Annotated in this window: 48 protein-coding genes and 3 pseudogenes; 36 read left to right on the top strand and 15 right to left on the bottom strand. The window is 69.9% G+C overall.

The window, feature by feature from the left end:
* From BR31_RS32510 to glgX, 6 genes and pseudogenes are all read right to left on the bottom strand, one after another.
* Positions 1-900: pseudogene (locus tag BR31_RS32510) on the bottom strand (HNH endonuclease); the annotation flags it as partial.
* 88 nt (positions 901-988) lie between these two features.
* Positions 989-1,600: pseudogene (locus tag BR31_RS32505) on the bottom strand (DUF222 domain-containing protein); the annotation flags it as partial.
* Positions 1,601-1,647: 47 nt separating this feature from the next.
* Positions 1,648-2,232 carry a DinB family protein gene (locus BR31_RS0123220; RefSeq protein WP_027503079.1) on the bottom strand — a complete coding sequence of 195 codons (585 nt, stop codon included), beginning with the start codon at positions 2,230-2,232 and terminating at the stop codon, positions 1,648-1,650.
* Positions 2,233-2,313: 81 nt separating this feature from the next.
* Positions 2,314-3,123, bottom strand: coding sequence for a mycofactocin-coupled SDR family oxidoreductase (locus BR31_RS0123215; RefSeq protein WP_027503078.1), 810 nt, complete (start codon positions 3,121-3,123; stop codon positions 2,314-2,316).
* 103 nt (positions 3,124-3,226) lie between these two features.
* Entirely contained in the window at positions 3,227-5,542 is a 2,316-nt protein-coding gene (treY, locus tag BR31_RS0123210; protein ID WP_027503077.1) for a malto-oligosyltrehalose synthase, read from the bottom strand.
* Positions 5,539-7,644, bottom strand: coding sequence for a glycogen debranching protein GlgX (glgX, locus tag BR31_RS0123205; protein WP_027503076.1), 2,106 nt, complete (start codon positions 7,642-7,644; stop codon positions 5,539-5,541). Before glgX ends, treY begins: the two co-directional genes overlap by 4 nt.
* A 168-nt stretch (positions 7,645-7,812) precedes the next feature.
* Between glgX and BR31_RS0123200 the strand changes: the two genes are divergently transcribed.
* The 5 genes from BR31_RS0123200 to bioD all read left to right on the top strand — a co-directional run bounded on the left by BR31_RS0123200 (position 7,813) and on the right by bioD (position 13,658).
* The gene (locus tag BR31_RS0123200) at positions 7,813-9,051 is read left to right on the top strand and encodes a PucR family transcriptional regulator (protein ID WP_051637680.1); all 1,239 of its coding nucleotides are present in this window, start codon (positions 7,813-7,815) and stop codon (positions 9,049-9,051) included.
* A 123-nt stretch (positions 9,052-9,174) separates the two neighbouring features.
* Positions 9,175-10,425, top strand: coding sequence for a cytochrome P450 (locus BR31_RS0123195; RefSeq protein ID WP_037177953.1), 1,251 nt, complete (start codon positions 9,175-9,177; stop codon positions 10,423-10,425).
* A 27-nt stretch (positions 10,426-10,452) separates the two neighbouring features.
* A complete protein-coding gene (locus BR31_RS0123190; RefSeq protein ID WP_027503073.1) occupies positions 10,453-11,760 on the top strand; it encodes an adenosylmethionine--8-amino-7-oxononanoate transaminase in 1,308 nt (435 codons plus the stop codon).
* Positions 11,761-11,781: 21 nt separating this feature from the next.
* Positions 11,782-12,960, top strand: a complete 1,179-nt coding sequence (locus BR31_RS0123185) for an 8-amino-7-oxononanoate synthase (RefSeq protein ID WP_037177951.1) — start codon at positions 11,782-11,784, stop codon at positions 12,958-12,960.
* The gene (gene bioD, locus BR31_RS0123180; RefSeq protein WP_027503071.1) at positions 12,957-13,658 is read left to right on the top strand and encodes a dethiobiotin synthase; all 702 of its coding nucleotides are present in this window, start codon (positions 12,957-12,959) and stop codon (positions 13,656-13,658) included. The genes BR31_RS0123185 and bioD overlap by 4 nt, the downstream gene beginning before the upstream one ends.
* Here bioD and BR31_RS0123175 read toward each other — a convergent pair.
* Positions 13,628-14,917: a cytochrome P450 gene (locus BR31_RS0123175; RefSeq protein ID WP_051637679.1), complete on the bottom strand. Its 1,290-nt coding sequence runs from the start codon at positions 14,915-14,917 to the stop codon at positions 13,628-13,630. The genes bioD and BR31_RS0123175 overlap by 31 nt on opposite strands.
* 139 nt (positions 14,918-15,056) lie before the next feature.
* Here BR31_RS0123175 and BR31_RS0123170 point away from each other — a divergent pair, with 139 nt between their 5' ends.
* From BR31_RS0123170 to BR31_RS0123150, 5 genes are read left to right on the top strand one after another with little or no spacing between them, the layout of a single operon-like run.
* Positions 15,057-15,341, top strand: coding sequence for a hypothetical protein (locus tag BR31_RS0123170; RefSeq protein ID WP_027503069.1), 285 nt, complete (start codon positions 15,057-15,059; stop codon positions 15,339-15,341).
* Positions 15,338-16,156 (top strand): hypothetical protein, encoded by an 819-nt coding sequence (locus BR31_RS0123165; protein WP_027503068.1) that lies wholly within the window; start codon positions 15,338-15,340, stop codon positions 16,154-16,156. The genes BR31_RS0123170 and BR31_RS0123165 overlap by 4 nt, the downstream gene beginning before the upstream one ends.
* Positions 16,157-16,208: 52 nt before the next feature.
* Complete coding sequence (locus BR31_RS0123160) at positions 16,209-18,137, top strand: fumarate reductase/succinate dehydrogenase flavoprotein subunit (protein ID WP_027503067.1); 1,929 nt, start codon at positions 16,209-16,211, stop codon at positions 18,135-18,137.
* Positions 18,138-18,158: 21 nt separating this feature from the next.
* Positions 18,159-18,914, top strand: coding sequence for a succinate dehydrogenase/fumarate reductase iron-sulfur subunit (locus BR31_RS0123155; RefSeq protein WP_027503066.1), 756 nt, complete (start codon positions 18,159-18,161; stop codon positions 18,912-18,914).
* A 44-nt stretch (positions 18,915-18,958) separates the two neighbouring features.
* Positions 18,959-19,915: an alpha/beta hydrolase gene (locus tag BR31_RS0123150; protein ID WP_027503065.1), complete on the top strand. Its 957-nt coding sequence runs from the start codon at positions 18,959-18,961 to the stop codon at positions 19,913-19,915.
* Positions 19,916-19,934: 19 nt separating this feature from the next.
* Here the strand turns inward: BR31_RS0123150 and BR31_RS0123145 are convergent, their stop codons facing one another.
* Positions 19,935-21,068 (bottom strand): lipase family protein, encoded by a 1,134-nt coding sequence (locus BR31_RS0123145; protein WP_027503064.1) that lies wholly within the window; start codon positions 21,066-21,068, stop codon positions 19,935-19,937.
* 193 nt (positions 21,069-21,261) lie between these two features.
* Between BR31_RS0123145 and BR31_RS0123140 the strand changes: the two genes are divergently transcribed.
* On the top strand, positions 21,262-22,833 hold the full coding sequence (locus BR31_RS0123140; protein ID WP_027503063.1) for a class I adenylate-forming enzyme family protein: 1,572 nt from the start codon (positions 21,262-21,264) through the stop codon (positions 22,831-22,833).
* Positions 22,834-22,842: 9 nt separating this feature from the next.
* Here BR31_RS0123140 and BR31_RS0123135 read toward each other — a convergent pair whose 3' ends face one another.
* Positions 22,843-23,430 carry a TetR/AcrR family transcriptional regulator C-terminal domain-containing protein gene (locus BR31_RS0123135; RefSeq protein ID WP_027503062.1) on the bottom strand — a complete coding sequence of 196 codons (588 nt, stop codon included), beginning with the start codon at positions 23,428-23,430 and terminating at the stop codon, positions 22,843-22,845.
* 174 nt (positions 23,431-23,604) lie between these two features.
* On the opposite strand from BR31_RS0123135, the gene bioB reads away from it, so the two are divergent.
* The 3 genes from bioB to BR31_RS29820 are packed head-to-tail and all read left to right on the top strand — an operon-like array spanning position 23,605 to position 25,463.
* The gene (bioB, locus tag BR31_RS0123125; protein ID WP_027503061.1) at positions 23,605-24,618 is read left to right on the top strand and encodes a biotin synthase BioB; all 1,014 of its coding nucleotides are present in this window, start codon (positions 23,605-23,607) and stop codon (positions 24,616-24,618) included.
* 9 nt (positions 24,619-24,627) lie between these two features.
* The gene (gene bsaP, locus BR31_RS0123120) at positions 24,628-24,882 is read left to right on the top strand and encodes a biotin synthase auxiliary protein BsaP (RefSeq protein ID WP_051637678.1); all 255 of its coding nucleotides are present in this window, start codon (positions 24,628-24,630) and stop codon (positions 24,880-24,882) included.
* Positions 24,883-24,884: 2 nt separating this feature from the next.
* Positions 24,885-25,463 (top strand): DUF2567 domain-containing protein, encoded by a 579-nt coding sequence (locus BR31_RS29820; RefSeq protein ID WP_081830646.1) that lies wholly within the window; start codon positions 24,885-24,887, stop codon positions 25,461-25,463.
* On the opposite strand, the gene BR31_RS0123110 is transcribed toward BR31_RS29820, so the two are convergent.
* Positions 25,460-26,149, bottom strand: coding sequence for an NUDIX hydrolase (locus tag BR31_RS0123110; RefSeq protein WP_027503059.1), 690 nt, complete (start codon positions 26,147-26,149; stop codon positions 25,460-25,462). The two genes, BR31_RS29820 and BR31_RS0123110, sit on opposite strands and share 4 nt — an antisense overlap.
* A gap of 108 nt (positions 26,150-26,257) precedes the next feature.
* Here BR31_RS0123110 and nadA point away from each other — a divergent pair, with 108 nt between their 5' ends.
* From nadA to BR31_RS0123090, 4 genes are all read left to right on the top strand, one after another.
* Positions 26,258-27,289, top strand: a complete 1,032-nt coding sequence (nadA, locus tag BR31_RS0123105) for a quinolinate synthase NadA (RefSeq protein ID WP_027503058.1) — start codon at positions 26,258-26,260, stop codon at positions 27,287-27,289.
* Positions 27,289-28,854 (top strand): L-aspartate oxidase, encoded by a 1,566-nt coding sequence (locus BR31_RS0123100; RefSeq protein WP_027503057.1) that lies wholly within the window; start codon positions 27,289-27,291, stop codon positions 28,852-28,854. Before nadA ends, BR31_RS0123100 begins: the two co-directional genes overlap by 1 nt.
* A gap of 37 nt (positions 28,855-28,891) precedes the next feature.
* A complete protein-coding gene (gene nadC, locus BR31_RS0123095; RefSeq protein WP_027503056.1) occupies positions 28,892-29,755 on the top strand; it encodes a carboxylating nicotinate-nucleotide diphosphorylase in 864 nt (287 codons plus the stop codon).
* Between the two features lie 68 nt (positions 29,756-29,823).
* Positions 29,824-30,237, top strand: a complete 414-nt coding sequence (locus BR31_RS0123090) for a VOC family protein (RefSeq protein WP_027503055.1) — start codon at positions 29,824-29,826, stop codon at positions 30,235-30,237.
* Between the two features lie 16 nt (positions 30,238-30,253).
* Here BR31_RS0123090 and rhtB read toward each other — a convergent pair whose 3' ends face one another.
* On the bottom strand, positions 30,254-30,886 hold the full coding sequence (gene rhtB, locus BR31_RS0123085) for a homoserine/homoserine lactone efflux protein (RefSeq protein ID WP_027503054.1): 633 nt from the start codon (positions 30,884-30,886) through the stop codon (positions 30,254-30,256).
* Between the two features lie 97 nt (positions 30,887-30,983).
* Between rhtB and BR31_RS0123080 the strand changes: the two genes are divergently transcribed.
* Complete coding sequence (locus BR31_RS0123080; protein ID WP_027503053.1) at positions 30,984-31,469, top strand: SRPBCC family protein; 486 nt, start codon at positions 30,984-30,986, stop codon at positions 31,467-31,469.
* 10 nt (positions 31,470-31,479) lie between these two features.
* On the opposite strand, the gene BR31_RS29815 is transcribed toward BR31_RS0123080, so the two are convergent.
* Positions 31,480-32,757: a glycoside hydrolase family 1 protein gene (locus BR31_RS29815; protein ID WP_051637682.1), complete on the bottom strand. Its 1,278-nt coding sequence runs from the start codon at positions 32,755-32,757 to the stop codon at positions 31,480-31,482.
* Between the two features lie 197 nt (positions 32,758-32,954).
* On the opposite strand from BR31_RS29815, the gene BR31_RS0123070 reads away from it, so the two are divergent.
* Positions 32,955-33,791, top strand: coding sequence for a thioesterase family protein (locus BR31_RS0123070; protein ID WP_027503052.1), 837 nt, complete (start codon positions 32,955-32,957; stop codon positions 33,789-33,791).
* On the opposite strand, the gene BR31_RS0123065 is transcribed toward BR31_RS0123070, so the two are convergent.
* On the bottom strand, positions 33,788-34,543 hold the full coding sequence (locus BR31_RS0123065; RefSeq protein WP_442970239.1) for a slipin family protein: 756 nt from the start codon (positions 34,541-34,543) through the stop codon (positions 33,788-33,790). The genes BR31_RS0123070 and BR31_RS0123065 overlap by 4 nt on opposite strands.
* A 2-nt stretch (positions 34,544-34,545) precedes the next feature.
* The gene (locus BR31_RS0123060; RefSeq protein WP_027503050.1) at positions 34,546-35,019 is read right to left on the bottom strand and encodes an NfeD family protein; all 474 of its coding nucleotides are present in this window, start codon (positions 35,017-35,019) and stop codon (positions 34,546-34,548) included.
* Positions 35,020-35,277: 258 nt separating this feature from the next.
* On the opposite strand from BR31_RS0123060, the gene BR31_RS0123055 reads away from it, so the two are divergent.
* Together BR31_RS0123055 and lnt are read left to right on the top strand one after the other, a co-directional pair.
* Positions 35,278-36,312 (top strand): alpha/beta hydrolase, encoded by a 1,035-nt coding sequence (locus BR31_RS0123055; RefSeq protein WP_081830645.1) that lies wholly within the window; start codon positions 35,278-35,280, stop codon positions 36,310-36,312.
* A gap of 3 nt (positions 36,313-36,315) precedes the next feature.
* Entirely contained in the window at positions 36,316-37,803 is a 1,488-nt protein-coding gene (gene lnt / locus BR31_RS29810) for an apolipoprotein N-acyltransferase (protein ID WP_051637677.1), read from the top strand.
* Here the strand turns inward: lnt and BR31_RS0123045 are convergent.
* Entirely contained in the window at positions 37,800-38,483 is a 684-nt protein-coding gene (locus BR31_RS0123045; RefSeq protein WP_037177948.1) for a hypothetical protein, read from the bottom strand. The two genes, lnt and BR31_RS0123045, sit on opposite strands and share 4 nt — an antisense overlap.
* 158 nt (positions 38,484-38,641) lie before the next feature.
* Here BR31_RS0123045 and hisD point away from each other — a divergent pair, with 158 nt between their 5' ends.
* The 14 genes and pseudogenes from hisD to BR31_RS29800 form a co-directional block, all read left to right on the top strand.
* The gene (gene hisD, locus BR31_RS0123040; protein WP_027503047.1) at positions 38,642-39,979 is read left to right on the top strand and encodes a histidinol dehydrogenase; all 1,338 of its coding nucleotides are present in this window, start codon (positions 38,642-38,644) and stop codon (positions 39,977-39,979) included.
* Positions 39,976-41,127 carry a histidinol-phosphate transaminase gene (locus BR31_RS0123035; protein ID WP_027503046.1) on the top strand — a complete coding sequence of 384 codons (1,152 nt, stop codon included), beginning with the start codon at positions 39,976-39,978 and terminating at the stop codon, positions 41,125-41,127. Before hisD ends, BR31_RS0123035 begins: the two co-directional genes overlap by 4 nt.
* Positions 41,124-41,738, top strand: a complete 615-nt coding sequence (hisB, locus tag BR31_RS0123030; RefSeq protein WP_027503045.1) for an imidazoleglycerol-phosphate dehydratase HisB — start codon at positions 41,124-41,126, stop codon at positions 41,736-41,738. The genes BR31_RS0123035 and hisB overlap by 4 nt, the downstream gene beginning before the upstream one ends.
* A gap of 3 nt (positions 41,739-41,741) precedes the next feature.
* On the top strand, positions 41,742-41,894 hold the full coding sequence (locus BR31_RS31985) for a hypothetical protein (RefSeq protein ID WP_027503044.1): 153 nt from the start codon (positions 41,742-41,744) through the stop codon (positions 41,892-41,894).
* Positions 41,894-43,066 carry an MFS transporter gene (locus tag BR31_RS0123020; RefSeq protein WP_051637676.1) on the top strand — a complete coding sequence of 391 codons (1,173 nt, stop codon included), beginning with the start codon at positions 41,894-41,896 and terminating at the stop codon, positions 43,064-43,066. The genes BR31_RS31985 and BR31_RS0123020 overlap by 1 nt, the downstream gene beginning before the upstream one ends.
* Complete coding sequence (gene hisH / locus BR31_RS0123015) at positions 43,063-43,692, top strand: imidazole glycerol phosphate synthase subunit HisH (protein WP_027503042.1); 630 nt, start codon at positions 43,063-43,065, stop codon at positions 43,690-43,692. The genes BR31_RS0123020 and hisH overlap by 4 nt, the downstream gene beginning before the upstream one ends.
* Positions 43,689-43,955 (top strand): hypothetical protein, encoded by a 267-nt coding sequence (locus BR31_RS0123010; RefSeq protein ID WP_027503041.1) that lies wholly within the window; start codon positions 43,689-43,691, stop codon positions 43,953-43,955. The genes hisH and BR31_RS0123010 overlap by 4 nt, the downstream gene beginning before the upstream one ends.
* A 19-nt stretch (positions 43,956-43,974) precedes the next feature.
* Positions 43,975-44,709, top strand: coding sequence for a bifunctional 1-(5-phosphoribosyl)-5-((5-phosphoribosylamino)methylideneamino)imidazole-4-carboxamide isomerase/phosphoribosylanthranilate isomerase PriA (gene priA / locus BR31_RS0123005; RefSeq protein ID WP_027503040.1), 735 nt, complete (start codon positions 43,975-43,977; stop codon positions 44,707-44,709).
* A gap of 8 nt (positions 44,710-44,717) precedes the next feature.
* Positions 44,718-45,572, top strand: coding sequence for an inositol monophosphatase family protein (locus tag BR31_RS29805; protein WP_051637675.1), 855 nt, complete (start codon positions 44,718-44,720; stop codon positions 45,570-45,572).
* Positions 45,569-46,342 (top strand): imidazole glycerol phosphate synthase subunit HisF, encoded by a 774-nt coding sequence (hisF, locus tag BR31_RS0122995; protein WP_027503039.1) that lies wholly within the window; start codon positions 45,569-45,571, stop codon positions 46,340-46,342. Before BR31_RS29805 ends, hisF begins: the two co-directional genes overlap by 4 nt.
* Entirely contained in the window at positions 46,339-46,683 is a 345-nt protein-coding gene (gene hisI / locus BR31_RS0122990; RefSeq protein ID WP_027503038.1) for a phosphoribosyl-AMP cyclohydrolase, read from the top strand. Before hisF ends, hisI begins: the two co-directional genes overlap by 4 nt.
* A 195-nt stretch (positions 46,684-46,878) precedes the next feature.
* The gene (locus BR31_RS0122985) at positions 46,879-49,782 is read left to right on the top strand and encodes a UPF0182 family protein (RefSeq protein ID WP_027503037.1); all 2,904 of its coding nucleotides are present in this window, start codon (positions 46,879-46,881) and stop codon (positions 49,780-49,782) included.
* A 64-nt stretch (positions 49,783-49,846) separates the two neighbouring features.
* Entirely contained in the window at positions 49,847-50,374 is a 528-nt protein-coding gene (locus BR31_RS0122980; RefSeq protein WP_231496678.1) for a hypothetical protein, read from the top strand.
* Between the two features lie 249 nt (positions 50,375-50,623).
* A pseudogene (locus tag BR31_RS29800) lies at positions 50,624-50,832 on the top strand (MspA family porin); the annotation flags it as partial.

Genomic DNA, 50,832 nt, shown 5'->3' with positions numbered 1-50,832 from the left:
CCAGAGGCCGAGGGTTTTGAGTTGATGGTGGTACCGGCAGAGGCATTGCAGATTGCCGGGGATGGTCCAGCCACCGGCGATGGGGTCGTGGGCGCGGTATTCGATGATGTGGTCGAGTTGGCATCCGGCGGCGGGTCGGGTGCAGCCGGGGAATCGGCAGTGCCCGTCGCGGGCGTGGACGAGCGCGGTGGTCGTGGCGTCGGGGCGGTAGGTGAGGGCGCCGCCCGGTGGGGTGGTGTGGCCGCCGTGTCCGTCGGGGTGTTCGGGTCTGGCCAGGGTCGGGTGGCTGGGGGCACCCCCTGCACGAAGTGCTTGGGGGACGATGGCGGCGAGGATCGCGTCGGTGATGGTGCCGATGCTGGTCGGGGGCGGTGGTGGCGACGTGCGTGGTCGCGGTGGAGCCGGCGTCGCGTATTCGGGGACGTACCCGGCTTTTCGGCGGCTGCCACGGGCGAGGAACGAGCGCAGGCAGAACCGCGGTGGTAGCGGTGGCGATGGGGGTGGTGTCTCGGGGTTGGCAGTGTTGTCGGTATCTGATTTCGACTCAACGTCATCGGGTGGGCCGGTGGCCGTGCAGGACTCGGCTGCGCCGGGGTTGGCGTCCTCGCCGTGAGTGACCAGCCCGAGTTCCTCGGCCAGGTTCAGTGCCTCGGTGAGCAGGGCCTGCCACGTCCCGTCCGCGGCCAGTGTGCGTGCCAGCTCGGGGTCGATCAGTCCGTGGCCGTGCAGGTACGCGGGCTCCGACAACAGTCCGAGCAGCGTCGCGACATCAATGGTGACCTGCGTCAGCGGCGCCCGCCTGCCGGGCAACGTGGTCCGTCCGGCCTGGGCGCAGTCCTCGCGCCCGCAGCTGCACTGCAGGTGGGGCTCGCCGTGCATGATCGCCAGCACCGCATCCACAAGCCGACACTGCCTGCCACGCTTGTCGAACGGACACACAGTGGCCGCGAACTCGGCGACCAGCTGCGGCGACCAGCTGCATCACCTGCTCGGCCTCCTCCGGGGACACGGTGACCTCGATGGTGGAGGTGTTCCCGCGTGAGCGTTTGACGATCCGGCGCCCCAACTCCTGCGCGGTGTTTCGTTGCGCGGCCGCCTCCTCCGTCGAGAACTCCGAGACCAGCCGACCGATTTCCCCGGCCAACGGTCCCGGTGTCAGCTGTCGTGCGGCCGCCACGATCCCGGGCTCCAACGCGGCCACGGTCTCCGGCTTCAGGCCCGTCGTCTCGCGGGCGATGGCCCGCACCCGGGGCAGGTCCAGCTCACCCGATTCGAAAGCGGCGCGGGCAAGTGGCAGGCGCAGCCGCAGGTCCATGCCCAACGAGGCGTACGACTCGGCGACGGTCTTCGAGCAGCCCATCCGCACCGACAGCTCCGCGATCGCATTGTTGCCGCAGTCGACGATGTCGCCCGACCCCAACCGCACATCGCGTTCGATCCACGACTCCCAGAACCGGCCCGCCGCCAACACCTTCCGCGCCGCGAACCGATTCTCCGCCCGACAGGACACAGTCACCTCGTCGAGAGCGGCGAAATCGGCCAGCAGCGAGGCGACCTCCACCTCGGCACCCGATCTCACCCCGCCGCCACTCTCGAACATACATTCGATTCTACGTCGAGGGTCCGACACAGAGGCTGGACTTCGGTTCAGCGGAAGGTGGCGGCGGCGGCCTGGACCCGCTCGAAGTGGGCGCGACGACGTTCGTCGGTTGTGTAGGGCAGGTTGTCGTTGCCCTTGGTCATGCCTGCGGCGCCGTCGATCATCTCCCGGACGATGTCAGCATGACCGGCGTGTCTGGCCGTTTCGATGTTCATGTGCACCAGGATCTGGTGCAAGGTGACATGCGGCTCGGGCCATCCGGGGGCGAAGCCTGGTGCGTCGAGGTCGAGCGCTTCGAATGTCTGTCCGGCGTGCTCCCACGATCGTCTGTAGAGACCGTTTGTGATGAGGTCCGTCGATTCATCGGGCGCAGCCCACATGTCAGCATTCACCGACGTGCCCGGCAGGGCCCACGGCAGCTCGATTGGGGCAGGGCGGCCGAAGGCATATCCGAAGTAGCCGAATTCGCACGCCGCCAGGTGTTTGACGAGTCCGAGAAGGTTCGTGCCGGTCGGTGTCAGGGGACGTCGAATGTCGTACTCAGTGAGGCCATCCAATTTCCACAGGACAGAGTCGCGCAGCACCTGAAGTCGATTGATCAGGTCGGACTTATATGCCTCTTGCGGGGTCACGACGGCAGCCTATCGCCGGACTCGGTTGCCGAAAGCAAACCGCCGGCCGAGTGATCTCGGCCGGCGGTTGCGTGGAGAGGGTCAGCGCGCGGCGTTGCCCAGGTCGATCGGCATGTTGATGCCGGTGATGTGATGCGCCTCGTCGGAGGACAGGAACGCCACAACGTTGGCCACGTCCTCGGCCGTGCTGAACCCGTCCGGGATCGAGGCCATGAAGGCGGGCGCGAGGGTGTCGGCGAAGCGCTCCATCAGCGGCAAGACATCGCTCATCACCATGCCGGTTGCGACGCCGTACGGGTGCACGCTGTTGACCCGGATCCGGTGCATGCCCAGCTCGTTGGCCATGGTCCGGGTCAGCCCCGCCATGCCGGCCTTGCTGGCGACATAGTGGCCGAAGAACGGTGCGCCCTTGAGGCTCGACACCGAGCTGGTGAGGACGATGGAGCCGCCCTCGCCCTGCTCGATCAGCTTCGGGATCGCGGCCTTACACGTGTAGAACGCGCCGGTGAGGTTGACGTCGATGGTCTCCTGCCACTGCTCGGGGGTGATCTCCCAGGACAAGGCCGCCGAACAGATGCCGGCGTTCGCGACCACGGCGTCGAGTCGGCCGAACGCCTCGATGCCCGCATCGAGCGCCGCGGTGACCGCGGCGAAGTCGCGCACGTCTGCCTTGGTGGCGACGATCTTGCGGCCCTGTTCTTCGACGAGACGGACGGTCTCCGCCAGGTCCTCCTCGGTGGCGCCCTCGTACGGGGTGGAGTCGAACTTCTTGCACGCATCGAGGGCGATGATGTCTGCACCCTCCGAGGCGAACTTCACAGCCTCCGCCCGGCCCTGCCCGCGCGCCGCGCCGGTGATGAATGCGACCTTGCCCTCGAACCGATTCCCCATTGCTTGTTAGCCTCCCGCTGCGGTGTGAACGTGTTACAGATCACGGTAGGCGAAATTCCGTCATCGTGTGTCGGATCGTCTCGGTCAGTGGACGGAGAGCTGGTCAGGCGCGGGCGAGCAGTGCGACCGGTAGTCGGCCGAACAGTTCCTCGGCCGCAATCCTGCCGGTGAACACGTGACCGTTCAGTCGGTCGGTCCAGGTGCCGGGAGGCAGCGCAACCGATGTTCCGCGCCACCCGTGCTCGGACAGCGTGAAGCTGTGCCGGGTGGCCACCGCGATCACGTCCTCGCCGCGCAGGAACCCGACCAGATGGGAGGCGGCCGCACCCTCGGCGGTGACGGGCGAGTAGGTGCCGCCGACGAAGCTCGACGGGCGTTCGCGGCGCAGCCGCAGTGCCGTCCGTGTCACCAGCAGCTTCGCGACCGCGTCGACGGCCGACACCGGCCGCGGGTCGGCCGCCAGCCGACGCCGCACGCCGAAGTCCACCGGACGCCGGTTGTCCGGGTCCACCAGCGAGTCCTCCCACAACTCGGTGCCCTGATACACGTCCGGGATGCCCGGCCCGGCCAACTGCAGCAGCTTCTGCCCGAGCGAGTCGATCCGGCCGTGCGGCGCGAGGATCCGGACGAGATCCGACATCGATGCCGCGACCGGACCATCGATCACCTCGTCGATCCATGCGTGCACCCGTGACTCGAAGGTCGCGTCCACGCGTTCCCAGGACGTCCGGACACCGGACTCCCTGGCGGCCTTCGTCGCGTACGCGTGCAGTCGTGTACGCACCGTTGCGTCCGGGACGCCGACGACCGGCCACACCCCGAACATCGTCTGCCACAGGAACAGTCCGGGAGCGGGGTCCGGGCTCGGGGCGAGCTCCTCCCAGGCGCGTACCGATCGGGACCACAGCCCCGCCGCCTGCGACAGCACGCCGATCCGGGCCCGCACGTCCTCGCCGCGCTTGGTGTCGTGGGTGGACAGCGTCGTCATCGCGGCCGGCCAGTCCCGCGCCCGCCGGGCCTGCGCGAGGTGGAACTGCGCCACCGAGATGCCGAACCGGCCCGGGTCGCCGCCCACCTCCTGCAGACAGATCAACCGTGCGGTCCGGTAGAACAGGCGGTCCTCGACGGCCTTGGCCATCGCGGCGCCGCACACCTGCTGCAGCCGCGCCGCCGCCTCGCCCTCCGCGAGTACCGCCGCGGACAGCGCCGACAGCGCCCCGGCGAGCTCCCGATGCTCCTCGGACACGACGTCGATCGCCTCGCCGAGCGCACCGGACGTCGGGCCGTAGTCGGTGCGGTAGTAGGGGATGAGCGCGAGGACCTCCACCACGGCCGAGGTCACGGCATCCGGGTCGATGTCCGAAGGGGCGTCGCGCCGGACCGCGCCGACCAACCGTCGGACCTCCGGGGCCAGGCCGCCGCGCAGCACCTCGCGCTTGAGTGCGCGCTCGGCCCGCCGCAGCGATTCGGCGTCGCCGCGGTCGCCGGTGCGCTGCAGGTGCAGGTCCGTCAGCTCCCGTTCGCCCGCGCGGTCGAGGAACACCGCTGTCAGCTCGCCGAGCGCGTCGTAGCCGGTGGTGCCGTCCACCGGGAGCGCGGGGTCGAGCGGTTCACCTGAGGCCAAGATCTTCTCGATCACCAGCCACCGGTCCGGTCCGAGCAGCTCGCGCAGTCGTCGCAGGTAGCCCGCCGGGTCCGTGAGCCCGTCCGGGTGATCGATCCGCACCCCGTCGACGAGGCCGTCCGACACCCAGGTCCGGACCTCGCGGTGGCTCGCCTCGAATACCGCGGGGTCCTCCTGGCGGAGAGCGGCGAGCTCGTTGACGGTGAAGAAGCGCCGATAGCCCACGCGGCCGCTACGCCAGTCGACCAGCTCGTACGCCTGCCGCGAGTGCACTACCGCCGCATCGCCGCCGTCGGTGCCGGGGGCGATCGGGTAGCGGTGGTCGTAGTAGGCGAGCATCGGCTCCTGGCCGGTCCGGTCGATCCTGAGCGCTTCGTCGTCGCCGAGCGCAGGTACCGCGAATCGTCCCTTGGCCCAATCGATGTCGAAGTACGACGCGTACGCCGACCCGGGGCCGTGCTTCAGCACGTCCCACCACCAGCGGTTCTGGCTAGCGTCGGCGACCCCGACGTGGTTGGGCACCAGGTCCACTATCAGCCCCATGCCGCGTCCGCGCAGTTCGGAGGCCAACGCCACCAAGGACTCCCGGCCGCCGAGCGCAGGTGACACTGAGGTCGGATCGGTGACGTCGTAGCCGTGGGTCGATCCCGTCGCCGCGGTCAGCACGGGGGACAGGTACAGGTGGGAGGCGCCGAGATCGTCGAGGTAGTCCGCCAACTCCCTGGCATCGGCGAGGGTGAACGCGTCCCCGCGCAGCTGCAGCCGGTACGTCGCGGTGACCGCGGGCACGGTCATGGAACCGAGCGCAGCACGACGACCGAGCGCGGCGCCACCTTCATCGTCCCGCCGCCGCCGACCACCGCGTCCACGAGGCCGGTGCCGGTGGCCGTGTCGAGCGCGACCGCCCAGTGTGCGCCGTCGCCGTCGTCGGGGACGGTGAACTCGAGCGCCTCGTCATGGGCGTTGAAGCACAACAGGAACGAGTCGTCCACCACGCGCCTGCCGCGCTGATCGGGTTCCTGGATGCCCTCGCCGTCGAGGTACACCGCCAGCGACCGGCCGAACCCGCTACCCCAATCCTCCGCGGTCATCTCCTCGCCCGCCGGTGTCAGCCAGGCGATGTCGCGGATCTGCTCCCCGGACCGGATCGGGCCGCCCTCGAGAAACCGCCTGCGGCGGAACACCGGATGTGCGGCCCTCAGCGCGATCACGTTGCGGGTGAACTCGACCAGGTCCGCGTTCGTCTCGGCCAGCGACCAGTCCATCCAGGCGAGCGGTGAATCCTGGCAGTACACATTGTTGTTGCCGTGCTGGGTCCGGCCCATCTCGTCGCCGTGCGCGAGCATCGGGGTGCCCTGGCTGAGCATCAGGGTGGCCAGCAGGTTCCTCTGCTGACGGGCCCGCAGCGCGAGGACCTCGGGGTCGTCGGTCGGGCCCTCCACCCCGCAGTTCCATGATCGGTTGTGGCTCTCGCCGTCCTTGTTGTCCTCGCCGTTCGCCTGGTTGTGCTTCTCGTTGTAGGACACCAGGTCCGCGAGGGTGAAGCCGTCGTGTGCGGTGACGAAGTTGATGCTGGCGCTCGGCCTGCGCCCGGTGGCCTCGTACAGGTCGGACGACCCGGTCAGGCGGGAGGCGAACTCGCCCAGCGTCGACGGTTCGCCCCGCCAGTAGTCGCGGACGGTGTCGCGGTACTTGCCGTTCCATTCGGTCCACAGGCCCGGGAAATTGCCCACCTGGTAGCCGCCCTCGCCGACGTCCCACGGCTCGGCGATCAGCTTGACCTGGCTGACGATCGGGTCCTGTTGCACCAGGTCGAAGAATGCGGACAGCCGGTCCACGTCGTGCAGTTCGCGGGCGAGGGTGGACGCCAGGTCGAAGCGGAATCCGTCCACGTGCATCTCGGTCACCCAGTACCGCAACGAATCCATGATCAGCTGCAGCGTGTGCGGGTGCCGGGCATTGAGGCTGTTCCCTGTGCCCGTGTAGTCCATGTAGTGCGCGAGGTCGCCCTCGACGAGGCGGTAGTACGCGGCGTTGTCGATGCCGCGGAAGTTGATCGTCGGACCCAGGTGGTTGCCCTCGGCGGTGTGGTTGTAGACCACGTCGAGGATCACCTCGATGTCCGCCTCGTGGTACGCCCGCACCATCGCCTTGAACTCGGTGACCGCGCCGCCCGCCTTGGTGGATGCGGCGTAGTCGGCGTGCGGGGCCAGGAACCCGAAGGTGTTGTAGCCCCAGTAGTTCCGCAGCCCGAGGTCGAGCAGGGTCTGGTCGTGCATGAACTGGTGCACGGGCATCAACTCGATCGCGGTGACCCCGAGGCCGCGCAGGTGGTCGATGATCGCGGGATGCGCGAGGCCTGCGTAGGTGCCCCGAAGCTCCTGCGGCACAGCGGGATGGGTGGCCGTCATCCCCTTGACGTGCGCCTCGTAGATCAGCGTGTCGTGGTACGGCCGGCGTGGTGCACGATCGGACGCCCAGTCGAAGAACGGGTTGATCACCACGGTGGTCATGGTGTGACCCAGCGAGTCCGCGCCGACCGTGTGGACCGCGGGATCCGCATCGAATCCGCCGTCGAAGGCCTTGCCGTACGGGTCCAACAGCAACTTGCTCGGGTCGCAGCGCTGCCCGGCGTCCGGGTCGTGCGGGCCGTGCACCCGGAATCCGTAGCGCTGACCGGGTGCGATGGCGGGCAGGTAGGCATGCCAGACGAAGCCGTCGACCTCCTCGAGCGGCACCCGGGTCTCGGTGCCGTCCTTGGCGATCAGGCAGAGCTCGACCGCGTCGGCCACCTCGGAGAACAGCGAGAAATTGGTCCCCGCGCCGTCGTAGGTCGCGCCGAGCGGATAGGCGCTGCCCGGCCACACCGCGATGGCCGGGCTCTCCGTGTGTGCCATGACTCGACCCTAGCCCGCGCCGGTCGAGCGCTCCTGTCGACGCCCGGGGCCGGCGCCGGCAGGGCGCCGGCAGATCGGTATGTGCGATTCACACAATTCACTCGCCTCCGTTTGGGTATTCGTGCCATACGACGTCGTGACATTGTGCGATCTGCACACAATGTCCCCATGGGGTCGACTACCAGTCCGGGGTCAGCAGCTCGGTGGATGCGGGAGTACGTGAGCTCGACGTTCAGTCGCGCGGACTTCGAGGGGTTCATCGACCGGCTCGACTCGTCGATCTGCGCGGACGTCCCCGAGCTCGCGGCGGACGCGGAGTTGCAGCGCGACCTCAAGGCCGCGATCCGGAGCCAGTTCCGGGTGTTCCTCGGCACCGAGATCCCGGTCGACGGTGCCCGCCCGGCCGTGACGGTCTCCGGTGAGTCCCATGCGCTCGCCAGGACCATCGCCCGCCGCGGCCTCGACCTCCGGGTGCTGTCCCAGTTCGACCACGCCTGCCACCGCGCGGTGCTCGGGTTCGCCACCGAGTTCATCGCCCAGCAGGACCTTCCGAACGACTTCACTCTGGCGCTGATGACGATGATGTGGGAGCAGACCAGTGAGCTGATGAACACGCTGCTCGAGGAGCTCAACACGACCTACACCCGCGAGCGGGAGAGCCTGCTGCGCGGCGCGTTCTCGCAGCGCATCGGCACGGTCCGGGAGATTCTGGACGGCACCACCGTCGACCTCGCACAGGCCTCCGCGCGGATGGCGTACCCGCTACACCGGTCGCATTCCGCCCTCGCGGTGTGGGCCGAGGACGCCGCGCCGGGGTTCGACCCCGTCGCCGACCTGGAGCCGATCGTGCTGCGGCTGGCCAGGGCGGCGTCCGCCACCGACCTGCTCTGCGTACCGTCCGGCGCCAGTGGTCTGTGGGCCTGGATGGTCGACGGGGATCGGCTCGGTGCCGATCCGCACCACGCCGCGCTGGTCCCGGCCGGGGTCCGGATCGCGGTGGGTGGCCCCGGCGTCGGGATCGACGGGTTCCGCAGCAGCCACCGCGAGGCGCAGGCCGCCCGGTCGATCGCCGAGAACGGCAGGCAACGCCGCACGCTCACCCGTTACCGCGACGTCGAGGTCGTGTCGCTCGTGTCGCAGGATCCCGCCGCGCGGTCCGCGCTCGTGGAACGTGAGTTGAGGGGGATGCTGGGTGACGACGCCGCCTCCGAACGCCTGCGCGACACCGTTCGGGCCGTCCTGGCCTGCTGGGGGAACCACGAGGCCGCGGCGCGGCGGCTCGGTGTGCACAAGAACACCGTTCGATACCGGATCCAGCGGGTGGAGGAGGTCCTCGGCCGGGATCTTGCGACCAATCGCCTGCCGCTGGAGCTGGCTCTGGAGTGCTTCGACACCTTCGGCCGGTGACCGGGATCCCGGTGTGCGGGTCACACAAATGGCGGTCTCGAGGTTGGCGAAATCTGCCAAGCACGAACCCTTTTCGCCATGTGACGCTCGTCTGGACAGTCACCCGAGGACGAGGAGATCGCAGTGCCCACACCGAACATCCGGGACGGTTTCGACCTCACCGATCCGGCCGTGTACGAGGACCGGCTACCGGCCGAGGAGTTCGCGGACCTCCGCCGGACCGCGCCGGTCTGGTGGAGCCCCCAGTCCCCGGACAAGGGCGGCTTCGGCGACGGCGGGTACTGGGCCGTCACCAGACATGCCGACGTCAAGGAGGTCTCGCGCAACGGCGCCGTCTACTCCACCTGGCAGAATACGGCGATCCCCAGGTTCGCCGATGACACACCGCGCGAGACGATCGACATGCTGCGGACCCTGCTGCTCAATATGGATGCGCCCGAGCACACCAAGCTCAGGAAGCTGATCTCCAGGGCGTTCACCCCGCGGTCGATCGCGGATCTGCGTCCGGCGTTGAAGGCGCGCGCCGAATCGATCGTGAAGCAGGCGGCGGCGGGCGGCACCGGTGATTTCGTGTCGCAGGTGGCCGCCGAACTCCCACTGCAGGCGATCGCCGAGCTGATCGGCGTCCCGCAGGACGATCGCGGCAAGATCTTCGACTGGTCGAATCAGATGATGGGCTACGACGACCCGGAGTTCGCGGCGGCGTCGGTCACCGCCTCGACGGAGCTGCTGGGGTACTCGTACCTGATGGCGGAGCAGCGCAAGCAGTGTCCGGCGGGCGACCTGCTGACGACCCTCGTCGAGGCGGATGTCGACGGCGAGGCGCTCACCTCCGAGGAGTTCGGCTTCTTCGTGCTGATCCTCGCGGTCGCGGGCAACGAGACGACGCGCAACGCGATCACACACGGGATCATGGCGTTCCTCGAGCATCCGGACCAGTGGGAGCTGTACAAGAGGGAGCGGCCGGCGACCGCCGTCGACGAGATCATCCGTTGGGCGACACCGGTGATCGGCTTCCAGCGCACCGCGCTCAGCGACACCGTGCTCGGCGGCCAGGAGATCGCGGCGGGGGACCGGGTGGTGATGTTCTACGCGTCGGCGAACTTCGACGAGGACGTCTTCGACAACCCGATGGACTTCGATATCACCAGGGCCGACAATCCGCACCTGAGCTTCGGCGGCACCGGCGCCCACTACTGCATCGGTGCGAACCTCGCCCGCATGGAGGTGGGCCTCATGTTCGACGCGATCGCGGACCACATGCCGGATCTGAGCATGATCGGCGATCCGCGGCGTCTGCGGTCCGGGTGGATCAACGGGATCAAGGAGCTCCAGGTCGACTATCGAGGCGGGTGCCCGGTCCGGCACGGGTAGCGGGAGGCGGCTCGCTAGGGTCCTGGTGTGTCCCGAGCCCCGCTGACCGCAGATCAGATCTCCCGTATCGACGCCGAGCACCTCTGGCATCCGTATGGCGCATTTCCGGCGTCCACCAGCGCGTTGGTGGTCGACAGCGCGAGTGGGGTGCGGCTGACGCTCGCCGACGGCAGGGAACTGGTCGACGGGATGAGCTCGTGGTGGGCGGCCGTGCACGGGTACCGCAACCCGGTGCTCGACGCCGCCGCGACCGCCCAGCTCGGACGGATGAGCCACGTCATGTTCGGCGGGCTCACCCACGAGCCGGCCGCCCGGCTGGCGGAACTGCTCGTCGAGATCACCCCGCGCGGGCTGGACAAGGTGTTCCTCGCCGACTCCGGTTCGGTGTCGGTGGAGGTCGCCGTCAAGATGTGTATCCAGTACTGGCGCAGCCTCGGCAGGCCGGACAAGAAGCACCTGCTGACCTGGCGCGGTGGGTACCACGGTGACACGTTCGCCCCGATGAGTGTCTGCGACCCGGATGGCGGCATGCACTCACTGTGGACGGACGTGCTGGCCCGGCAGGTGTTCGCGCCGATCCCGCCGAGCGAGTTCGACCCGGCGTACATCGCCGAGTTCGAGCGGATCCTGATCGAGCACCGGGACGAGCTGGCCGCGATCATCGTCGAACCCGTCGTGCAGGGCGCGGGCGGCATGCGCTTCCACGATCCGCGGTATCTGACCGAGCTGCGTCGCCTCGCGGACGAGCACGAGTTGTTGCTTGTGTTCGATGAGATCGCCACCGGGTTCGGGCGCACGGGTGCCCTGTTCGCGGCCGACCATGCCGGCGTCGCCCCCGACATCATGTGCGTCGGCAAGGCGTTGACCGGTGGATACATGACCCTGGCCGCCACGCTGTGCAGCACCGCGGTCGCGGCGGCGATCAGCGCGGGGGAGGCCGGTGGGCTGATGCACGGCCCGACCTTCATGGCGAACCCGCTCGCCTGTGCGGTCGCCGTCGCGGCGGTGGAGTTGCTGCTCTCGCGGGACTGGCGCGGTGAGGTGGCCGCGCTCGGCGCCGGGCTCGCGGCCGGGCTGGCGCCTGCTCGGGGCCTGCCGGGGGTCGCGGACGTGCGGGTGCTCGGCGGGATCGGCGTGATCGAGATGGAGCGGCCGGTGGACATGCGGCTCACCACCGACGCGGCGGTGGCCGAGGGCGTGTGGCTCCGGCCGTTCGGGAAGCTGATCTACGCGATGCCGCCGTACATCTGCACCCCCGAGGAGGTCGCGGCGATCGCGGCGGGAATGGTGGCGGCGGCGCGGGCGACGGCCCCGGCGGCTGCGCCGGGGAATTGAACACCGTTCAAGTCCTCGCGTATGGTGCTTCCCGTGGCAAACGATCGCACCCCTCTGAGCTGGCTGGACGACGTAGCGCAGCAGCGCCGCGACGCCGGGCTGCGGCGTGAGCTGCGGCCGCGCACGCCCGCCCCGGCGACGATCGACCTGGCCTCCAACGACTACCTCGGTCTGGTCCGGCACCAGGAGGTGATCGACGGCGCCATGGCGGCGCTGCGCCGCTGGGGTGCGGGCGCGACCGGATCGCGCCTGGTCACCGGGACCACCACCGAACACGAATTGCTCGAGCGGGAACTGGCCGAGTTCGTCGGCGCCGAGTCCGGGCTGGTGTTCTCCTCGGGGTACACCGCGAACCTCGGCGTGGTCACCGCGCTGTCCGGCAAGGGTTCGGTTGTCATCTCCGACGCGGGCAGCCACGCCTCCCTCGTCGACGCCTGCCGGCTCTCGCGGGCCCGCGTCGAGGTGGCCCCGCACGGCGACCTGGACCGGCTGCGCGACGCCCTCGCGACGAGGACCGAGGAGCGCGCGCTTGTGCTCACCGATTCGGTGTTCAGCGCGGACGGCGACCTGGCCCCGCTGCGGGAGATGCACCGGTTGTGCCGCGAGTACGGCGCGGTCCTGATCGTCGACGAGGCGCACGGCATCGGCGTGCGAGGGGACGGCGGCCGCGGCCTGGTCCACGAGCTCGGGCTGGCGGGGGAGCCGGACCTGGTGGTGACCGCGACGCTGTCGAAGTCGCTGGCCAGCCAGGGCGGTGTGGTCCTCGGCGCCGAGAAGGTGCGCGCCCATCTCATCGACGCGGCCAGGACCTTCATCTTCGACACCGGACTCGCGCCCGCCGCGGTCGGTGCCGCGCGGGCCGCGCTCGGGGTGCTGCGCCGGGAGCCCGAGCGGGCGACCGCGGTGCTCGACCGGGCGCGCGACCTGGCCCGGATCGCGGCGGCGGTGCCGCCCTTCGGCACGGAGGTGGGCCAACCCGAGTCGGCGGTGGTCTCGGTGGTGCTCGGCGACGCTCAGCGGGCCTTCGATGCCGCCCAGGCCTGCCGCGAACGCGGATTGAACGTCGGCTGCTTCCGCCCGCCGTCGGTGCCGGAGGGCACCTCCCGGCTGCGCCTGACTGCGCGGGCGACCATCACTCCCGACGAGCTCGCCACCATCGAGACCGTTCTCACCGAGATCCTCGCCGGGGCACCCGCGTGAGCCTGCTGCTCGTCAGCGGGACCTCCACGGACGTCGGCAAGACCGTGGTGACCGCCGCGCTCGCTTCGGTCGCGTTGTCCGCCGGTCGCACGGTCGCCGTCTGCAAGCCGGCGCAGACCGGCGTCGGCGTCGGCGAGCCGGGGGATCTGGCCGAGGTGCAGCGACTCTCGGGCGTGGGCGAGGTGGTCGAGCTGGCCCGGTACCCGGAGCCGCTCGCCCCCGACACCGCCGCTCGCCGCGCGGGGATGGCCCCGCTGGGGTGCGCCGAGGTGGTGGCCGCGGCTCGTGCGCTCGACGCTGCCCACGACCTCACCCTCGTCGAGGGTGCCGGCGGACTGCTGGTCCGCCTGGGGGCCGAGGGCTTCACGCTCGTCGATGTGGCGCGCGAGCTCGGCGCCCCGGTCCTCGTGGTCGCCGCGGCGGGACTCGGCACCCTGAACCACAGCGCCCTGACGGTGCGCGCGCTCGAATCCGCCGGGGTGCCCTGCGTGGGTCTGGTCATCGGTTCCTGGCCGTCGGAGCCGGATCTCGCCGCGCGGTGCAACTTCGAGGAGCTGGCCGAGGTGACCGGCGTTCCGTTGCTCGGGTCCGTCCCGGCTGGCTCCGCCGGGCTCGACCGGGATGCGTTCGCGGCGGCGGCGCCCGGGTGGTTCGATCCGGCGCTCGCTCAGTGCTTGACGGGGCAGCCGCTGCCGTAGTCGACGTCGAACCGCTTGATCCCGTTGAGCCAGCCGGAGCGCAGGTGTTGTGGGTCGCCGAGGCGGGAGATGTCCGGTATCCGGTCGGCCAGTGCGTTGAAGATCAGGTCGATCTCGAGCAGCGCGAGGTTCGCGCCGAGGCAGAAGTGCGCGCCCGAGCCGCCGAAGCCCAGGTGCGGGTTGGGATCCCGGGTGATGTCGAACCTCGTCGGATCCTCGAACACGTCCTCGTCGAAGTTTGCGGAGGCGTAGAACATCGCGACCCGGTCGCCCTTGCGGATCTGCTGGCCGCCGAGCACCGTGTCGGCTGTCGCGGTTCGCTGGAACGCGGTCACCGGTGTCGCCCACCGCACGATCTCGTCGGCGGTCGTGGCCGGTCGCTCCCGCTTGAACAGCTCCCACTGGTCCGGGTTCTCGAGGAACGCGATCATCCCGTGGGTGATGGCGTTGCGGGTGGTCTCGTTTCCCGCGACCGCGAGCAGGATCACGAAGAACCCGAACTCTTCGGGGGTGAGCTCGTCGCCGTCGATGTCGGCCTGGATCAGGGTCGTCACGATGTCGTCGGCCGGGCACCTGCGGCGGGCATCGGCCAATTGGTAGGCGTACCCCAGGATCTCCGCGGACGCGGTCAGTGGTTCGGTGTCGTAGTCCGGGTCGTCGCCGCCGGTCATCTCGTTGGACCAGTCGAAGAGTTTGCGGCGGTCTTCCTGTGGCACCCCGATGAGTTCGGCGATGGCCTGGAGTGGCAGCTCGCAGGCGACCTGCGAGACGAAGTCGCCGCTGCCAGACGCCGCGGCCGCAGCGACGATCTTCTCGGCGCGTTCCGCGAGGGTTGCGCGCAGGTTCGCGATCGCTCTCGGCGTGAACCCGCGGGCGACGAGTTTGCGCAACGTGGTGTGCTCCGGTGCGTCCTTGTTCAGCATGATGAGCCGTTGCATCTCGAGGTTCTCCGGTGTGATGCCGTCGTCGACCCGGACCATGGCGGTCTTCTCCCAGCTCGAATAGAGCTCGGAGTTCCTGGAGATCTCCCGGATGTCGGCGTGCTTGGTCACCACCCAATAGCCCTCGTCGCGGTATCCGCCGACACCGGGCGGCTGCGGGTTCCACCACACCGGGCAGTGCGCACGCAGCGCGGCCAGCTGCGTGTGCGGCACACCGGTGACGTACAGGTCGGGATCTGTGAAATCGAACCCGGCGGGCAGGTCGAGTCCCGGGACGGAAGCCTGCGGAGCGACCCCATGACCACGCTGCGACACCATGCGTCCACCCTTCTGTCGGTCCGGCACGGCGCGCGATTCCGGACCGGATCCGACGAATTGCCCAGCCGGATGCGGGGGTCGTGGTGATGCGCTTACCGTAGTGTGATAGCAATCACATCATCGGGTCTCGGAGGTTCGAATGTCCACCACCGAAATGATGGAGCTGCAACGCACGATCGGGCACCTGCGGCAGTGCGTCGGCTCGCTTCGCACGGTTTACGGCGACGCGGCGGCCGTCCGCAGGCTCGCCAACGATGTGGAGCGGCTCGATATCGACGCGGGCGACCTCGACGAGTCGCCTCCCCGGATGACGCACGGCGGGCAGCACGAGCGGGTGCCGGTGCCGGACACCCCATATGACCAGGCGCTGTGGCTGGGCGCCGACGACGAGGGCGTAGGCGGTCATCCCCACGAGCGCCAGTGAGCGCGCCGGCCAGGGTGTCCGGTGGCGTCACCGGGCCCTCGCGCGCGCGGATCTCCGCGCGCACCCTGCGGACCGACCGATGGTGGCTACCCCCACTGCTGACGACTCTGGGGCTGGCCACCTTTGTCGTGTACGCGAGCATCCGGTCCTGGGTCCGCACCGCCTACTGGGTCGATCAGTACCACTACCTGACCCCGTTCTACTCTCCCTGCCTGAGTGATTCGTGCGTGCCGGGGTCCAGCCATTTCGGTACGCCCATCGGAGAGCTGCCGATGTGGATCCCGCTCGGGTTCCTGGTGCTGCCCTTCCTGCTCGGCTTCCGGCTCACCTGCTACTACTACCGCAAGGCCTACTACCGCTCGGTCTGGTTGGCGCCCGCGGCGTGTGCGGTCGCCGAGCCGCATGCGCGGTACACCGGCGAGACGCGGCTGCCGCTGATCCTGCAGAACGTGCACCGCTACTTCTTCTATGCGGCGCTGATCGTCTCGCTGATCAACACCTACGACGCGATCGCCGCCTTCCACGGCGAGGGCGGTGGGTTCGGCTTCGGCCTGGGCAACGTCATCCTGCTGGTGAACGTGACCCTGCTGTGGGCGTACACGCTGTCCTGCCACTCGTGTAGGCACATCACCGGCGGCAGGCTCAAGCATTTCTCGGCGCACCCGGTCCGGTATCGGCTCTGGACCCTGGTCAGCCGGCTCAACACCCGGCACATGCAGCTCGCCTGGACGACACTCGCGACGCTGATGATCACGGACTTCTACATCATGCTCGTCGCCAGCGGCACCATCTCCGACCTGCGCTTCTTTCATTGAACCCGAGCGTTGATTGATCCGAGCACCAACCGAGATCGAAGGGGGACCGCCCGTGGCCGAGGTCGAACGGCACACCTACGACGTCGTCGTGATCGGCGCGGGAGGCGCGGGACTGCGCGCGGTCATCGAGGCCCGCGAACGCGGCCATTCGGTCGCTGTCGTCTGCAAGTCGCTGTTCGGCAAGGCGCACACCGTGATGGCGGAGGGCGGATGTGCGGCCGCCATGGGCAACGCCAACTCCAAGGACTCCTGGCAGGCGCATTTCCGGGACACCATGCGCGGGGGCAAGTTCCTCAACAACTGGCGGATGGCCGAGCTGCACGCGCGCGAGGCTCCCGACCGGGTGTGGGAGCTGGAAAGCTATGGTGCGCTGTTCGATCGGACCGAGGACGGCCGGATCAGTCAGCGCAACTTCGGTGGCCACACCTATCCGCGGCTGGCGCACGTCGGGGACCGCACGGGCCTGGAGATCATCCGCACCATGCAGCAGAAGATCGTCGCCCTGCAGCAGGAGGACTTCGCCGAGACCGGCGACTACGAGGCCCGGATCAAGGTGTTCGCCGAGTGCACCATCACCGAGCTCCTGCGCGAGGACGGCCGGATCGCAGGCGCATTCGGTTACTGGCGCGAATCCGGGCGGTTCATCCTGTTCGAGGCGCCCGCGATCGTGATGGCGACCGGCGGGATCGGCAAGTCCTTCAAGGTCACCTCGAACTCGTGGGAGTACACCGGTGACGGGCACGCCCTTGCCCTGCGTGCGGGAGCGAACCTGATCAACATGGAGTTCGTGCAGTTCCACCCGACGGGAATGGTGTGGCCGCCGAGCGTGAAGGGCATCCTCGTCACCGAGGGGGTCCGCGGCGACGGTGGGGTGCTGAAGAACTCCGAGGGCGAGCGGTTCATGTTCTCCTACATCCCGCCGGTGTTCAAGGGTCAGTACGCCGAGACCGAGCAGGAGGCGGACGGCTGGCTCACCGATCCGGACAACAACCGCCGCACGCCCGACCTGCTGCCGCGCGACGAGGTGGCAAGGGCGATCAACTCGGAGGTCAAGGCTGGGCGGTCCACCCCGCACGGGGGCGTCTACCTCGACATCGCCTCCCGGATGCCCGCCGACGAGATCGTGCGTCGACTGCCTTCCATGCACCACCAGTTCAAGGAGCTCGCCGACGTCGACATCACCAAGGAGTCGATGGAGGTCGGGCCCACCTGTCACTATGTGATGGGTGGCATCGAGGTGGACCCCGACAGCGGATCGTCCAGTCTCCCCGGCCTGTTCGCGGCGGGGGAGTGCTCGGGTGGCATGCACGGGTCGAACCGGCTCGGGGGGAACTCGCTGTCGGACCTGTTGGTCTTCGGTCGCCGCGCCGGCCTCGGGGCTTCGGACTACGTGGACTCGCTCGACCGCAGGCCGGTGGTCGACGAGGCCGACGTGACCGCGGCCGCCGCGATGGCGCTCGCGCCGTTCGACCCGCCGGGTGACGGTCAGGCGACGGAGAACCCGTACACGTTGCACACCGAGCTCCAGCAGACGATGAACGACCTCGTCGGCATCATCCGGACCGACGTCGAGATCCGTGAGGCGCTGACGAAACTGGAGGAGATCAGGAGGCGGATCCCCGACGTCACCGTGGAGGGCCACCGGCAGTTCAACCCGGGCTGGCACCTCGCGGTCGACCTGCGGAACATGCTGCTGGTCAGCGAATGTGTCGCGAAGGCGGCGCTGATGCGCACCGAGAGCCGGGGTGGGCACACCAGGGACGACCACCCCGCCATGGACGCGGGGTGGCGGGGCACGTTGTTGGTGTGCAGCGTGGTCGGCGGCGCGGAGACCGCTGCGGCCACGGTGGTGCCCGATGTCACGGTCGCACCCGAACCCCAACAGGCGATGCGCGAGGACCTGCTGGCGCTCTTCGATCTCGGCGAACTGTCCAAGTACTACACGGACGCCGAACTCGCCGATCATCCGGACTCAGCCTGAAACAGGAAGTGAGGGCCTGTCATGACCTACGACGCCAGCTTCAGGGTGTGGCGCGGTGACGTGGACGGCGGTGACCTGCAGGACTATTCGGTGCCGGTCAACGAGGGCGAGGTGGTCCTCGACATCATCCACCGCTTGCAGGCCACCCAGGCGCCGGATCTGGCGGTGCGCTGGAACTGCAAGGCGGGCAAGTGCGGATCGTGTTCGGCCGAGGTCAACGGCAGGCCGCGGCTGCTGTGCATGACCCGGATGTCCACGTTCACCGAGGACGAGGTCATCACCGTCACGCCGATGCGGACCTTCCCCGTGATCCGGGACCTGGTCACCGACGTGTCCTTCAACTACCAGAAGGCCAGGGAGATTCCGTCTTTCACGCCTCCTCCCGGGCTGAATCCGGGGGAGTACCGGATGAAACAGGTGGATGTGGAGCGGTCGCAGGAGTTCCGCAAGTGCATCGAGTGTTTCCTGTGCCAGAACACCTGTCACGTGGTGCGCGACCATGAGGAGAACAAGCAGGCCTTCGCCGGACCGCGGTTCCTGATGCGGGTCGCCGAGCTGGAGATGCACCCGCTCGATGTCGCCGACCGCCGCGATGCTGCGCAGGACGAGCAGGGACTGGGCCTGTGCAACATCACCAAGTGCTGTACCGAGGTGTGCCCGGAGAACATCCGCATCACCGACAACGCGTTGATCCCGATGAAGGAACGCGTCGCCGACCGGCGCTACGACCCGATCGTCTGGCTGGGCAACAAACTGTTCCGGCGCGGCGAGGGCTGAACCCGGCCGGCGGACACCATGTTCGACGAGGGAAGGAAGCTCCGATGTCCAACGAGCCGGTTCTCGAGCGCGCCGCCAAGGAGTTCGCGGAGGCGACGGCGGTGCCGCCGTTCATCTACGAACTCCCCGTGGCGGAGGGGCGCGCGAAGTTCGACGAGGTACAAGCCGGAGACGTCCTGGCCCCCGAGGTCGACATCGAGGACCGGGTGATCCAGGCCGGACCGTCGGGGGAGGTGTCGGTTCGCATCGTTAGGCCCAAGGGCGCGAACGGGACGCTGCCCGTCATCCAGTACAACCACGGCGCGGGATGGGTCTTCGGCAACACCCACATCTACGACCGGCTGATCCGTGAGCTGTCGGTGGGTGCGAATGCGGCCCTGGTGTTCCCGAGCTACAGCCTCTCGCCCGAGGCGAAGTACCCGACCGCCATCGAGGAGATCTACGGCACGGCGCGCTGGATCGCCGAGAACGGCCCAAGTGAGGGGCTCGACGCGACACGGTTCGCGGTGGCGGGCGACAGTGTCGGCGGCAACATGACCATCGCCCTCACCCTGATGGCGAAGGAGCGCGGCGGTCCCGACTTCCTCCAGCAGGTGCTCTTCTATCCGGTGACCGACGCGGGCCAGGACACGGACTCGTACCGTCAGTTCGCGGACGGCTACTTCCTCACCGCGGGCGCGATGGCCTGGTTCTGGGACCAGTACACGACCGATCCGGATGAGCGCGCCCAGGTGCTGGCCTCGCCGCTGCGCGCCAGCACGGAGATGGTGGCGGGCCTGCCCCCTGCGTTGGTCGTCAACGGGGAGGCCGACGTCCTGCGCGACGAGGGCGAGGCCTACGCCAACAAGCTGCGCGCCGCGGGCGTGGCGGTGACCGCGGTGCGGTTCCAGGGCATGATCCACGACTTCGTCATGCTCAACGCGTTGGCCGACACGCATGCCGCGCGTGCCGCGATGCTGCTCGCGACAACGACGCTGCACCGGGCGCTACACGGGGTCTGAGGGTCCTGGCGTCCGAGGCTCATGGCGCCAGGAAGGCCTCGCGGACAAAGTCCGTCGCGTCGGGCAGCGACAACCGCATCGTCCCCAGGTGCCCGGCCGGATAGGGCCGGAAGGTGAAGCGCTCCCCGTTGCCCGCGAGGTCCGCGACCAGTTTCAGGGTCAGCGGCGCCGGGACGACCTCGTCGAGCATCCCCTGCCCAACGAAGAACGGGCGGTCGTATCCGCGGACGGGGATCTCCAGCATCTCGCGCAGGGCCGAGAGGATCACCGGGTCGTCCAGCTGCCGGGAGAGCAACTCGCCGATCGAGATTCCCGCGAACGCCTCGGCGGCCTCGAGGTAGCAGAGCGATTCCGCCCGGTCGAGCACCTCGCGGCCGAGCGGGCTGAGATATCCGTCGAGGTCGACATCGGGTCGGGTGGCCCGTAGCCCGGCCAACAGGTACGAGATGAACACGGTGGTGCCGGTCAGCGGGAGTTCGGGAAAGCCGGGGCCGCCGAGGGGCGCGAGGTTCTCGATGTTCGACGGCACCCCGAGGCCGACGGCGCCCCTGAAGTCGAGCTCAGGGGCGTACGAGGTGGCCAGCGAGGCGGCGACCATCGCGGCCTGGCCGCCCTGAGACTGGCCGAGCGCCACCCACTTCCTGGAGAGGGACGGGACGATCGCGCGCGCCGCGCGGACCATGTCGACGACGCTGTGCGCCTGCGATCGGCCGTCGAGATACGGATGGATCCCCGGGGTACCCAGGCCCACGTAGTCGGTGGCGACCACGGCGTACCCCTGGGTCAGCCAGCGCGTCAGATAGCCGCCGCCGAGCACTCCGGTCGCGGTCGGCGCGCACTCGTCGGCGAGCCCGACCGCGCCGTGCCCCCATGACACCACCGGCCAGCCGCCGGGCGGGGCCTGGCCAGGCGGGATGAAGACCGCGCCGGTGCTCAGCGCCGGCCTTCCGCCTGGGCCGGTGGACCAGTAGGTCACCAGGCGGGCGTCCGCCGCATCGGGGATCCAGTGCTCACGGACGAGCGGCCCGGACGTGACGACGCTGCCCGGTGCGCCTTCGGGTTCGGCGTGTGCGGGGACGGTCGCGGCTGCCGCCGCAGCGATGAGCATCGCGACCACTGCCGTAGCCGCGCGCGAGCCGAACCGGCCGACCATTCACCCATTGTGGGCGCAATGGGGGCCGCGTGTGGGGAGGGGAGAAAAACAAGCAAGCATGCTTGCTTAGTTCGTTAGGTCCGCTTACAGTGACGCAAGCTCGTCGATATGTGATTGCGGTCACGTCCGCCCGCCGCGGGTGGTCGTCCGGCCGCGGTTCCGGCGCTCGCCCGACTACTGATCGGAATCCTTTATGGACAACGGAATTGGCAATGCGTCGACGATCCTCGCGCTGCTCGCGGCCCGGGTCGCGTCAGCACCCGAGGCGACTTTCGTCCACTTCGGTGGTGAGGCGATCAGTTACGCCGAGATCGACGCGCGGTCGGACCGTGTGGCGACCGGCTGGCTGCGTCTGGGGATCGGCCACGGCGACCGCATCGCTATCGCCGCGACGAACTCGCCTGACTGGATCATCGCGCTCCTCGCGGCGGCGAAGATCGGGGCCGTGCTCGTCACCCTCAATGTCGTCTACCGCGAGCGCGAGTTCACCCACATGCTCACGCAGTCGGGGGCTCGTGCCCTGGTCTGCGACGCGGAGTCGAACGGATTCGAGTTCGGGCCATTTCTCGACCAGCTCCGCCCCGACATCCCGACCGTCGAGCACCTGGTGTTCCTCGGTGGGGACGAGGTCCAGGGCGGACGACGGTGGGCGGACCTCGCGGCCACCGAGCCCGATCCCGCACTACTCGCTCGTGCCGCCGAGGGCGTTCACCCCGCGGATCCGGCGGTGATCCTCTACACCTCGGGAACGACCGGGACGCCCAAGGGGGCCACCATCACTCACGCCAGTCTGCTCGCTTCGGCCGCCGCGCAGGTGGCACGGTTCGAGCAGACGGCCGCGGACGTGATTTTGGGCGTCATGCCGTTCAACCACGTCGGCGGGCTCACATGCACGCTGGGCTCGACCCTTGTCACCGGCGGAGCCATCGCGCTGTTGACGAGGTTCCATCCGGACCTGGTGGTCGATGTGATGGCCGGTGTCGGGGTGACGATGTTCGTCGGCGTCCCGACCATGTACAAGATGGTGCTCGGCGCGGACTCCGCTGCGGGCGTGGACGTGTCGAGCGTGCGGTTGTGTGTGGTCGGCGGCTCCAACCTCGAGCCGGCACTGGCCGAGCAGGTGGCGACGCGATTCGGCGGCGTCCGGATCGCGAACCTGTACGGCATGTCCGAGACATCTGGTGCCTGCGTGATCTCGCCGCCGGGTGACTCACTGGAAACGGTCGGCCGCAGCATCGGGACCATGACCGGCGACTTCGAGGGCCGCGTCGTCGATGACCGGAACACCCCACTCGCCGCGGGTGAGGCCGGTGAGCTGCAGGTCCGCGGCGGGTGCGTGGCGGCGGGCTACTGGCAGCTGCCGGAGGAGTCGGCCGCGACGTTCCTTGCCGACGGCTGGCTGGCGACCGGCGATATCGCGTCGATATCGGAGGACGGGCATGTCACTCTGCTGGGCCGCCAGAAGGAGATGTACGTGCGGGGTGGATACAACGTCTACCCGGCCGAGGTCGAGAACGTGCTGGCCGCGGACCCGACGGTGGCGATGTGCGCGGTGATCGGGGTGCCCGATGAGACCTTCGGTGAGAGCGGTTACGCCTTCGTGGTGCCCGCGCCCGGCGCTGCGGTGGACACCGAGTCGCTGCTCGAGCGTTGTCGGCGCGCCCTGGCCAAGTACAAGGTGCCCGATCGGGTCGAGGTGGTCGACGGCCTGCCGATGACGCCCGCGGGCAAGATTCGCAAGGTCGCGCTGACGCCGCGGATCTGACCGGGGCGGCTAGTCCCGGACAGTCGCGCGCAGCCGACTGCGCACGCCGTCAACGAACAGGCTCAGGCCGTAGTCGAAACGCGCTGTGCCGTTGGTGCTGTCGTACAGCGGGGACGCGTCCTCGGTGAGGGCGCCGTGCGAGTCCATCTGCATGCGGGACTGCTCGTCCATCGTCTGGCCGAGGATGTAGTACAGCAGCGTGTCGGCCGCGAGTTCGGCCTCATTGCCCGGCAGGCCTGCGGCCTCGCAGGTGCTTGCCAGGGTCGCGTGTGCGCCGTTCGTGGCGAGCCGCGCGGCGTAGGAGGCGGCGGCCAGCTCGGCGCCGTCACGGTGCGCGAGCAGCGCGTCGCGCATGCGGTGCGCCACGGTCCGCAGCCGGGCATCCCAGTTCGCGGCCTCGATCGGCGCCGAGACGCCCGTCAGCATCTCGTCGGTGATCGCCGCGAGCAGGGTCTGCTTGTTGGGGAAGTGCCAGTACAGTGCCCCCGGCTGTACGCCGAGCGAGGTCGCCAGCCTGCGCATCGTGAGGTCCCCGAGGCCGTACTCGTCGAGGATGGCGATCGCCCCGTCGAGGACGTCACCGCGTCGCAGCTGCACTGTTCGTCATCCCCTGAGTGGTCGTGTGGCGTTTGACACCATTCCACCACGACCCTAACCTGAACGCCGTTCAACTTGCACGGTGTTCAAGTCGCGGCTCGCCGCGGTGTTCAAGTCGCGGTCCCGCCGCGCGTTCGAGTTGCGCCAATCGTGTCCAGCCCCCGAGGAGTTGCAGTGACCCAGGCCCCCGCCCGCACAGATATTCTCGCCGTCGCCAGGGAACAGGTCCTCGAGCGCGGTGAGGGACTGACCCAGGAGCAGACGCTCGCCGTTCTGCAGCTGCCGGACGAGAGCCTCGAGGAACTGCTCAGCCTCGCCCACGACGTGCGGATGAAGTGGTGCGGCCCCGAGGTCGAGGTCGAGGGCATCATCAGCCTCAAGACCGGCGGCTGCCCCGAGGACTGCCACTTCTGCTCGCAGTCCGGCCTGTTCCAGTCCCCGGTCCGGGCCGCCTGGCTCGACATCCCGAGCCTGGTCGAGGCCGCCAAGCAGACCGCGAAGTCCGGCGCGACCGAGTTCTGCATCGTCGCCGCCGTCCGCGGGCCAGACGAGAAGCTGATGGCGCAGGTCGCGGCCGGTGTCGAGGCCATCCGCAACGAGGTCGACATCCAGGTCGCCTGCTCGCTCGGCATGCTCAACCAGGAGCAGGTCGATCAGCTCGCCGCGATGGGCGTGCACCGCTACAACCACAACCTCGAGACCGCCAAGTCGCACTTCCCGAACGTGGTCACCACGCACAGCTGGGAGGAGCGCTGGGACACCCTGCGGATGGTCCGCGAGGCAGGCATGGAGGTCTGCTGCGGCGGCATCCTCGGCATGGGCGAGAGCCTGGAGCAGCGCGCCGAGTTCGCCGCCAACCTGGCCGAGCTCGAGCCCGACGAGGTGCCGCTGAACTTCCTCAACCCGCGCCCGGGCACGCCGTTCGGCGACCTCGAGGTGCTGCCTGCCTCCGACGCGCTGCGCGCGGTGGCCGCGTTCCGGCTCGCGTTGCCGCGCACCATCCTGCGCTTCGCTGGCGGTCGCGAGATCACCCTCGGCGACCTCGGCGCCAAGCAGGGCATCCTCGGTGGCATCAACGCCGTCATCGTCGGCAACTACCTGACCACCCTCGGCCGCCCGGCCGAGAAGGATCTTGACTTGCTCGGCGAGCTGCAGATGCCGATCAAGGCCCTCAACGACACCATCTAGGGTGGATACGTGACGTTCCCTCAAGAGCTGAGCAGTGCCGCTCCCGTCGACGAGATCGCCGAGCGCTACAACCCGTTCACCGGTCGGCGGGTGGTGCCGGGCTTCGACGACACCGTCCCGGCCGCGGCTCAGCTCGGCCTGGAGCCGCCGCGCTTCTGTGAGGACTGCGGCAGGCGGATGATCGTGCAGGTCAGCCCCGACGGCTGGTGGGCCAAGTGCTCCCGGCACGGGGTCATCGACTCCAGCTACCTGGGCCAGCGCTGACCGTGGCCGTCGACAGGTCGGAGATCCGTGCCGCCGCGCGAATCGTGGTGGCCGTGGTCGCGGCCAGTGCGCTCGCCGGGATCGGGTGGGGGCTGCTCGTACCCGCACAACACTTCCTGGTGGTCTCCGGCGGTCGCGCGGCGTCGCTGACCTCCGAGAGCGGGCACCAGTTCGACGCGGTCGCGTTGTTCCTGTGCGCCGGCCTGACCGTCGGCGTGCTGAGTGCGTCGGCGGCCTGGCTGTGGCGTTCGGTGCGCGGTCCCATCGTGCTCGTCGGCTTGTTGATCGGATCGGCAGTCGGTGCCGCCACCACCGCGGTGGTCGGCCTCGGGGTCGCGGGTCTGCGGTTCCCCGATCTGCCCGACGCCGTCGCCGGGCAGATCGTCCCGGTCTCGCCTGGGCTGGGCACCGCGATGGTGCTCATCCTTCAGCCGCTGGTGGCGGCCTTCGTGTACCTCGTGCTCGCCTCGATGAGCCCACGCGACGACCTGGGTGTCTCCGCCGCTTCCGCCGAGAGTGCACCTGCCGGCGACCTTCCAGGGTCGATGCCCCAGCAGGTGCACAGTCGGCTCGAGGCCTAGCTCGGCGGTCGCAGGGCCGCGAACTCGTCGGTGACGCGCAGTCGCGACTCGGCGAATCGGTAGAGCGCTGGCGGACGTCCGCCCGCCTTGCCCGACGGTGCGGTGGTGCCGGTGGGCGTGAGCACCCCGCGTCGGCCGAGCACCCGCTGCAGGTTGGTGGCATCCACCTGATACCCGAGTGCGGCGCAGTAGATCTCGCGCAGAGTCGACATCGCGAACTCGGCGGGCGCCAGGGCGAAGGCGATGTTGGTGTACGACAGTTTCGCCGCCAACCGCGCCCGGGCGTGCTCGACCACGACGCCGTGGTCGAACGACATCTCGGGCAGGGCGGAGACCGGGTGCCAGGCGGTGTCCGGCGGCAGGTGCGGATCGGAGGGCAGGGGGATCAGTCCGAGGAAGGTTGACGCGATCCTCCTGTCGCCGGGGACGCGGGCGGGATCGCTGAACACCGAGAGCTGCTCGAGGTGCGCCACCTCGCGCACGTCGACCTTCTCGGCGAGCTGACGCCGGGCCGAGGTGATCAGGTCCTCGTCGTCGCCGAGCTGTCCGCCGGGCAGCGACCAGGTGCCCTTCTGCGGGTCGAGGGCCCGCTGCCACAGCAGTACCGCCAGTTCGGGGTGGCCGTCGAAGTCGCGAACCTGGAAGACCGCGGTGAGCACTTCGTGGACGGTGCTAGGATGAGGCATGTTTTCGATCCTAAGTCGAAAACCCCGAGAATCGAAACCCGCACGTGTGGGGATTCGGATGGCAGATCCGGCGCAGACCGACCGGATCCACGGTGAAGGAGCAAGGCCATGACATCGACGTTGTGGGCAGGTGCGGGTTCGATCACGGACGCACCCGGCGGTTACACAGGTGTGGAGGCCACTCCGGAGTGGGCGGCCGAGGTGCGGCGCCTCGCCAAGGAACGCGGCGCGACGCTGCTGGCGCACAACTACCAGCTGCCCGCCATCCAGGACGTGGCCGACCACGTCGGCGACTCGCTGGCACTGTCCCGGATCGCCGCCGAGGCGCAGGAGGACACCATCGTGTTCTGCGGTGTGCACTTCATGGCCGAGACCGCGAAGATCCTCAGCCCGAGCAAGACCGTGCTCATCCCCGACGAGCGCGCCGGCTGCTCGCTCGCCGACTCGATCACCGCGGACGACCTGCGGGCGTGGAAGGCCGACTACCCGGACGCGGTGGTGGTGTCGTACGTGAACACCACGGCCGAGGTGAAGGGCCTGACCGACATCTGCTGCACCTCGTCCAACGCGGTCGACGTGGTCAACTCGATCGACCCCGACCGCGAGGTGCTGTTCCTGCCGGACCAGTTCCTCGGCGCGCACGTCAAGCGGGTGACCGGCCGGACGAACATGCACATCTGGGCGGGCGAGTGCCACGTGCACGCAGGCATCAACGGCGACGAGCTCACCGCGCAGGCCAAGTCGCACCCCGACGCCGAGCTGTACGTGCACCCGGAGTGCGGCTGCGCCACCTCCGCTCTGTACCTCGCGGGCGAGGGGTTCGTGCCCGAGGACAAGGTCAAGATCCTGTCCACCGGCGGCATGCTGGACGCGGCCCGCGCGAGCCACGCGAAGCAGGTGCTGGTCGCGACCGAGGTCGGCATGCTGCACCAGCTGCGCAAGGCCGCGCCGGAGATCGACTTCCAGGCCGTCAACGACCGTGCCTCCTGCCCGTACATGAAGATGATCACCCCGGCCGCGCTGCTGCGCTGCCTCATCGAGGGCAAGGACGAGGTGGACGTCGACCCGGCCACCGCCGAGCGGGCCCGCAAGTCCGTGCAGCGGATGATCGAGATCGGCAACCCGGGCGGCGGCGAGTAATGACGCCTGCCGGCCGGGCGAGCTGGGAGGCGAACGCCGACCTCGTGGTCGTCGGCGGCGGGGTCGCGGGCCTGACCGCGGCCCGCGCCGCCTCGCTGCGCGGTCTGAAGGTGCTCACCGTGAGCAAGGGCGGGCCGACCGACACCGCGACGCAGTACGCGCAGGGCGGCATCGCGGTTGTCGGCGACCTGCGGACGGACTCTGTCGACTCCCACGTCGCGGACACCTGTGCCGCGGGCGCGGGGCTCTGTGACGAGGACGCGGTGCGCTCAATCGTGGCAGGCGGTGCCGACGCGGTCGCCGCGCTCGCCGATCTCGGCGCGGTGTTCGACCGCGGCCGCGACGGCGACGTCTCCCGTACCCGCGAGGGCGGGCACAGCGTCCGCCGGATCATCCATGCCGGCGGCGACGCGACGGGCGCCGAGGTGCAGCGGGCCCTGAACGCGGCCGGGATGCCGGTGCTGTTCGGGGCGGCCGCGGCTCGCGTCGTCACCGACTCGCGCGGCGTCACCGGCCTGATCGTGCTGTCCGACAAGGGTATCGGCGTCATCCATGCGCCAGCGGTGCTGTTGGCCACCGGTGGGCTCGGGCAGCTGTACTCGTGCAGCACCAACCCGCCGGGCGCGACCGCCGACGGCATCGCGCTGGCGTTGGATGCCGGTGCGGCCGTCGCGGATGTCGAGTTCGTGCAGTTCCATCCGACCGTGCTGTTCACGCCCGGCGGCGTCGGCCGCCGGCCGCTGATCAGCGAGGCCGTTCGGGGCGAGGGTGCGATCCTGCTGGACGGCAACGGTGACTCGGTGACGGCCGGGGTGCACCCGATGGGTGACCTGGCCCCCCGCGACGTGGTCTCGCGTGCCATCGCGGACCGGATCCGCCGGCTCGGCACCGACCACGTGTACCTCGACGCGCGCGGGCTCGCCGGGTTCGCCGAGCGGTTCCCGACGGTGACCGCGTCCTGCCTGGCCGCGGGGATCGACCCCGCGCATCAGCTCATTCCGGTGGCCCCTGCGGCGCACTACGCGTGCGGCGGCGTGGTGACCGACGTGCACGGGCGCACCGAGGTGCCGGGGCTCTACGCCGCGGGCGAGGTCGCGCGCACCGGCCTGCACGGCGCCAATCGGTTGGCCTCCAACAGCCTGCTCGAGGGCCTCGTGGTCGGGGAGCGGGCAGGTATCGCGGCCGCCGAGCGGGCGGGGACGGCGGTGGAGGTCGGCTCGGCCGAACTGCGGCCGCATCCGCATGTCGCCCGCGATCGGGTGCAGGCGCTGATGACTGCGCACGCCTCCGTGGTCCGGGACGGGGCCGGATTGTCCACGGCGGCACGGGAACTCGCCGAGTCTGCGGAGCTCGTCCCGGCCGGGGCAACAGGTCTCGAGGATGCGGCGCTCACCGTGACGGCCGCCGCGCTGGTGCTGGCGGCCCGCGCGCGGACCGAGAGCAGGGGCTGCCACACCCGCAGCGACTTCCCCGAGGCGTCGGAGTCGCTGCGCCACGGCATCGAGGTCCGGCTCGGGGCCGACGGCGAACTCGAGCTGCCCGAACTCGTGACGGCCCCGAACTAGAGACAGACGATCTTGTGACGACTTCGACAGGAGCACGATGACCACGCTGGCGGACGGCCTTGACCGCGACGAGATCCTCACCCTGGTGCGGGTGGCACTGGGTGAGGACCTGCGCTACGGCCCCGACATCACCTCGGTCGCGACGGTGCCGGCGGGCGCGGTTGCCAAGGCCTCCGTGGTGTCGAGGGCGGCGGGCACGGTTGCGGGGATCGACGTGGGTCTGCTGGTGCTCGACGAGGTGGTCGGGGCAGGCAACTACGAGGTGCTCGCCCGCGTCGAGGACGGTGCCGTCGTGCGGCCGGGGGAGTCGGTGCTGACCGTGCTGGCCCCGACGAGGGACCTGCTCACCGCGGAGCGCACCATGCTCAACCTGATGTGCCACCTGTCCGGGATCGCGACCGCAACCGCGGCCTGGGTCGAGGAGGTGCGCGGCACGGACTGCCGGATCCGCGACAGCCGTAAGACGCTGCCGGGGTTGCGCGCGTTGCAGAAGTACGCGGTCCGGATGGGCGGCGGGGTCAATCACCGGATGGGTCTCGGGGACGCGGCACTGATCAAGGACAACCACGTCGCGGCGGCAGGCTCGGTGGTCGCCGCGCTCAACGCGGTGCGGGCGGCGGCTCCCGACATCGAGTGCGAGGTCGAGGTGGACAGCCTGACCCAGCTCGACCAGGTGCTCGCGGAGAACGTCGAGCTGGTGCTGCTGGACAACTTCGCGCTCTGGGAGACGCAGACCGCGGTCCAGCGGCGCAATGCGGTGGCGCCGCAGACCAAGCTCGAGTCCTCGGGCGGGCTCACCCTCGACGTGGCGGCCGACTACGCCAGGACCGGGGTTGACTACCTCGCGGTCGGCGCGCTGACGCATTCGGTGTCCGTGCTGGATCTCGGCCTGGACATGTAGCGGTTTCTTGTCGCCGCGCCGCGCTAGTCTGCAAGAGACCGAACGTGCGACGGATGAAGGAGAACCAGATGAGCTCTCGTCTCAACCCGTACATCAGCTTCGCCGACAACGCGAGGCAGGCCATGGAGTTCTACCAGGGTGTGTTCGGCGGCACCTTGAACCTGAGCACCTTCGGTGAGTTCGGCGCACCGGACGCCCCTGGGGCCGACCTGATCATGCACGGCATGTTGGAGACCCCCAGCGGATACACGCTGATGGGAGCCGATACGCCGCCCGGGATGGAACACAAGCCCGGCGAGAACATCGCGGTCAGCCTGAGCGGCGACGACGGCGACGAGCTGCGTGGCTATTGGGCGAAGCTGTGCGACGGTGGCACCGTGTCCGTCCCGCTGGAGAAGCAGATGTGGGGCGACGAATTCGGCATGTGTACCGACAAGTTCGGCATCGGCTGGATGGTCAACATCGGCGCGCCGCAGGCCTGACGTCTTGGCGCCGCGGCTAGGCCGTCGCGCCGCGGTGCACGAGCGACAGGAACGCCGCCGCGGTGAAGAACAGGCCGGAGAAGACCCGGCCGGTGACGCGTTGCTGTTTCGGTGAGCGCATCATCCGCAGCACCCGCGCGGCCAGCCCGGTGTAGCCGGTCATCACCATGACGTCCACGGCGATCATCGTCGCGGCGATGATCGCGTATTGCGGGACCAACGGCGCCGTCGGGTCCAGGAACTGTGGCAGGACGGCCAGCATGAAGACCACCGCCTTCGGGTTGCTGGCGTTGACCAGGAACCCGCGGGTGACGAGGGCGGCCGCGGAGTGGCGGCGGGAATCGGTCTCGGCGGACACCTCGGTCGGCGCCGCCCGCCATTGCCGGATCCCGAGGTAGACCAGGTAGGCGACGCCGAACCACTTGATGACGGTGAACGCCAGCGCCGAGCTGGCGAGGAGTGCGCCGACCCCTGCCGCGACGATGACCACCTGCAGCAACAGCCCGATCTGCAGGCCGAGGATGTTCCAGTAGCCGCGGCGCAGGCCGTGGCTGAGGCCGGTGGACATCGACGCGATCGCGCCCGCGCCGGGGGACAGGCTGATCACCCACGCGGCACCGAAGAACGCGAACCACATCTGCCAGGCCATGAGAACTCCACCTTCACCTACGAGGAGCGGGCGACACGCGACGCGCGTGCCTGCGCTTGGAGCATAGGACGGGGGCCACCACGCGTATCTTGTGCCCATGCCCGCACTCTCAGTCGAGCCCGTAGACCTGGGACCCCGCAAGGTGGCCCGCCGGGTCCTGGTCAATGCCCCCGTGAACGAACTGTTCGGCCTGGTCGCCGACCCGAGACGACATCACGAGTTGGACGGATCGGGGACCGTGCAGGCCGCCGTCTCGGGGCCGGCGCGACTCGACCGGGGCGCCAAGTTCTCGATGTCGATGTCGATGCGGATGCTCGGCTTCCCGTACCGGATCACCAGCACCGTCACCGCGTTCGAGGACGGCAAGGTGATCGAGTGGCGGCACCCGTTCGGGCACCGGTGGCGCTGGGAGTTCGCCGAGGTCTTCTCGGCCGACGCGCCGGTGCCGCAGACGCAGGTCACCGAGGTCTTCGATTACACCGACTCGAAGCTGGCAAAGTCCTTCGAGCTCATCGGGTTTCCGCAGAAGAACGCGAAGGGGATCTCGGCGACGCTCGAGGGTCTGCAGCGGCGATACGCCTGAGGGCCCTCCGCTAGCGGCCTGGCCCCGCCGATCCCGATGTCGCGGGCCAGGGGTCGGGCGGGCTCAGGCAGCTCTGCGGCGGGCTGACCAGCGAACAGAACGCGGGCGCCATCACCGGCCGATAGTCGGCGGGCACGCCGTCGGCGGCGATCAGCTCGCGGTAGGTGGACACCGCGTCGGTCGGCCTGCGGGTCAGCGTCGGGTCGGTCAGCGTGTCGACGGTGTAGAGGCCGAACCGCGGTCGGTAGGTGCCCCACTCGTAGTTGTCGGTGATCGACCAGTAGTTGTAGCCGATCACGTCGGCGCCGTCGGCCCGCGCGCGGGTGAGCCAGTAGACGTGGTCGCGCAGGTGATCCGAGCGGGTGTACCCGTCGGGCCTCGGCGCGCCGTTGTCGGTGGGCATCCCGTTCTCCACCACGTATATCGGCAGCTCCGGGTACTTGCGCGCGTAGTACATCGCGGCGTGATAGATCCCGTCCGGCTGCGGCCGGATGTCGTAGAAGGCGTCAGCGACCGCGGCCGCCGCGGTGAGGTTGTCCAGCGAGACGCCGTAGTAGTAGTCGAGGCCGAGGAAGTCGAGCTTGTCGCGGACCCGGTCGGCGAAGACCGAGTCCACCGCCCCCATCGCGGCGGGGATGTAGGAGACGTTGCTCGAGACGCGGGCGTCGGGGTCGAGTCGGTGGATGGTGTCGTAGATGCTGCGGTGCGCGGCCACCATCCGGTCCAGCATCTGCGGGGCCGCAGGCAGCGAGATGCCACCGAAGGTCAGCTCCTTCTGCACGAACACCGTTGGCTCGTTGAAGGTGATCCAGTCGGCCCCTGCTCCTGCGTAGCGTGCGACCACCCGCTCGGCGTTGGTCAGCCAGCGGGCCAGGGTGTCCGGGTCGGCCCAGCCGCCGCGGTCGGCGATCCAGCCCGGGTAGACCCAGTGGTCGAGCGTGATCATGGGCGTCATGCCGTGCCCGCGGATCTCCTCGATCACGTCGTCGTAGTAGGCGAACTCGGCCTCGTCCCAGCCGTCCGGGGTCGGCTGCACCCTGGCCCATTCGACGGAGAAGCGGAACACGTCGACGCCTAGGGCCGCCGCGCGGGCGATGTCCTCCCGGTAGCGGTGCCGGAAGTCGGGCCCGGAACCGTACGGGTCGTGGGTCTTGCCCGACGACACGTAGCGGGACCAGTTGCTGTCCGGCGGCGTGCCCTCGGACTGGAAGCCGGAGGTGGCCACGCCCCACTCGAAATCCGCACCGAGCCCCGACGGGACGGCCTGGGCGGGTGATCCGGCGGCCATCGGACCTCCAGCCAACGCGAGGACGAGCGCGAGGATCCGGGCGATTCGGGTCACGCGTCGGAGGGTAGGGCAGCGGGGTCCGCTCCTGCGGCCGTTTCGCCGATGAATTACGTTCGACGGGTCAACGATTCTGCACGTTCCGGGTCTGCGGCCACCCATGATGGGGGCCGGACCCGCCGACCCGAGAGGTGCCGCTCGTGAAAAATCCGCTCGCCTTCTTCGACACGACGCCGGACGGATACGTGGCGTTGCCCTTCGCGGTCAGCCGGTGGTCGCCGGACATGGTGAGCGGGGTGGCGCTGTGCGGACTCCTCGCCCGCGCGCTCGAAAGCGGGCACGGCGGAGACGGATTCGTGCCGACCCGGCTGACGGTCGACCTCTTCCGTCCGGCGCGGACCCGACCGCTGACCTCCGCAACCAGGGCGGTGCGCGACGGCAAGCGGATCCGGGTCGCCGACGCGGAGCTGCTCCAGGACGGGGAGCCCGTCGCGCGCGCGTCCGCGGTCTTCCTGCGCCCATCGGAGCAGCCGCCCGGCGAGGTCTGGACCCGTGATCGCCGCCCGTCACCGCCGCCGGCCTCGATCGCCTCGCCAACCGAGGCGCTCACGCCGCCGTACTTCGGCAGCGATTCGCACCCCGAGGGCTGGTCCACCTCGATGTTCGAGCATCAGGGCGTCAGCCGTAAACGCATGTGGGCCAGGCATCTTCCGGTGGTGGCAGGGGAGGAGCCGTCGCAGTTCGAGCGGGCCGCGATGGCGGGCGAGCCGACCAGCCTGATGACCAACTGGGGCAGCGAGGGTGTCGGCTTCATCAACGTCGACCTGACCCTCGTGCTGGCAAGGCTGCCCGAGGGGCCCGACGTCGGGATCGAGGCGGACGACCACATCAGCTCAGACGGTCTGGCCGTGGGCACCGCGACGATGTTCGACCGGGGCGGCCCGATCGGTACCTGCGTGGTCAGCGCGCTATCCAACGCGCGGCGGCAGGTGGACTTCGCAGGCCAGGGCGAGTTCGAGATACCCGCGACGAACTAGCTCTTCCTGTCCTCGCCGAGGAACGGCCGGACCAGGTCGAGTGGCAGCGGGAAGATCATCGTCGAGTTGTGCTCGCCGCCGATCTCCCGCAGCGTCTGCAGGTAGCGCAGCTGCAGGGTCGTCGGATTGCGGCTGATGATGTCGGCCGCGAGTGCGAGCTTCTCCGCGGCCTGGAACTCGCCTTCCGCGTTGATGATCTTGGCCCGCCGTTCGCGCTCGGCCTCGGCCTGGCGCGCGATGGCCCGCTGCATGTTCTCCGGGATCTCGACGTCCTTGATCTCGACGGTGGTGACCTTCACGCCCCACGGTTCGGTCTGCTGATCGATCACCTTCTGCAGGTCCTCGTTCAGCCGTTCCCGCTCGGCGAGCAGGGAGTCGAGCTCGGCCTTGCCCAGGATCGAACGCAGCGTGGTCTGCGCGATCTGCAGCGTCGCGAGCAGGAAGTCTTCCACCTCGACGATCGCCCTGTCGGCGTCGATCACCCGGAAATACGCGACGGCGGTGACCTTCGCGGGCACGTTGTCGCGGGTGATCACCTCCTGGACGGGGATCTTGAGCGTCACCGTGCGCAGGCTGACGCGCACCATTCGGTCGACCGCAGGCACCAGCAGGACCAGTCCGGGCCCCTTGGAGTCGAGGACGCGGCCCAGCCGGAAGACCACACCGCGTTCGTACTCGCGCAGGATCCGGACCGAGGTGCCGGGCAGCACGAACAGCAGCAGGGTGACGATGACGAGAAGTGCGAAGACGATGGTCACGGCGACCACTCCCACGGTTCGCGCCGGCGCACGGACAGGGTGAGCCCGCGGATCCGTTCGACGACGACGGACTCGCCCTCGGCCGGCTCCGGATCCTGCTCGTACCCGAACTCCATCTTGGCGCGCCAGAGCCCGCCTGCCGTCTCCACCTGGCCGTGCGATCCGGTCCAGTTCCGGACGACGGCGTTCGTCCCGATGAGGGACTCGGGCCCACTGTGCACGGGCAGCTGCCTCGCGACCAGTGCCTTTCGCCCGGCCAGTGCCATCACGCCGAGCCCGACCACCGCGACGCCAACCGTCACGGGGACCGCGATCACCGATCCGGCGCCGTCGGCGGCGAACAGCATCCACACGCCCGCGGCGGACAGCAGCGCACCTCCGGCCCCGAGGATCCCCGCGGTCGGGGTGTGGGCCTCGACCACGATCAGCAGGATGCCCACCACCAGTGCCAGCAGGCCCAACGCGGTCATCTCGACTCCCACGATCAACGCTCGGTGGGGGCTCGGCCGCTCGCATAGCCACTTCGCGGCCGAACCCTCGACTCCAAGGTAATCCGGCGTACGCGCCGCGGCCACCTAGTGCGCGCCCCGCCGGACGACCGCGCGGTGACCTGCTGACCTGCGGTCGGGATTGTTACGTCCTCGTAAATGTGTTCTGGATCACGTACCATGATTCAACTGCCTTTGAACTTTCGGCAGTGGTTGTTGGACGCAAGGCCGGGAGCTCAGATGACTGCGAACACATCGCCGTCGGGGCGGTCCATCCGCCGGGCACGAACGACGCGATCCCCGCGGATCGCAGTCGCAGCGGAGCCGCGGTTCATCGCCGGCGCAAGCCTCCGATCCAGGATCCTGGCCGAATCGGTCCGGTTCACCGTCAAGCCCGCTCTCGAGGTGTGGGCCCGCTGGCCGAGTGCCATGTGGCCCGCGGGCGCGCTGGACTTCGCGGCCAGGATGGTCCCGCCGGGCCGCGGAGTGGGCCGACGCCGGATCCGCCTCGAGCACTGTGACGCCGAATGGCTCCAGGCCCGCGACGCGATGCGGGACGCGGTGGTGCTGTACCTGCACGGGGGCGGCTTCCTCACCTGCGGGCTGAACACCCACAGGAACCTGGTCTCACGGATCTCCGGCGCGGCGGGGGCGCCTGTGCTCGCCGTCGACTACCGGATGCTGCCCAAGCATCCGATCGATGCGGCCATCGCGGACGGTGTGGCCGGGTACCGGTGGTTGCTGGAGCAGGGGTTCGAGGGCAAGCGGATCGTCATCGCGGGCGACTCGGCCGGTGGCTACCTGACCTTCGCGACGGCGATCGCGATCGCCGAGCTGGGCCTGCCCACCCCGGCCGGGCTCGTCGCGCTCTCGCCGCTCACCGACATCGACCCCGCGACCAAGCTGGCGCACCCGGGAGCCGACGGCTGCCCGTTGATCCCGCGGTCGGTCCTGCTCGCATTGGCGGACGTGGCGGCCGCGAGGGCGGGCGCGAACTCGCGAACCTCCCCGGTCAACGGGGTGCTGGCGGGGTTGCCGCCGGTGCTGATCCACGTCGGCTCGACCGAGATCCTCTACCCGGATGCGGAACTGATGGCCCAGCGCCTGGGCGCGGCTGGGGTCTCGGTGACCCTGGAGGTCTGGGATCGGCAGGTCCACGTCTTCCACGCGGCCGCAGGCCTCATCCCGGAGGCGGAGCGGGCGATAGCCAGGGTGGGCGAGTTCATCCGGACCTGCACACCCGCCGCCGAGGCGCCTGCACTCACCGCCGTCTGAGCGGTGCGCTCGCGCTGGCCGGCCCGCGGCGCCGTCCTGATCGCCGGGGCACTGCCGCTGGTCGCCTTCCCCGCGCCGGGCCTCGACCTCCTGGCCTGGGTGGCGCTGGTGCCGGTCCTGCTCCTGCTGCGCGCGGCGGACACGCCAAACGAGGCGGCGCTGCGCGGATGGCTCGCGGGTGTCGGGTTCCTGTCCGGGACGCAATACTGGCTGGCGCCGAACCTGGTCTACTTCTTTCCGTTCGCGATCGGTCTTGTCGCGCTGCTGTGGTCCGGCTGGGGGATCCTGGTGCGGGCACTGCTGCGTGGCGCCCTGACCCCGACGCGGGCGGTGGCGGCCGTGATCGGGGTGCCCGCCGGCTGGGTGCTGATCGAGACCGTGCGGTCCTGGCACTGGCTCGGTGGGCCGTGGTCGCTGTTCGGGTCGACGCAGTGGCGCCGCCCCGACGTGTTGGCACTCGCCTCGGTCGGCGGGGTCTGGCTGGTGGGTTTCGCCGTGGTCGCGGCCAACGTCGGGTTCGCGATCCTGATCGTCGGCGGCCGGACCTGGGCCTGGTCCACACCGCCGACATCGGCTCGATGCGTCGGAGCGGCGACGGCCCTGGTCGCGGTCGTGGCCGGTCCGCTGTGGTCCGCGGCCCGATCCGACCTGCCGGACTCGCCGACCGTGCCGGTGGCGCTCGTGCAACCGGGAATCGTGCCCGACGACCTGCTGAGCCGCCAGAAGGAGCTGACCCGCGGGCTCGGCCGCCCGGTGCATCTTGTCGTGTGGGGCGAGAGCAGCGTCGGCGAGGACCTCGCCGCCCGGCCCGACGTGCTCGCCCGGCTGACCGCGCTGTCGGGCGCCGTCGGCGCCGAGTTGCTGGTGAACGTCGACGCGCGGGTCGCAGGCAGCGGAGCCATCGCGAAGACCTCGACCCTGATCAGCGCTGAGGGGGTCGAGGCCGAGTACCGGAAGACCCGGCTGGTGCCGTTCGGCGAGTACGTACCGTTCCGCGGTCAGCTCGGTTGGCTCAGCCGGGTCACCGCCGCGGCGGGACAGAACCGTCAGGCGGGCGACCGGTTGGTGGTGATGGATGTCGACGGCCTGGCGATCGGGCCGCTGATCTCCTTCGAGCAGACCTTCCCCGACCTGGCCCGCGCCCAGGCGAGAAACGGCGCCGCGCTGCTGGTCTACCAGTCGTCGACGGCGACCTTCCAGGGCAGCTGGGCGCCGGCACAGCTAGCCAGCTTCGGCGCGCTGCGGGCGGCCGAGACCGGACGGCCGGTGGCCGCCGCCGCACTCACCGGCGTCTCCGCGGCCTTCGACGCACGGGGGAACCGGCTCGCGTGGATGCCGGCCGCCGAGAGCGGCGCAATGATCGTGGACGTGCCGATGGCGGGGGAGGACACGGCCTTCGACCGCCTCGGGAACTGGGTGCCCGCATCGTGTGCGCTCATCGTCGCGTTGCTGGCACTCGGTGCGCTCGCTCGACGGAGACCGTCGGATTAGCTCTCGAAGTACGCCTCGCCGACCACGAACATCCCCCGCTGCGGGATCCAGAAGTCGCCGAGGTGTGCCTGCTCGGGCAGCGGCCCGGGTGGTCCGAGGTCGACCCCGTCGATGGTTGCCCGGCTCTGGTCGAGGGTCCACAGCATCCGGGGGTTCGCCCGGAACCGCTGGCCGTTCGAGGCGGTGCCGGTCAGCCGCACGTGCCCGACCCCGAGTGCGGGTCCGGCCACGCGCCCCATCAGGGAGAGGACGGAGTCGCTTCGCCACAGGGCCGCGGGCAGGAACCGGCCGAGGCCCGTCATCGCCGCCGTCGCCGCCGATTTCCCCAGTACGAGATCCCACACGAGCTTGTCGTCCACCGTGACCGTGAAGGCGGCCGGACCGGTCCACGTCACCGTGATGTCAGCGCTCCGTGCGTCCTCGGTCGCGGAGCCGAAGTATCGGGCGCAGCTGACCTCGGGCGAAACGCTGCTGTAGATCGTCCACTCGCCCGCGGGGTCTCGATGCCACACCGAGTCGTAGCCCGCGCCCACGGAGCTGGCCGGGAAGTGTCGTAACGCAAGGCAGTGGCCGCTGGCGAACGGCGCCCCCATCACCCCGTAGCCCGCGAACCGTTCCCGGCCGTCGTCCGGGGGCAAAGCCGTGTTCTGTTCTGCGATCGATCGCGCGTCGTGAGTCATGTCGATCCTCTCGGCGAACCGCCTTGTCAGCGTACGCGCACGGGGGGGTTTGCGCACGGCCGGCGACGAACGAAACCCGCGGTCGCGGCGGCCAGCGGAATATCGCGTGGACCTATCCTGAATAATCAGTACAAACCCATTCCTCTGAAGGGACCCTCATGCCTGCCCGCACCGAGCTCGCCCGCGTGGATCTCCGCGGTCGAACACCCACCACGGCCGAACTCAGGGCCGCGCTGCCCCGAGGTGGAGTGGATGTGGACGCGGTGCTGCATCAGGTGCGGCCGATGGTCGAGGAGGTCCGCGACCGGGGCGCCGAGGCGGCCCTCGAGTTCGGCGAGAAGTTCGACGGGGTCCGTCCGGACCAGGTGCGGGTGCCCCGCGCCGAGCTGACCAAGGCGCTCGCCGAGCTCGATCCGGCGGTGCGCGCCGCCCTCGAGGTCGCGATCGAGCGGACCCGGCTCGTGCACGCCGACCAGCGGCGCACCGACACCACCACGCAGGTGGTGCCCGGCGGCACGGTGACCGAGCGCTGGGTGCCGGTGGACCGGGTCGGCCTCTACGTGCCGGGCGGCAACGCCGTCTACCCGTCGTCCGTCGTGATGAACGTCGTGCCTGCGCAGGCCGCGGGCGTCGAGTCGCTCGTCGTGGCCTCGCCGCCGCAGGCCGACTTCGGTGGCCTGCCGCACCCGACCATCCTCGCCGCGGCCGAGCTGCTCGGCGTCGACGAGGTGTGGGCGGTCGGCGGCGGCCAGGCCGTCGCGCTGCTCGCCTACGGCGGCACCGACACCGACGGCGCGGAACTGGCGCCGGTCGACCTGATCACCGGGCCGGGCAACATCTACGTCACCGCGGCGAAGCGGCTGTGCCGCGGGCTCGTCGGGATCGACGCCGAGGCCGGACCGACCGAGATCGCGATCCTCGCCGACCACACCGCCGACCCGGTGCACGTCGCCGCCGACCTCATCAGCCAGGCCGAGCACGACGTGATGGCCGCCAGCGTGCTCGTCACCACCAGTGTTGAGCTCGCGGACGCTGTGGACGACGCGCTCACCGCCCAGCTCGAGCTCACCAAGCACAGCGAGCGGGTCTCGACGGCGCTGGCGGGCAGCCAGTCCGGGACGGTGCTGGTGTCCTCCGTCGAGGACGGCCTGCGCGTGGTCAACGCGTACGCGGCCGAGCACCTCGAGATCCAGACCGAGGACGCGTCGGCGGTGGCCGCCAGGGTCCGCTCCGCGGGCGCGATCTTCGTCGGCCCCTGGTCGCCGGTCAGCCTCGGTGACTACTGCGCGGGCTCGAACCACGTGCTGCCGACCGCGGGCTGCGCGCGCCACTCCTCGGGGTTGAGCGTGCAGACCTTCCTGCGCGGCATCCACGTCGTCGACTACTCGGAGGCCGCCCTCAAGGACGTCTCCGGTCACGTGATCGCCCTCGCGAACGCCGAGGACCTGCCCGCACACGGCGAGGCCGTGCGGCTGCGCTTCGAGGCGCTTCGGTGAGCGGCGGTCCGGTACCCGGCGCGGCGGCGAGCATCGACGAGCTACCCATCCGAGAGAACCTGCGCGGCAAGTCTCCTTACGGCGCACCGCAGTTGACGGTGCCCGTGCAGCTGAACACCAACGAGAACCCGCACCCGCCGACCCGTGCGCTGATCGACGACGTCGCGGAGTCGGTCCGGGCGGCGGCCGCCGAGCTGCACCGGTACCCGGACCGCGACGCGGTGGCCCTGCGGACCGACCTGGCCGCGTACCTCACCCGGCAGACCGGCGTCGCGGTCACCGTCGACAACGTGTGGGCGGCCAACGGCTCCAACGAGATCCTGCAGCAGCTGCTGCAGGCCTTCGGCGGGCCGGGTCGCAGCGCGATGGGTTTCGTGCCGTCGTACTCGATGCACCCGATCATCTCGGACGGCACCGAGACCCGGTGGCTGCCGGTCTTCCGGCGGTCGGACTTCTCGCTCGACCCGGAGGCGGTGATCGCGGCGGTCGCACAGCAGAAACCGGACGTCGTGTTCGTCACGAGCCCGAACAATCCCACCGGGCACAGCGTCCCGCTGTCCGACCTGCGTCGCATCCTCACCGCGGCACCGGGCATCGTCATCGTGGACGAGGCGTACGGCGAGTTCTCCTCGGGCCCGAGCGCGATCACGCTGATCGACGAGTTCCCGACCAAGCTGGTCGTGACCCGCACGATGAGCAAGGCCTTCGCCTTCGCGGGCGGTCGGCTGGGTTACCTCGCCGCGGCACCCGCGGTCGTGGAAGCGCTTCTGCTGGTGCGCCTTCCGTACCACCTGTCGGTGATCACCCAGGCCGCGGCCAGGGCGGCGCTGCGGCACGCGGACGAGACCCTTGCCAGCGTCGCTGAGCTCGCCGCGCAACGCGACAGGGTGTCGGCGGAGCTCTCCGCGATGGGCTTCCAGGTGATCGAGTCGGACGCGAATTTCCTACTGTTCGGCCAGTTCTCCAACGCGGCCGCCACCTGGCGGCGCTACCTCGACGACGGAGTGCTGATCCGGGATGTGGGGATCGAGGGCTACCTGCGTGCGACCATTGGCCTGGCCGCGGAGAACGACGAGCTGTTGCGGGTGAGCAAGAAGCTCGTCGCAACGGAACTCGTCACAACGGAGATCACTGAGGAGACACGATGACCGGGCGGATCGCGAAGGTCGAGCGCACCACCAAGGAATCTTCCATCGCCGTCGAGCTGAACCTCGACGGCACCGGGATCGTCGACATCTCCACCGGCGTGCCGTTCTTCGACCACATGCTGACCGCGCTCGGTAGTCACGCCAGCTTCGACCTGACAGTCAAGGCCGAGGGCGACATCGAGATCGAGGCCCACCACACCGTCGAGGACACCTCGATCGTGCTGGGTCAGGCGCTCGGTCAGGCGCTCGGGGACAAGCGGGGCATCCGGCGCTTCGGCGACGCGTTCGTCCCGATGGACGAGACCCTCGCGCATGCCTCCGTCGACGTCTCCGGCCGTCCGTACTGCGTGCACACCGGCGAACCCGAGCACATGCTGCACGCCGTCATCGGCGGCTACCCGGGGGTTCCCTACGCCACGGTGATCAACCGGCACGTGTTCGAGTCGATCGCCTCCAACGCGCGGATCGCGCTGCACGTGCGGGTGCTCTACGGTCGCGACCAGCACCACATCACCGAGGCCGAGTTCAAGGCCGTCGCCCGCGCGCTGCGCGAGGCCGTCGAGCCGGACCCGCGGGTGACCGGGGTGCCGTCGACCAAGGGCGCGCTGTAGACCATGAGTGACGCGCTGATCTACGTCCTGTTCATCGCGGCCGGGTTCGCGCTCGGCGGCGCGTACTCGATGTGGACCGTCAACAAGTTCGCCTCCGGCGTGCTGCTCGCGCTGGCGATCATCGCGGCCGCGGGCGGGGTCCTGCGGTTGATCTGATGGGCACGGTCTCCGGGGCGACGGCACCCGGCGGACTCTGGCGTACCCGAGGGCTGCCGGTGGCGTTCCTCATGGGCGCGACCACCTTCGGCGGGTGGTCGCTGCTGTTGCCGGTGGTCCCGCTGGCGATCTCGCAGGCGGGTGGTTCGGACGCACTCGCGGGCGCGAGCACCGCGATCTTCATGGGCACCACCGTCGCCACCCAACTCTGCACGCCGACCCTGTTGCGGAGCTTGGGGTACCGGTGGGTGCTCGCCGTCGGCTGTCTGCTGCTCGGTCTACCCTCGCTCGCCTTCCTCGTTTCCACCGAAGCCGTTCCCGCGCTGATCATCTCGGCGGTCCGTGGGATCGGCTTCGGGCTGGTGACGGTGGCCGGCAGCGCGCTGATCGGGGAGTTGGCGCCGAAGGAGATCCTCGGCCGGGCGACCGGTGCCCAGGGCATCGCCATCTCGCTGGCCCAGATGGTCGCCCTGCCGGTGGGGCTGGCGCTGTTCGGCCGTGGCCAGTCCTCGCTGGTGTTCGTGCTCGGGGCGCTGGTGCCGTTGCTGTCCATCGCCGCGATCGCCGCCCTGCCGTCGATCCCACGGCCGGCGGGGGCTGGCCCGCGCGGACGCCTGCCGCTCGGCCTGTTGCTGGTGCCGTGCCTGGCGATGGTCGTGGTGGCCTCGGCATACGGCGGGGTCACCAGCCTGCTCCCGATCGCGGTCGAGGACCGGGCGGCGATCGCGGGCGTTGCGCTCGCGGTGGTCAGCGGGGCGATCCTGGTCGGGCGGTACGGCGCGGGCGCACTGGCGGACAGGATCGGGCACGGCCGTTCGATGGTGCCCGCGCTCGCCTGCGCGACGCTCGGTGCCGGGCTGTTCGCGGCCGGGGTGGTCGGCGACGGCCAGGTCGGGTTCCTGATGGCAGGCGCGGTGGCGTTCGGGCTCGGGTTCGGGGCCTGCCAGAACGAGGCGTTGGTCTGGCTGTTCACCGGCGCGGGTCCGTCCAAGCTCGGGGCGGCCAGCGCCGCATGGAACATCAGCTACGACGCCGGGACCGGAATCGGTGCGCTCACGCTGGGGGTGGTCGCCCAGAACGCCGGGTACACGTGGGTGTTCGCGATCGCCGCCGCGGCTATCGCGCTGGTGATTCCGGTGGCGTGGGCCCGGGCCGATAGAGTTGCCGCATGACCTCCGTCGCGCTCCTCGACTACGGCTCCGGCAACCTGCACTCGGCCCAACGAGCCCTCGCCCGCGTCGGTGCGGACGTCGAGGTGACCTCGGACCCCGCCGTCGCCCTGGCCGCGGACGGACTGGTTGTCCCCGGCGTCGGCGCCTTCGCGGCCTGCATGGAGGGCCTGCGCGCGGTGCGTGGGGAGCGCCTCATCGGCCAGCGGCTCGCGGGCGGCAGGCCGGTCCTCGGCATCTGCGTCGGCATGCAGATCATGTTCGAACGGGGCGTCGAGCACGGCGTGGAGGCCGACGGCTGCGGTGAGTGGCCGGGCACCGTCGAGATGCTGCAGGCCGAGGTACTCCCGCACATGGGCTGGAACACCCTGCAGGCCCCGTCCGACAGCGTGCTGTTCGCAGGAATCGACGTCGACACCCGGTTCTACTTCGTGCACTCCTACGCCGTCCAGAAGTGGGAGCTCGCCGACTCCGACCTGATCGCGCCCGCGAAGCTGACCTGGGCCGACCACGGCGGGCCGTTCCTCGCCGCGGTGGAGAACGGGCCGCTCTCGGCCACCCAGTTCCACCCGGAGAAGTCCGGCGACGCCGGCGCCGCGCTGCTGGAGAACTGGGTCCGCAGCCTGTGACCGGGCAGCGGCGTGGCCTGTCGATGGGGCGCCTCGCCCTGTTCTCGCTCGGCTCCGCCGCCGCCGTCCTCGCACTCGCCACCGTCGTGCTGGCGGTGATCGAGCCGGGACCGGTGCTCGGACTGCTCATCGTCCTCGCCGGGGTCGGGGGTGCGATCCTCGCGATGGGCCTCGTCTCCACCCGGATGACCCGGCGTGCACTCGACGACTCCGCGGACGAGGAACGGAGCGCGGGCGACCCGGGAACCGGCTCGTCGCGGTGACGGACTAGGGTAGGCGCACGTGAGCCTGGTCCTTTTGCCTGCTGTAGATGTTGCCAACGGTGAAGCTGTTCGCCTCGTTCAGGGAGAGGCCGGCAGCGAGACGAGCTACGGATCCCCCCGGGATGCCGCCCTCGCGTGGCAGAACGACGGTGCCGACTGGGTGCACCTGGTCGACCTCGATGCCGCCTTCGGTCGCGGCTCGAACCGCGAGATGATCGCCGGGGTGGTCGGCGAACTCGACGTGAAGGTCGAACTGTCCGGAGGCATCCGCGACGACGAGTCGCTGCGGGCCGCGCTGGCCACCGGCTGCGCGCGCGTCAACCTCGGCACCGCCGCCATCGAGAACCCCGAGTGGTGTGCCCGCGCCATCGGCGAGTACGGCGACCGGATCGCGGTCGGGCTCGATGTCCGCAACGTCGACGGTCGCTACCAGCTGCGTGGACGCGGCTGGGTGACCGAGGGCGGCGACCTGTTCGAGACCCTCGAGCGCCTCGACCGGGACGGCTGCGCGCGCTACGTCGTCACCGATGTCGGCAAGGACGGCACCCTCACCGGCCCCAACCTGGAGCTGCTCAGCCAGGTCTGCGGTGCCACCAAGGCGCCGGTCGTGGCCTCCGGCGGGGTGTCCAGCATCGCGGACCTCGTCGCGATCGCCGGACTGGTCGACCAGGGCGTCGAGGGCTCCATCGTCGGAAAGGCGTTGTACGCCGGGCGGTTCACGCTTCCCGAGGCAATCGCCGCGGTCTCGCGATAGCGCCGGACATGAGCCTGCCCCGCGACCCGCACGAGCTGCTCTCCATCGCGAGCGGCCTGCTGGACGCGGCGCAGGAGCGCTTTCTCGACGGCGTCGGCGCGCCGAGCGCGGTGAGCAAGGGCTCCCGCGACTTCGCCACCGAACTCGACCTCGAGCTGGAACGACGGCTCAGCGCGGAACTGACCGAGCTGACCGGAATCGGTGTGCACGGTGAGGAATTCGGCGGTCAGGACCTGACCGAGGGGCCGGTGTGGGTGCTGGACCCGATCGACGGCACGCTGAACTACTCGTCCGGCCTGCCGACCGCGGGGATGTTGCTGGCCCTGCTCGACGACGGGGTCCCGGTGCTCGGCCTGACCTGGCTGCCCGCGATGGGCCGGCGCTACGCGGCGGTTGTCGACGGACCGGTGCTGTGCAACGGGGAGGCGCTGCCGCCGCTGGCGAAGGCGTCGCTGTCCGATTCGCTTGTCGGGTTCGGCGCGTTCAACGTCGACGGCAGGGGACCGATCCCCGGGCCCTACCGGGTGCGGGCGCTCGGCGAACTGAGCCGGGTGAGCAGGCGGCTGCGGATGCACGGCAGCACCGGAGCCGACCTGGCCTTCACCGCCGGTGGCGCGCTCGGCGCGTCGGTGGTGTTCGGCCACAACCCCTGGGACAACGCGCCCGGCGTCGCCCTGGTGCGCGCTGCGGGCGGTGTGGTCACCGACCTGGCGGGCGCGCCATGGCACATCGGGTCGACCTCGGTGCTCGCCGCGGCGCCGGGGGTGCACGAAGAGGTGTTGAATATTCTTGTGGCTCTGGGCGATCCGGGTGACTACCTGGACCGGGACCCGGGGCTACCGGCAGGAAGGCTGACGCAATGACGGTGGCGGTTCGGGTCATCCCGTGTCTGGACGTGGACGCGGGCCGCGTCGTGAAGGGCGTGAACTTCGAGAACCTGCGCGACGCCGGTGATCCGGTGGAGTTGGCGGCGCTGTACGACGCGCAGGGCGCGGACGAGCTGACCTTCCTCGACGTCACCGCGTCCACCTCGGACCGCGGCACGATGATCGACGTCGTGACCCGCACGGCCGAGCAGGTCTTCATCCCGCTCACGGTCGGCGGCGGGGTGCGCACCGAGCAGGACGTGGACCGCCTGCTGCGGGCGGGCGCGGACAAGGTCAGCGTCAACACCGCCGCGATCGCGCGCCCGGAGCTACTGCGCGAGCTCAGCGAGCGGTTCGGGTCGCAGTGCATCGTGCTGTCGGTGGACGCGCGCACCGTGCCCGAGGGCCAGGCGCCTACGCCGTCCGGCTGGGAGGTCACCACGCACGGCGGCAGGCGCGGCACCGGGATCGACGCGATCGAGTGGGCCCTGCGCGGCGCCGAGCTCGGGGTGGGGGAGATCCTGCTGAACTCGATGGACGCGGACGGCACCAAGGCCGGGTTCGACCTGCCGATGATCCGGGCCGCGAGGGCCGCGGTGCACGTGCCGGTGATCGCCAGTGGCGGCGCGGGCGCGGTGGATCATTTCGCGCCCGCCGTGCAGGCGGGGGCGGACGCGGTGCTCGCGGCGAGCGTCTTCCACTTCGGCGAGCTGGAGATCCCGCAGGTCAAGGACGCCATGCGCGCCGAAGGTATCGTGGTCCGATGAGTCTCGATCCCGCGATTGCCGCGCGGCTGAAGCGCAACGATGCCGGACTGTTCAGTGCGGTCGCCCAGGAGCGGGCCACCGGTGCGGTGCTGATGGTCGCCTGGATGGACGACGAGGCCCTCGCACGCACCCTGGAAACCCGCAAGGGGACCTACTACTCGCGGTCCCGCCAGCAGTACTGGGTCAAGGGCGAGACGTCCGGGCACACCCAGTACGTGCACGAGGTGCGGCTCGACTGCGACGGCGACAGCGTGCTGCTGATCGTCGACCAGGAGGGCGCGGCCTGCCACACCGGCACCCACACCTGCTTCGACGCGGACGTGCTGCTCGCCGACTCCTGACCCCGCCGAGTGCGCACCTCCCGTCGACCGTCCTGGCGGTTTGCGCCGGCAGGTGCACGCTCGGCGGAGGTGGCGGCGACACCCCGCCGTCCGGGTCCGCGCCCGTAGAATGGGGCGAAACGGACACACGTCGGCGGTGACGCTGGTGAGAACAGGCCGGTAGGCCGCGACGCGCTCGGACCTGGAGCGTGGGAAGTGGGTAATCGGCCCGTCGAAGGTCTACCGCAGCTGTCCAGGCGCGCGCGGGTCCTGCTGGTGTGCGCGGTTGGCCTGCTGGCGGCCCTGGTCGTGCTCCCTGTGCTGGTGGGCATGTACACGAGCTGGCTCTGGTTCGGTGAGGTCGGATTCCGGTCCGTCTGGGTGACGATGCTGGTCACCCGGCTGCTGCTGTTCGTCGCGGTGGCCGTGCTCGTCGGTGGCGCCGTGTTCCTCGCGGTACTGCTGGCATTTCGGGCCCGACCGGTCTTCCTGCCGGGACTGGCGGAGGACGATCCGGTCCGGATCTATCGGGACTTCGTGCAGCGCAGGCCGCGCCTGTTCGGACTTGGCATTCCCATCGTCCTCGGACTGCTGTGCGGTCTGATCGCGCAGGCGAACTGGGAGACGGTTCAGCTGTTCCTGCACGGCGGCGCGTTCGGGGTCACGGATCCGCAGTTCGGCCTCGACGTCGGCTTCTACGTCTTCGACCTGCCCTTCTATCGGTCGGTCCTGAACTGGCTGTTCGTGGCGACCGTGTTCGCCTTCCTGGCGAGTCTGAGCACCCACTACCTGTTCGGCGGGGTGCGTGTCTCCTGGAGCGAGGGCGCGCTGAGCCGGGCCGCCCGTATCCATCTCGCGGTGCTCGCGGGGACGTTCATCCTGCTCAAGGCCGTCGCGTACTGGTTCGACCGGTACGCGCTGCTCTCGAGCGGCCGCAAGGAGCCCACGTTCACCGGCGGCGGCTTCACGGACATCAACGCGGTGCTCCCGGCGCGACTGATCCTGCTCGCGATCGCCCTCATCTGCGCCGCCGCTTTCTTCGCCGCGATCGTGCTGCGCGACCTCCGGGTGCCCGCGTTGGCAGCGATCCTCTTGCTGCTGTCCTCGATCCTGGTCGGCGCGGTCTGGCCGCTGGCCGTTGAGCAGTTCTCGGTCCGCCCCAATGCCGCCGACCGGGAGAGTCCGTACATCGAGCGCAACATCGAGGCCACCCGCCAGGCCTACGGGATCGGCGCGGACAAGGTCGAGTTCCAGCCGTACCCGGGCATCGGCACCCGGTCTCCCCGGGACGTGCCCGCCGACGTGACGACGATCGCGAACGCCCGGCTGCTCGATCCGAACCTGCTCTCGCACACCTTCATCCAGCAGCAGCAGCTCAAGAACTTCTACGCCTTCCCCGCGACGCTCGACCTCGACCGGTACGTGATCGACGGCAAGCTGCGCGACTACGTCGTCGGGGCCCGCGAGCTGACCCCGAGCAGTCTGAGCGGCAATCAGACCCAGTGGGTCAACCAGCACACGGTGTACACCCACGGCGACGGATTCGTTGCCGCACCGGCGAACCGGGTGAACGCCGCGGTGCGGGAGGCGGTGGGGGACACCTCGAGCAGCAACAGCGGCTATCCCGTCTACACGGTCAGTGACATCGCCACCCAGGCCTCCGGCCACCAGATCATCCGAGTGGACCAGCCGCGCATCTACTTCGGTGAATTGATCGCGAGGACCGATCCCGACTATGCGATCGTCGGTGGCCCGGAGGGATCCGCGCCGCGCGAGTACGACACCGACACCTCCACCTACACCTACGCGGGGACCGGCGGCGTCTCCATCGGGAACTGGTTCAACAGGATGGCGTTCGCCGTCAAGTACTCCGAGCGCAACATCATCTTCTCCAAGGCCATCGGATCCGGATCGAGGATCATCTTCAATCGGTCCCCGACCGAGCGCGTGCATCTGGTGGCCCCATGGCTGACCACCGACCACGACCCCTACCCCGCCGTGGTTGGCGGTCGGATCGTGTGGATCGTCGACGCGTACACCACGGTGAACAACTACCCCTACGCCCAGCGCAGCTCGCTCGAGGACCTGGTGGTCGGCGAGCCCGCGCCAACGCGGCGGGGCGGGGAGGTCTCGTACATCCGCAACTCGGTGAAGGCCACCGTCGACGCGTACGACGGCACGGTCACCCTGTACCAGGTCGACCGTCAGGACCCGGTGCTGAAGGCGTGGATGAGCGTCTTCCCCGGCACGGTGCAACCCGAGAGTTCCGTTCCCTCCGAGCTGCGGGCCCACTTCCGCTACCCGCAGGACCTGTTCAAGATCCAGCGCGAGATGCTGGCGAAGTACCACGTCGATGATCCGCGAGAGTTCTTCACCACCAACGCATTCTGGTCGGTCCCCAGCGACCCGACGGTCGAGTCCAACCCGTACCAGATGCCGTTCTACGTGCTGGTGGGGGACCAGGCGACGGCGGAGCCGTCCTTCCGGCTGGCCAGCACGATGGTCGGCTTCCGGCGCGAGTTCCTCTCCGCCTACATCTCGGCGCACTCCGATCCGCAGGACTACGGCAAGCTGACCGTGCTCGAACTGCCGACCGACACGCTGACGCAGGGCCCCCAGCAGATCCAGAACTCCATGATCTCGGACACCCGGGTGGCGTCGGAGCGGACCCTGCTGGAGCGGTCGAACCGGATCCAGTACGGCAACCTGCTGACACTGCCGATCGCTGACGGCGGGGTGCTCTACGTGGAGCCGTTGTTCACCGAACGGATCGCGTCCGAGCAGAACACGTCGACCTTCCCTCAGCTCGCGCGCCTGCTGGTCAGCTACCGGGAGCCGGGGGCCACGGGTGGGGTCCGGGTGGGATACGCGCCCACCCTTGCGGAGGCGCTGGACCAGGTGTTCGGGGCGGGTACCGGCGGCGCGGCCACGGCGCCGGGATCGGGCGCGGGGCCCGCGCCGCCACCGCCGCCTGCGGGGGAGCCGGTTCGCCCGCCGCCGCCCGCGGCAATGAATCCCGCGACGGCAGACGAACTGAACAGGGCCATCGCGGAGCTCCGTGACGCGCTCGACCGGCTGCAACGGGCGGTGGACGCCTATCAGACCGCGCCGCCCCGGTAGATCCCTTAGCCGGCAACCGATCCTGGGTACTAGCGGTCGTAGTAGTGCCTTGTAGTCTTCGCGTGTGGGCTCTCCGAAGACGACGATCGCGCGTATGCGCGGTGCCTTCGTTGGCTCGACCTCCGGAGCGGTGAGCGTCGCCGCCCACGCGCTCGGCGGCGGCACGGCGCCGACGGAGAGTTCGGTGGTCCTGCTGGTGCTGGGGTGTGCGGCCATCGGTGCCGCCATCGCGTCCGTGCGGGTGGATCGACATCAGCTGCTGATCGTGGCGGCCGCGCTGACGCTTGGTCAGGCGATCGGGCACGTCGCGCTCGCGATGGGCGCGGTTCATCCGCACGGACCGCAGCTCGGTCCCGCAATGGTCGCCGCGCACGCCGCCGCCGTCGCGGTTTCGGCACTGTTGATCCGGGCCGGTGAACGCGGATGCGTCGCAGCGCTTTCGGCGTTGACGAGGAGGATCCCGGCACCGTTCGTCGAGGCGCCGGTTCCGGGTCCCGTCGCTGACTGCGTCCCGTCGGACGGGCCGATGCCTGCCCGTTGGCTGCTGGTCGGCTCGGGCACCGGCACCCGCGGCCCGCCGCAGTCCACCTAGTCGACGCGGACAGACATCCCGGCCCTGGCGCCAGCCCGAGCAGGGTCATGTTCGCGCGCGCACCTCACCGTTCCGCCGGCAGCGCCGTGCTCACGAGCCCGCGCGGGCGGAGCGTTCCCGCAGAATCCTCCCCGCCGCGGCCGTGGGCGGGCTGATTCTGCGCGCCTTTCTGGTGGTCGTCGTCGGGCGCTGACGGCCGCCTTGTTCCGAACCCGGGCCTGATCGGGCCCCAATGATGAGAAGGACGATATGAATTTCAACAACTCTGGTCTGCGCCGTGGCGCCCGCATCGCAGGCGCAGGCGCCGCTGCGGCGATGGCGATCGGCCTGATGTCGACCGGTGCGGCGAGTGCCGACACCCTCGTGCCGCTGCCCGACGGGCAGAAGGCCGGACCGGGAGCGGTCGTCTCCCGCACCGGCGAGAGCGCCCTGATCTCCCCGTCGCTGGCCGCCAACGG

Origin of the sequence: Rhodococcus sp. UNC363MFTsu5.1 (genome assembly GCF_000686785.1) — a bacterium.
Classification (GTDB): domain Bacteria; phylum Actinomycetota; class Actinomycetes; order Mycobacteriales; family Mycobacteriaceae; genus Rhodococcus_G; species Rhodococcus_G maanshanensis.
The sequence above is the reverse complement of the archived record's forward strand: the minus strand, read 5'-3'. Positions and strand labels throughout refer to the sequence as shown.

Bases quoted from the DNA above. Each gene is read 5' to 3' on its own strand.
- nadA (WP_027503058.1), top strand. From the start codon at position 26,258: ATGACATCGACGTTGTGGGCAGGTGCGGGTTCGATCACGGACGCACCC.
- BR31_RS0123200 (WP_051637680.1), top strand. From the start codon at position 7,813: ATGGGGTCGACTACCAGTCCGGGGTCAGCAGCTCGGTGGATGCGGGAG.
- BR31_RS0123080 (WP_027503053.1), top strand. From the start codon at position 30,984: ATGCCCGCACTCTCAGTCGAGCCCGTAGACCTGGGACCCCGCAAGGTG.
- hisD (WP_027503047.1), top strand. From the start codon at position 38,642: ATGCCTGCCCGCACCGAGCTCGCCCGCGTGGATCTCCGCGGTCGAACA.
- BR31_RS0123185 (WP_037177951.1), top strand. From the start codon at position 11,782: ATGGTGCTTCCCGTGGCAAACGATCGCACCCCTCTGAGCTGGCTGGAC.
- BR31_RS0123045 (WP_037177948.1), bottom strand. From the start codon at position 38,483: ATGACTCACGACGCGCGATCGATCGCAGAACAGAACACGGCTTTGCCC.
- BR31_RS0123100 (WP_027503057.1), top strand. From the start codon at position 27,289: ATGACGCCTGCCGGCCGGGCGAGCTGGGAGGCGAACGCCGACCTCGTG.
- BR31_RS0123090 (WP_027503055.1), top strand. From the start codon at position 29,824: ATGAGCTCTCGTCTCAACCCGTACATCAGCTTCGCCGACAACGCGAGG.
- rhtB (WP_027503054.1), bottom strand. From the start codon at position 30,886: ATGGCCTGGCAGATGTGGTTCGCGTTCTTCGGTGCCGCGTGGGTGATC.
- BR31_RS0123055 (WP_081830645.1), top strand. From the start codon at position 35,278: ATGACTGCGAACACATCGCCGTCGGGGCGGTCCATCCGCCGGGCACGA.
- BR31_RS0123150 (WP_027503065.1), top strand. From the start codon at position 18,959: ATGTCCAACGAGCCGGTTCTCGAGCGCGCCGCCAAGGAGTTCGCGGAG.
- BR31_RS0123060 (WP_027503050.1), bottom strand. From the start codon at position 35,019: ATGACCGCGTTGGGCCTGCTGGCACTGGTGGTGGGCATCCTGCTGATC.
- hisF (WP_027503039.1), top strand. From the start codon at position 45,569: ATGACGGTGGCGGTTCGGGTCATCCCGTGTCTGGACGTGGACGCGGGC.
- BR31_RS0123215 (WP_027503078.1), bottom strand. From the start codon at position 3,123: ATGGGGAATCGGTTCGAGGGCAAGGTCGCATTCATCACCGGCGCGGCG.
- BR31_RS0123140 (WP_027503063.1), top strand. From the start codon at position 21,262: ATGGACAACGGAATTGGCAATGCGTCGACGATCCTCGCGCTGCTCGCG.
- BR31_RS0123170 (WP_027503069.1), top strand. From the start codon at position 15,057: ATGTCCACCACCGAAATGATGGAGCTGCAACGCACGATCGGGCACCTG.
- hisI (WP_027503038.1), top strand. From the start codon at position 46,339: ATGAGTCTCGATCCCGCGATTGCCGCGCGGCTGAAGCGCAACGATGCC.
- BR31_RS0123145 (WP_027503064.1), bottom strand. From the start codon at position 21,068: ATGGTCGGCCGGTTCGGCTCGCGCGCGGCTACGGCAGTGGTCGCGATG.
- BR31_RS0123020 (WP_051637676.1), top strand. From the start codon at position 41,894: ATGGGCACGGTCTCCGGGGCGACGGCACCCGGCGGACTCTGGCGTACC.
- nadC (WP_027503056.1), top strand. From the start codon at position 28,892: ATGACCACGCTGGCGGACGGCCTTGACCGCGACGAGATCCTCACCCTG.
- BR31_RS29815 (WP_051637682.1), bottom strand. From the start codon at position 32,757: ATGGCCGCCGGATCACCCGCCCAGGCCGTCCCGTCGGGGCTCGGTGCG.
- BR31_RS0123155 (WP_027503066.1), top strand. From the start codon at position 18,159: ATGACCTACGACGCCAGCTTCAGGGTGTGGCGCGGTGACGTGGACGGC.
- glgX (WP_027503076.1), bottom strand. From the start codon at position 7,644: ATGGCACACACGGAGAGCCCGGCCATCGCGGTGTGGCCGGGCAGCGCC.
- treY (WP_027503077.1), bottom strand. From the start codon at position 5,542: ATGACCGTGCCCGCGGTCACCGCGACGTACCGGCTGCAGCTGCGCGGG.
- hisB (WP_027503045.1), top strand. From the start codon at position 41,124: ATGACCGGGCGGATCGCGAAGGTCGAGCGCACCACCAAGGAATCTTCC.
- BR31_RS31985 (WP_027503044.1), top strand. From the start codon at position 41,742: ATGAGTGACGCGCTGATCTACGTCCTGTTCATCGCGGCCGGGTTCGCG.
- BR31_RS0123175 (WP_051637679.1), bottom strand. From the start codon at position 14,917: ATGGTGTCGCAGCGTGGTCATGGGGTCGCTCCGCAGGCTTCCGTCCCG.
- hisH (WP_027503042.1), top strand. From the start codon at position 43,063: ATGACCTCCGTCGCGCTCCTCGACTACGGCTCCGGCAACCTGCACTCG.
- BR31_RS29805 (WP_051637675.1), top strand. From the start codon at position 44,718: ATGAGCCTGCCCCGCGACCCGCACGAGCTGCTCTCCATCGCGAGCGGC.
- BR31_RS0123110 (WP_027503059.1), bottom strand. From the start codon at position 26,149: ATGCCTCATCCTAGCACCGTCCACGAAGTGCTCACCGCGGTCTTCCAG.